Annotated in this window: 37 protein-coding genes, 3 tRNA genes and 1 rRNA gene; 25 read left to right on the forward strand and 16 right to left on the reverse strand. The window is 56.5% G+C overall.

Translation table 11 applies throughout. From position 1 onward, the window contains the following. Positions 1-4 precede the first annotated feature (4 nt). Positions 5-120: ribosomal RNA gene (rrf, locus tag ACW17M_RS22965) — 5S ribosomal RNA — on the forward strand. A gap of 267 nt (positions 121-387) precedes the next feature. On the opposite strand, the gene hisC is transcribed toward rrf, so the two are convergent. After that, a complete protein-coding gene (gene hisC, locus ACW17M_RS22970; protein ID WP_084625540.1) occupies positions 388-1,446 on the reverse strand; it encodes a histidinol-phosphate transaminase in 1,059 nt (352 codons plus the stop codon). A gap of 166 nt (positions 1,447-1,612) precedes the next feature. On the opposite strand from hisC, the gene ACW17M_RS22975 reads away from it, so the two are divergent. The 4 genes from ACW17M_RS22975 to mnmH all read left to right on the forward strand — a co-directional run bounded on the left by ACW17M_RS22975 (position 1,613) and on the right by mnmH (position 5,775). Next, complete coding sequence (locus ACW17M_RS22975) at positions 1,613-2,059, forward strand: copper resistance protein NlpE N-terminal domain-containing protein (protein WP_022522027.1); 447 nt, start codon at positions 1,613-1,615, stop codon at positions 2,057-2,059. A gap of 154 nt (positions 2,060-2,213) precedes the next feature. Then, on the forward strand, positions 2,214-3,584 hold the full coding sequence (radA, locus tag ACW17M_RS22980; protein WP_027958874.1) for a DNA repair protein RadA: 1,371 nt from the start codon (positions 2,214-2,216) through the stop codon (positions 3,582-3,584). Positions 3,585-3,640: 56 nt separating this feature from the next. Beyond that, entirely contained in the window at positions 3,641-4,678 is a 1,038-nt protein-coding gene (gene selD, locus ACW17M_RS22985; protein ID WP_027958873.1) for a selenide, water dikinase SelD, read from the forward strand. Beyond that, positions 4,675-5,775 (forward strand): tRNA 2-selenouridine(34) synthase MnmH, encoded by a 1,101-nt coding sequence (gene mnmH / locus ACW17M_RS22990; RefSeq protein ID WP_027958872.1) that lies wholly within the window; start codon positions 4,675-4,677, stop codon positions 5,773-5,775. Before selD ends, mnmH begins: the two co-directional genes overlap by 4 nt. Positions 5,776-5,795: 20 nt before the next feature. On the opposite strand, the gene ACW17M_RS22995 is transcribed toward mnmH, so the two are convergent. Beyond that, the gene (locus tag ACW17M_RS22995) at positions 5,796-6,485 is read right to left on the reverse strand and encodes a type 1 glutamine amidotransferase (protein WP_457548169.1); all 690 of its coding nucleotides are present in this window, start codon (positions 6,483-6,485) and stop codon (positions 5,796-5,798) included. Positions 6,486-6,607: 122 nt separating this feature from the next. Here ACW17M_RS22995 and ACW17M_RS23000 point away from each other — a divergent pair, with 122 nt between their 5' ends. Beyond that, a complete protein-coding gene (locus tag ACW17M_RS23000) occupies positions 6,608-7,210 on the forward strand; it encodes a YjaG family protein (protein WP_022522032.1) in 603 nt (200 codons plus the stop codon). Positions 7,211-7,213: 3 nt separating this feature from the next. Here ACW17M_RS23000 and ACW17M_RS23005 read toward each other — a convergent pair whose 3' ends face one another. The 5 genes from ACW17M_RS23005 to hisB form a co-directional block, all read right to left on the reverse strand. Further along, complete coding sequence (locus ACW17M_RS23005; RefSeq protein ID WP_457548170.1) at positions 7,214-7,720, reverse strand: hypothetical protein; 507 nt, start codon at positions 7,718-7,720, stop codon at positions 7,214-7,216. A gap of 28 nt (positions 7,721-7,748) precedes the next feature. Beyond that, positions 7,749-8,522, reverse strand: coding sequence for an imidazole glycerol phosphate synthase subunit HisF (gene hisF / locus ACW17M_RS23010; RefSeq protein ID WP_008957631.1), 774 nt, complete (start codon positions 8,520-8,522; stop codon positions 7,749-7,751). Continuing rightward, positions 8,519-9,265 (reverse strand): 1-(5-phosphoribosyl)-5-[(5-phosphoribosylamino)methylideneamino]imidazole-4-carboxamide isomerase, encoded by a 747-nt coding sequence (gene hisA / locus ACW17M_RS23015; RefSeq protein ID WP_022522035.1) that lies wholly within the window; start codon positions 9,263-9,265, stop codon positions 8,519-8,521. The genes hisF and hisA overlap by 4 nt, the downstream gene beginning before the upstream one ends. An 11-nt stretch (positions 9,266-9,276) precedes the next feature. Then, a complete protein-coding gene (gene hisH / locus ACW17M_RS23020; protein WP_022522036.1) occupies positions 9,277-9,918 on the reverse strand; it encodes an imidazole glycerol phosphate synthase subunit HisH in 642 nt (213 codons plus the stop codon). A 76-nt stretch (positions 9,919-9,994) separates the two neighbouring features. Next, positions 9,995-10,588: an imidazoleglycerol-phosphate dehydratase HisB gene (gene hisB / locus ACW17M_RS23025; protein ID WP_009288591.1), complete on the reverse strand. Its 594-nt coding sequence runs from the start codon at positions 10,586-10,588 to the stop codon at positions 9,995-9,997. A 197-nt stretch (positions 10,589-10,785) separates the two neighbouring features. Here hisB and ACW17M_RS23030 point away from each other — a divergent pair, with 197 nt between their 5' ends. The 8 genes from ACW17M_RS23030 to ACW17M_RS23065 all read left to right on the forward strand — a co-directional run bounded on the left by ACW17M_RS23030 (position 10,786) and on the right by ACW17M_RS23065 (position 16,571). Next, positions 10,786-11,268, forward strand: a complete 483-nt coding sequence (locus tag ACW17M_RS23030; protein ID WP_009288590.1) for a GNAT family N-acetyltransferase — start codon at positions 10,786-10,788, stop codon at positions 11,266-11,268. Beyond that, a complete protein-coding gene (locus ACW17M_RS23035) occupies positions 11,268-13,607 on the forward strand; it encodes an AsmA family protein (protein ID WP_457548171.1) in 2,340 nt (779 codons plus the stop codon). Before ACW17M_RS23030 ends, ACW17M_RS23035 begins: the two co-directional genes overlap by 1 nt. A 139-nt stretch (positions 13,608-13,746) precedes the next feature. Continuing rightward, positions 13,747-14,841: an A/G-specific adenine glycosylase gene (mutY, locus tag ACW17M_RS23040; protein WP_233975583.1), complete on the forward strand. Its 1,095-nt coding sequence runs from the start codon at positions 13,747-13,749 to the stop codon at positions 14,839-14,841. Between the two features lie 59 nt (positions 14,842-14,900). Then, entirely contained in the window at positions 14,901-15,176 is a 276-nt protein-coding gene (locus ACW17M_RS23045; protein WP_027958863.1) for an oxidative damage protection protein, read from the forward strand. Between the two features lie 216 nt (positions 15,177-15,392). After that, positions 15,393-15,468 (forward strand) — tRNA-Phe (locus tag ACW17M_RS23050). A 6-nt stretch (positions 15,469-15,474) separates the two neighbouring features. Then, positions 15,475-15,549 (forward strand) — tRNA-Gln (locus tag ACW17M_RS23055). 72 nt (positions 15,550-15,621) lie between these two features. After that, a tRNA-Thr gene (locus ACW17M_RS23060) sits at positions 15,622-15,697 on the forward strand. Between the two features lie 223 nt (positions 15,698-15,920). Then, positions 15,921-16,571 (forward strand): LysE family translocator, encoded by a 651-nt coding sequence (locus ACW17M_RS23065; RefSeq protein ID WP_041159523.1) that lies wholly within the window; start codon positions 15,921-15,923, stop codon positions 16,569-16,571. 53 nt (positions 16,572-16,624) lie between these two features. Here ACW17M_RS23065 and ACW17M_RS23070 read toward each other — a convergent pair whose 3' ends face one another. Next, on the reverse strand, positions 16,625-17,011 hold the full coding sequence (locus ACW17M_RS23070) for an META domain-containing protein (RefSeq protein ID WP_051430534.1): 387 nt from the start codon (positions 17,009-17,011) through the stop codon (positions 16,625-16,627). 358 nt (positions 17,012-17,369) lie between these two features. Here ACW17M_RS23070 and thpD point away from each other — a divergent pair, with 358 nt between their 5' ends. Both thpD and ACW17M_RS23080 read left to right on the forward strand, forming a co-directional pair. After that, the gene (gene thpD / locus ACW17M_RS23075; RefSeq protein WP_457548172.1) at positions 17,370-18,383 is read left to right on the forward strand and encodes an ectoine hydroxylase; all 1,014 of its coding nucleotides are present in this window, start codon (positions 17,370-17,372) and stop codon (positions 18,381-18,383) included. Positions 18,384-18,501: 118 nt separating this feature from the next. Beyond that, positions 18,502-19,167, forward strand: a complete 666-nt coding sequence (locus ACW17M_RS23080) for a fumarylacetoacetate hydrolase family protein (RefSeq protein ID WP_233975534.1) — start codon at positions 18,502-18,504, stop codon at positions 19,165-19,167. Positions 19,168-19,318: 151 nt separating this feature from the next. Here the strand turns inward: ACW17M_RS23080 and speA are convergent, their stop codons facing one another. Both speA and ACW17M_RS23090 read right to left on the reverse strand, forming a co-directional pair. Further along, the gene (speA, locus tag ACW17M_RS23085; protein ID WP_022522054.1) at positions 19,319-21,247 is read right to left on the reverse strand and encodes a biosynthetic arginine decarboxylase; all 1,929 of its coding nucleotides are present in this window, start codon (positions 21,245-21,247) and stop codon (positions 19,319-19,321) included. After that, complete coding sequence (locus ACW17M_RS23090) at positions 21,244-22,203, reverse strand: homoserine kinase (protein ID WP_400675170.1); 960 nt, start codon at positions 22,201-22,203, stop codon at positions 21,244-21,246. Before ACW17M_RS23090 ends, speA begins: the two co-directional genes overlap by 4 nt. A 180-nt stretch (positions 22,204-22,383) precedes the next feature. On the opposite strand from ACW17M_RS23090, the gene polA reads away from it, so the two are divergent. From polA to cydC, 6 genes are all read left to right on the forward strand, one after another. Further along, complete coding sequence (polA, locus tag ACW17M_RS23095; protein ID WP_457548173.1) at positions 22,384-25,173, forward strand: DNA polymerase I; 2,790 nt, start codon at positions 22,384-22,386, stop codon at positions 25,171-25,173. A 236-nt stretch (positions 25,174-25,409) separates the two neighbouring features. Then, a complete protein-coding gene (locus ACW17M_RS23100; protein WP_041159519.1) occupies positions 25,410-26,981 on the forward strand; it encodes a cytochrome ubiquinol oxidase subunit I in 1,572 nt (523 codons plus the stop codon). Then, on the forward strand, positions 26,978-28,120 hold the full coding sequence (gene cydB / locus ACW17M_RS23105) for a cytochrome d ubiquinol oxidase subunit II (RefSeq protein ID WP_081742606.1): 1,143 nt from the start codon (positions 26,978-26,980) through the stop codon (positions 28,118-28,120). Before ACW17M_RS23100 ends, cydB begins: the two co-directional genes overlap by 4 nt. 12 nt (positions 28,121-28,132) lie before the next feature. After that, positions 28,133-28,252, forward strand: a complete 120-nt coding sequence (gene cydX / locus ACW17M_RS23110) for a cytochrome bd-I oxidase subunit CydX (protein ID WP_051052215.1) — start codon at positions 28,133-28,135, stop codon at positions 28,250-28,252. Further along, positions 28,236-29,951, forward strand: coding sequence for a thiol reductant ABC exporter subunit CydD (gene cydD, locus ACW17M_RS23115; RefSeq protein WP_457548174.1), 1,716 nt, complete (start codon positions 28,236-28,238; stop codon positions 29,949-29,951). The genes cydX and cydD overlap by 17 nt, the downstream gene beginning before the upstream one ends. Further along, positions 29,939-31,684: a thiol reductant ABC exporter subunit CydC gene (gene cydC, locus ACW17M_RS23120; RefSeq protein ID WP_457548175.1), complete on the forward strand. Its 1,746-nt coding sequence runs from the start codon at positions 29,939-29,941 to the stop codon at positions 31,682-31,684. Before cydD ends, cydC begins: the two co-directional genes overlap by 13 nt. A gap of 90 nt (positions 31,685-31,774) precedes the next feature. Here cydC and ACW17M_RS23125 read toward each other — a convergent pair whose 3' ends face one another. Then, entirely contained in the window at positions 31,775-32,800 is a 1,026-nt protein-coding gene (locus ACW17M_RS23125; protein WP_022522061.1) for a Fe(3+) ABC transporter substrate-binding protein, read from the reverse strand. A gap of 243 nt (positions 32,801-33,043) precedes the next feature. Between ACW17M_RS23125 and ACW17M_RS23130 the strand changes: the two genes are divergently transcribed. Beyond that, positions 33,044-34,162 (forward strand): ABC transporter ATP-binding protein, encoded by a 1,119-nt coding sequence (locus ACW17M_RS23130; protein ID WP_027958853.1) that lies wholly within the window; start codon positions 33,044-33,046, stop codon positions 34,160-34,162. A gap of 24 nt (positions 34,163-34,186) precedes the next feature. Here ACW17M_RS23130 and ACW17M_RS23135 read toward each other — a convergent pair whose 3' ends face one another. The 4 genes from ACW17M_RS23135 to dctP form a co-directional block, all read right to left on the reverse strand. Next, on the reverse strand, positions 34,187-35,872 hold the full coding sequence (locus ACW17M_RS23135; RefSeq protein ID WP_427770862.1) for an ABC transporter permease: 1,686 nt from the start codon (positions 35,870-35,872) through the stop codon (positions 34,187-34,189). Positions 35,873-36,049: 177 nt separating this feature from the next. Beyond that, entirely contained in the window at positions 36,050-37,387 is a 1,338-nt protein-coding gene (locus tag ACW17M_RS23140; protein ID WP_009288578.1) for a TRAP transporter large permease, read from the reverse strand. Next, on the reverse strand, positions 37,384-37,887 hold the full coding sequence (locus tag ACW17M_RS23145) for a TRAP transporter small permease subunit (RefSeq protein WP_138799844.1): 504 nt from the start codon (positions 37,885-37,887) through the stop codon (positions 37,384-37,386). Before ACW17M_RS23145 ends, ACW17M_RS23140 begins: the two co-directional genes overlap by 4 nt. Positions 37,888-37,952: 65 nt before the next feature. Next, positions 37,953-39,056: a TRAP transporter substrate-binding protein DctP gene (gene dctP, locus ACW17M_RS23150; protein WP_009288576.1), complete on the reverse strand. Its 1,104-nt coding sequence runs from the start codon at positions 39,054-39,056 to the stop codon at positions 37,953-37,955. Between the two features lie 434 nt (positions 39,057-39,490). Here dctP and ACW17M_RS23155 point away from each other — a divergent pair, with 434 nt between their 5' ends. Together ACW17M_RS23155 and ACW17M_RS23160 are read left to right on the forward strand one after the other, a co-directional pair. Next, positions 39,491-41,578 carry a tRNA(Met) cytidine acetyltransferase TmcA gene (locus ACW17M_RS23155; protein ID WP_457548177.1) on the forward strand — a complete coding sequence of 696 codons (2,088 nt, stop codon included), beginning with the start codon at positions 39,491-39,493 and terminating at the stop codon, positions 41,576-41,578. A 27-nt stretch (positions 41,579-41,605) separates the two neighbouring features. Further along, positions 41,606-43,072 (forward strand): aminoacyl-histidine dipeptidase, encoded by a 1,467-nt coding sequence (locus tag ACW17M_RS23160; RefSeq protein WP_457548176.1) that lies wholly within the window; start codon positions 41,606-41,608, stop codon positions 43,070-43,072. Between the two features lie 66 nt (positions 43,073-43,138). Here the strand turns inward: ACW17M_RS23160 and ACW17M_RS23165 are convergent. Continuing rightward, a partial coding sequence (locus tag ACW17M_RS23165; protein WP_161463789.1) for an IS3 family transposase occupies positions 43,139-43,232 on the reverse strand: 94 nt, incomplete at its 5' end.

A 43,232-nucleotide genomic window follows, 5' to 3' on the forward strand; every position in this document is an offset into this window, starting at 1 on the left:
TACGCCTGACGACCATAGCACGCGTGAACCACCTGATCCCTTGCCGAACTCAGAAGTGAAACCGCTTAGCGCCGATGGTAGTGTGGGGTCTCCCCATGCGAGAGTAGGTCATCGTCAGGCACTTATTTAACAAGAAACCCAGCCCATCGGCTGGGTTTCTTGTTTGCGCGAAAGAAAAACAAGGGGTCTCCCCATGGAGAGTCCCGGAGCGCCGGCCGCCGGATGGCCGGCCCGATCATCGTCAGGCACTTATACGAAAAAATCCCCCAGGGCTGATGCCTTGGGGGATGTTTTTGCGTGAGGGGGAGGTTGTGAGGGGAAATAGTAAGGAGTAAAGGGTGTGAGCTGCCAGCAAGGCTCTCCTCACTCCTTACCCCTCACCCTTTACTAGAGAAGCATTTCTAACGCTTCAATCAGGCTATCCATCTCATCATCGGTGCCGATGGTGATGCGTAGGAAGTTGTTGAGGTCTGAGGTATTAAAATGGCGCACCAGAATGCCCCGCTCGCGTAGGCCAGCAAATAGCTGCGCGCCTTCGTGGTTAGGGTGCTGGGCGAGCACAAAGTTAGCCTTAGAGGGCAATACTTCAAATCCCAACGCTTCAAGGCGCCGGTGAGTGCGTTCACGGGTGGTGATAACACGCTCGCGGCAGGCTTCAAAATGCTCGACATCTTTGAGTGCGGCGATGCCTACTAAGCTTGCCAAACTATCCACTGGAAAAGAGTTAAAGGAGTCTTTTACCCGCAACAGGCCATCGATCAACTCCTCTGAGCCCACCGCATAGCCTAGCCGCAAGCCTGCCAAACTGCGTGATTTAGAAAACGTACCGGTGACGAGAAGGTTAGGGTAGCGATCAATCAGCGCAACAGCACTCTCTGCGCCGAAATCGACATACGCCTCGTCCACAAGCACTACTCGATCAGTGACGCGCTTTAACAGCGCCTCGATAGTCGCAAGCGAATGCGCGTGGCCAGTAGGGGCGTTGGGGTTAGCGAAAATAACGCCGCTGCGGCTAGTATCCGCTCCAAGCGCATCAATATCGACTTCCCACTGCTTATTGAGCGGATGCTTTCGCAGCTCAACGCCATAAAGGTTGGCGTAAACGGGGTAGAAACTATAGGTGATCGTGGGTACGTCTAGTGGTGCGCCATGGCGGAAAAATGCCTGAAAGGCAAACGCCAGCACCTCATCGGAACCATTACCGACAAACACTTGGCCACTCGCTACCTGAAACGTCTCCGCTAACGCTTCACGCAGCGCTGCAGAGGTTGGGTCAGGGTAGAGGCGTAGATGATCGGTCGCGTAGTCACGCAGTGCCTCACCGACACCTGGCGCAGGTGGGTAAGGGTTTTCATTGGTATTGAGCTTTACAAGCTGCTCGCGTGGCTGCTCGCCGGGCACGTAAGGCGTAAGTTCGCGAACGGCCGGACTCCAGTATTGGCTCATGTGGGTAACCTGATTATCCTAGCAAGGTACACCATGGTCGCTTGAAGGCTAACTAAGCGCAAGCATTCGCATCACTAGGGGTGTGCGTCGCACCTTGTAGCGGTTATGCTGTCATAAGTGCGCGTAAATAAATGTGATGTCCAACACGAGATTAAGGAGACACTCTATGCAACTTAAGAGTTTGCTGGCCGGTTCGGCCATGTTGGCACTGCTGGCTGGCTGTGCAAGCAGCCCCATGGAGCAGCAGCAAGAAGAGGCAGCTGCCGCACAGCAAAATTACCAAGGTTCATTACCTTGCCGCAATTGCGATGGTATCGATCTGGATGTCACGATGGTGGGTGAAGAGATGAGCGCGGCTGAAGAGCGTACCTTCACACTGAACGCTTCTTACCGTAACCACCCTCAAACACCGCCGGATGAAAACTACGCGGGTAACTGGGAAGTGCTAACCGGTACGCCTTCCGATCCGGACGCCACTGTTTACGAACTGACGCCAGATGGCGATGGTCAAATCTACTACTTCATGCGTATTGATGAGAGCACGTTGGAGTTGATTGATCCAGAGCGTCGCCGCTTTGAAAATGGTGAAATGCTGCAGCTAAAGCGTCAATAAGACGTTAGCCAGTAGTACAAAAGGCGGCCACTGGCCGCCTTTTGTGTTTGCTGGCACTCATGAATATAAAGTACGCGACAGTAAGTGATGAATACTAGCGGCAGCCAAGCGTAAGTTGCCCCTTAGTGACAGCAACAGTAGGAGTGTAATGGCAGTGGCCAAAGCCAAAAGCGCCTTTGTGTGTACCGAGTGCGGTGCCGAATACCGTAAATGGCAGGGACAATGTAGCAGTTGCCACGAGTGGAACACGCTCAGTGAAGTGCACTTGGCGAGCGCCCGCCCTGGTGGCGGCGCAGCCCCCGGTCGATCTGGCTACGCGGGAGATCTGTCCCGTGAAGTGATCGACCTGGGCAATGTGGATCTTAGTGAAGTGCCGCGTATGAGCTCGACGTTCGCGGAGTTTGATCGCGTGCTAGGCGGAGGGTTGGTGCCCGGGTCAGCGGTTCTGTTGGGTGGTAATCCTGGGGCGGGCAAATCGACCCTGCTGCTGCAAACGGCCTGCAAGTTGGCCCAGCAGCGGCGTATCCTCTATGTGACCGGTGAGGAGTCACTCTCCCAGGTAGCGATGCGTGCGCACCGCCTACAGTTGCCCACCAATGGTTTGAAAATGCTGGCCGAGACCAGTGTAGAAACTATTCTGGCGGTGTCTGAGCGGGAGAAGCCAGAGATTCTGGTGATTGACTCCATCCAAACCATGCATCTGGAAGATATCAGTTCTGCACCCGGTGGCGTTGCCCAGGTGCGCGAGTCAGCCGCGGCGCTAACGCGCTTCGCCAAAAAGACTAATACGGTTTTGCTACTGGTAGGCCACGTCACTAAGGACGGTTCGCTGGCGGGCCCTAAAGTGCTTGAGCATATGATTGATGCCTCGCTGCTATTAGAGGGGGGCGCCGACTCACGCTTTCGTACCCTGCGAGGGCAGAAAAACCGTTTTGGCGCCGTCAACGAGCTAGGTGTTTTCGCCATGCTTGAACAGGGCCTTAAAGAAGTTAAAAACCCCAGCGCAATCTTTCTTTCTCGCCAGGAGGAGCAGGCGCCAGGTAGTTTAGTCATGGTGGTCTGGGAAGGCACACGGCCGATTCTGGTGGAGGTACAGGCGCTGGTGGATGAGTCCGCGCTGGGTAACCCTCGCCGTGTCGCCGTCGGCGTTGATCAAAACCGCCTGGCTATGCTGCTGGCAGTACTTAATCGCCACGGTGGATTGTTTACCGGTGACCAGGATGTGTTCTTGAATGTCGTCGGCGGTGTCAAAGTGCTCGAAACCAGCGCCGACTTGGCGGTGTTGCTAGCCGTGGTTTCTAGCCTGCAAAATCGCGCGCTACCCAAAGAGCTAGTGGTGTTTGGTGAGGTTGGGCTATCGGGCGAGATACGCCCGGTGCCCAGTGGTCAAGAACGCATTGCCGAAGCGGCCAAGCACGGTTTTCTCCGCGCCATTGTACCGCGCGCTAACGCACCCAAGCAGGCGCCTAAGGGTATGGAAGTGATCGCTGTTGATAAACTCAGCGATGCGCTGGACGCCCTGTAGCCTGGACGATACTGGGTTAAACTGATGATATTCCCCAAGTGCCAAGGAGAGACACGATGAGTTCGATTCGCTTGACCCAATATAGCCACGGCGCGGGCTGTGGCTGCAAAATCGCCCCAGACGTGCTGGATGGCATTCTTGCCAAGGCGGGGCCAGCGGCGGGCCATAAGCGGCTTATCGTCGGCAATCAGGGACGCGAAGATGCGGCTGTCTACGATCTGGGCGATGGGCGGGGCATGATTGCCACCACGGACTTCTTTATGCCCATTGTCGACGACCCCTTCGATTTTGGCCGTATCGCGGCGACCAATGCCATCAGCGATGTTTACGCCATGGGCGGCACGCCGGTGATGGCGTTAGGTATTCTCGGTTGGCCGCTGGATAAACTCAGCGCTGAAGTGGCGGGGGACGTAATGGCCGGCGCCCAGGCGGTGTGTCGCGAATTAGGCGTTGCCCTGGCGGGCGGTCACTCTATTGATGCGCCCGAGCCGATTTTCGGACTCGCGGTAAATGGCTTAGTCGACCTGGATAAGCTCAAGCTAAACAGCACCGCCAAACCGGGTGATCTACTGTTTTTAACCAAGCCGTTAGGCGTAGGCATGCTAACCACAGCAGAGAAACGTGGCTTGCTGGAAATGGGCCACCATGGTCTTGCCCGTGAAACGATGCTCAAGCCCAATAGTATTGGTGTGAAGCTTGCCAATGTAAAAGGGGTGAATGCCATGACTGATGTTACTGGTTTTGGCTTGGCGGGCCACCTTGCTGAAATGTGCCAGGCCAGTAACGTCATGGCCCAGATTGATTTCCGTAAGTTGCCTCGTCTGGCCGAGGCAGAGTCCTACCGCCGCCAAGGCGCTGTGCCTGGTGGTACGCTGCGCAATCGTGATGCGCTGGGGGAGAGCCTGCCGGCCATGGATGAAGCCCACTGGCAGTGGTTATGTGACCCCCAGACTTCCGGCGGCCTGCTGCTCAGCGTTGACCCCGCCTGGGAGGATGACGTTGAGCGTATTGGTCGCGAATTCGGCCTGTCGTTACAGTCATTCGGCGTCATGAAGGCGCGCCAGGGTAAAGCCTCCATCGAGGTGGTCGGGTGATACTGGCCACAACTCCAGCCACCACACCGGCGGTATTGGGTTTAATTAGAGAAGAGCGACCGCTAATAGATGTGCGCGCCCCGGTGGAGTTTGCCCAGGGCGCGCTGCCCGGTGCCGTCAATTTGCCCTTAATGGTCGATGACGAGCGTCATCAGGTGGGCATTGCTTATAAGAAGCATGGTCAAGCCGCGGCGATTGAGCTAGGTGAGCGTTTAGTCAGCGGCGAGGTCAAGCAGGCTCGGGTCGCAGCGTGGCAGAAGTACTTAGCCGAATACCCAGATGCATTGATTTACTGCTTTCGCGGTGGACTGCGCTCGCAAATTGCTCAGCAGTGGCTGGAAGAGGCCGGTATCTCCAGGCCACGGCTGGAGGGTGGCTGGAAGGCTATGCGCCAAGCGCTCTGTGAGCGCATTGATACGGCCGCGCTTCAGCCAATGCTGGTTGTTGCCGGGCTCACCGGGTGTGCAAAAACAGCGCTGATTAATCAGCTCGATAATGGCGTCGACCTGGAAGCTTATGCGCACCACAAAGGTTCTGCTTTTGGACGCAGACCTGAAGAGCCTGCTACTCAAATCAACTTTGAGCATGCGCTGGCCAAGCGGCTAATCGGGCTGATGGAAGGGCTGGTCATCGAAGATGAGTCCCGTCAGATTGGCAACGCCAATATTCCCTTGAACTTCTGGCGGGCGCAGCAGCAAGCGCCGCGGGTGCGTATCGAAATGCCGCTGGATTGGCGCCTTGCTCAGATTCAGCAGGACTATATTATCGACCTGGAGCAGGCCTATGCCGCTCGTCATGGGGCCTACCAGGGCTGGCAATTAATGCAGGCGCAGTTAAGTAATTCCCTTATCCGACTAGGAAAACGCTTGGGTAACGCGCGCCTTCAGCGCTTACAGCGGCTGCAGGCGCTGGCATTCAAAGAGCATGCCCAGGGCAACCCCCAATCCCATGAAGCCTGGCTTGCGCCGCTGCTCACCGAGTACTACGACCCGCTCTACCGCTACCATTTAGAGAAGCAGCGCGACGCTGCGCCGCCAGAGATTCATGTGGGCGATTGGGATAGCTGCCTAGAGGCCGCCAGGCAGTGGAACCGCTGACGGCCTTATAGCTTGTACTGTTACGCTGCTTTAAGCCACTGGGTCATCAGTCGGTCGAGCTGTGGCGCGAGGTGAATAAAGCGGTTGGGGTCTTCTAATATTTGGGCCGCATCCTGAACATAGCGGGTAGTGGAAGGTGACGCTCCAGGCCACTCGGCTGTGCCCAGCAGCTGTTTCACGCTAGCCGCAGTGGCTTCCAGGTGGCACAGCAGGCCGATGACACGACCTCTGTCCCATGCAAACCCTTGCAGCGGTGCAGCTTCGCTACCGCCTAGGGGCAGCGCATCGTCGGGTAAACTGAAGACATAGCGATGCCACATAAAAGCGCTGAATATTTCGGGTAAATCCAGCAAGCTTTCCGGCGCTAGGGTGACTGTATGCCAGCCTGTTTCAGTATAGGTACCAGGCGCTACCACCGAGCCCAGTGCCTGGGCTATCCAGTGGGCGCCTACGCCAATACCCAACAGCGGTTTTTGGCCATCCAAATAGCGGTTGATGAGTTTATCTTCGGCTTTAAACCACGCCGGTGGATGGCTGAGTAGCTCTTCTGGGCCATCAAGTATAATCAGTGCATCAGACTCGTTTGGGCGGGGCGTTAGCTCGCCTGCGTAGAGATGAAAAACGGTGTAACTATGGCCCATACTGGTTAGCCAATCGGTTAAACGGGCGGGGCCATGGTCAGGGCCGTGCTGTAGCAGATGAATATGCATGGTAATCTCCTCGCCGGCCGTACAATCATCAAAGCGCTGGGGATCGCCCCAAGCGTAGAGAGACGATAACGTACCCGCTAACTTTCACCAATATCCCACGTCAAGCGATCCAGGAAATCAGTATGGTGTCGAAACCCCAGGGCTTTTACCAACGGTTACAAGAACTCCCACTACCTGCCCAGCAAGCCTTCATGGCGGCGTTGTGTGAGCGTTTGCTGCCTAACTATATGCTTTATCAGCAAACCACCGGCCAGGGTGATAGCCATACGCTAGGCACTGTGCTGAGTTTGGTCTGGGAGCGGCTTAATGTGCCCAATGCCAGTATCGACTTTGCCCGCCAAGCGGAAAAGCTAGCCGAGTGTGAGCCGCCCGAAGAGGATGACAGCTTTGGTGCCCGGCGCGCCCTGGATGCAGTAGTGTCGGTCTCAGCGCTGCTGGACACCCTGCAAGGCGACTCCCCAGAGGCCGTGCTGGATGTTAGCCGCACATCCCGAGCGGGCGTACGCGCCTTTATAGAGCTTACTGAAGGCGAGGTTGACGCGCAGAAGCTAGCGCTGATTATTCGCGACCACCCGCTGATGGACGACGAAAACGATTTTCAGGATGCCGTATTGGAAGCCGTCAGCGAACCGCTGGATAAGGCGTCGCTGAAAGAGGTGCGTGAATTAGGCCGCAATGGTGGCATCAGCAATCTGGGTTTATCGCTAGACGATGTTGAGGAGTAGCGACTAAAAGCGCACCCCTGCGGTTAGCATCATGCCTGCGGTGCCGAAAATGATCAGGTCTGATTCAAACCGGCCCCATTGCACACCGATACTGGGGAGTGCGGCCGGGGCAATTTCAAAGTGATTGAGCGGAATTTTGTCGCGATACTCGCCTTTATAGCCGCGCAGGAGTCCGCCAGTGAGTTTGGCGCGCACGTTTAAACCCTGATTGGTTTGCCAAAGGGGGAATTCCCGCCCTGCATAGAAGTACCAAGTGGGTTGGTCAAAGGAGTTTTTGAACCAAGCCCCACCCGCTAACCAGTGGTTCGGATTATGCAGTTCAATGCTAACCAGGTCTTGCTGGTTAGTGTGTTCCGGGTCGGGGCTGAAGTGGCGGGTATAAAGGCTGGTTTGCACCAGGGTGTGATCCCACTCCAACGACGGTGGCCAATCAGGTAGCGTGAAGGCAGTAGCAGGCGTGCTTAATAGCAGGCCTGCGAGCCATCCCATCCATGGGTGTAAACGAAACATTCGAAGCTCCTGGTTGATAGAGGGCATTTTAAAGCCGCATTTCGATACCGCGTTCGGCCATATAGCGCTTAGCTTCAGGGATGGTGTATTCGCCAAAATGGAAAATACTGGCGGCCAGCACTGCATCGGCACCACCTTTGAGTACGCCATCCACCAGGTGATCCAGGTTGCCCACACCGCCTGAGGCTATCACCGGAACGCTCACCGCTTCGGAAATCGCGTGGGTCACGCCCAGGTCAAAGCCAATCTTGGTGCCGTCGCGATCCATGCTGGTGAGCAGTAGTTCGCCCGCCCCGAACTCAACCATCTTCTTCGCCCATTCAACGGCGTCAAGGCCTGTTGGGCGGCGGCCGCCGTGAGTGAAAATCTCCCAACGGGGCGTTTCTCCCTCTTTAGAGACCCGTTTAGCGTCAATCGCCACCACAATGCACTGGCTACCAAAACGCTCGGCGGCTTCGCGAACAAACTCAGGGTTAGTGACCGCTGCGGTGTTGATCGATACTTTGTCCGCTCCGGCGTTCAGCATAGTGCGAATGTCGTCACAGCTGCGAATGCCGCCGCCGACGGTTAGCGGAATAAACACTTCGCCAGCAATGCGTTCAACCATCTCCACCGTCGTGTCGCGGTCTTCGTGGCTAGCGGTAATGTCGAGAAAGGTGATTTCATCGGCGCCCTGCTGGTTATAGCGCTGGGCAATCTCCACCGGATCACCGGCATCGCGAATACCGACAAAATTAACGCCTTTGACCACGCGCCCGGCGTCTACGTCCAGGCAGGGGATAATGCGTTTGGTAAGGCTCATGAACTGCCTCCCGTCAGTTGGTCGCTCAGCCGCTGAGCTTCGGCAACATCCAGGCTGCCTTCGTAAATTGCCCGACCGGTAATAGCGCCCAGAATACCGCTATCAGCAACCTCGCAGAGTGCTTTGATATCGTCCAGGTTGGTCACTCCACCGGAGGCAATCACCGGCAAACCGCCTTCGCGGGCAAGCGCCGCGGTGGCTTCCACATTGACGCCTTGCATCATGCCGTCGCGGGCAATGTCGGTGTAGACAATGCTGGAGACGCCGTCGTTGGCGAAACGCTTGGCAAGCTCAGTGGCTTTTACCGTGGAGACCTCTGCCCAGCCGTCGGTGGCGACATAGCCATCTTTGGCATCAAGTCCAACGATCACATGGCCGGGAAAAGCGCGGCACATCTCGCCCACAAAAGCGGGTTCTTTAACTGCCTTGGTGCCGATAATCACATAAGAGACACCGGCGCTTAAGTAGTGCTCGATGGTTTCCGCACTGCGAATGCCGCCACCAATTTGAATCGGCAGATCCGGGTAAGCGCGGGCGATAGCCGTCACGGCGTCACCGTTCACCGGTTTGCCTTCAAAGGCGCCGTTCAAATCTACCAAGTGCAGGCGACGGGCGCCTGCTTCTACCCAGCGCGCCGCCATGGCCACCGGGTCATCGCCGTAAGATGTCGCGTCTTCCATGCGGCCCTGCTTCAATCGGACACACTGGCCGTCTTTGAGATCAATAGCGGGAATTACCAACATACAAAATCCTCTCAGGGCGTCCAGGTGACAAAGTTTTCAAGCAGGCGAAGGCCCGCGCGGGAGCTTTTTTCGGGGTGAAACTGCACCGCGAAGGTCGCGTCACGGCCAATGGCCACGTGGGCGGTTACCTTGCCGTATTGGGTCGTACCAAATACTTGTGCATCTTCATCGGCATTAACGTAGTAGCTATGCACGAAGTAGAAGTGTTCGTGATTATCAATACCTGCCCAGAGTGGGTGTTCATGGTGCTGCTCTACCACGTTCCAGCCCATGTGCGGTACTTTCAAGCGCTGCTCGTGGGCGTCGCGCATATCGCCAGGGAAACGATCTACACTGCCTTTAAAGAACCCCAGGCACTCTACGCCGCCATTCTCTTCGCTGCGCTCCAGTAGCATCTGCTGGCCCACGCAGATACCCAGCAGCGGTTTAGCCTGGCGGGTTAAGATATCCTCCACCAACCCGCGTAACTCGGTGCGCTCAAGTTCGCCAACGCAGTCGCGAATGGCCCCTTGGCCCGGTAGCACTAAACGCGTTGCGCCGAGGATACGGCGCGGGTCGCGGGTAATGACGACATTCTCATGGGTCACATGCTCCAGCGCTTTGGCTACAGAATGAAGATTGCCCATTCCATAGTCGATTACAGCAATGGTCATGAAGCGCTCCTTGGAGAAGTGGACAAAATAGGGCTAACGGCAAAGCCCGTGGCATCGCGCAGGCTACAGCGCAGCATCATAAGCTCCCTTTGGTGGAGGGCATTTGGCCTGCCATGCGCGGGTCTTCCATCACGGCCATGCGGAGTGCTCTGCCAAAGGCCTTGAAGATCGTTTCCGCCTGATGGTGAGCATTAAAGCCTTTGATGTTGTCGATATGCAGCGTCACGCGGGCGTGATTGACAAAGCCTTGGAAAAACTCCCAGAACAACTGAGTGTCCAGGCTGCCGATAGTGTCGCGGGTGAATTCAACATTCATAAACAGACCTGGCCGACCGGAAAAGTCGATCACTACCCGGGAGAGTGCTTCATCAAGAGGAACATAGGCGTGACCATAACGGTAAATGCCGCGTTTATCGCCAATTGCTTCAAAAAAAGCTTGGCCTAGCGTAATACCCAGGTCTTCTACGGTATGGTGGTCGTCAATATGCAGGTCGCCAGTGGCATTGATGTCGAGATCGATCATCCCGTGGCGAGCAACTTGATCAAGCATATGATCCAGGAACGGAACGCCGGTTTGGCAGCTAAGACGGCCTTCGCCGTCGAGATTGACGCTGACCTTGATCTGCGTTTCGTTGGTGTCACGGCTAACCGTGGCAATACGCGCTGACATGTTGCATCTCCTGCGCTGAAGCGCACTCTGAGGGATGGCTGGTGGCGATCATCAACTTACCACTGATTTGATCGGCCTGTGGCGAAGCGACCATTATAGTGAATCGGCGCCCTCATCCGCTACAATGCGCGAAATGTAGCCGCAATCAATTGCGGCAGAAATAGCAGCCAGGCTGCTTTGGCGAAGAGGATTTCACCATGCCGGTGACACTGCACCATGTCGACCAGGCCCGTTGGGAAGCCGATGAGCAGGTGCGACTTGATCTTATGCGCATCTATCAGGATGCGCCCCAAGAGCGTATGCCCACCCCAACGGTTGAGCCATTTATTGAGCAACATTTTGCAGGCCAGCACTTTTTTGCCTGCGCACTCTTCAACGATCGGTTGCTGGGGGCCGTCGCCGTTCAGGAGGGCGCAGACCGGGCGTGGTGGCTATCTGAGCTCTGCGTGCGCAAAACCACCCGTCGCCGTGGCGTCGGCTCGCGCTTGATGGCGCTGCTTGGCGAGCAAGCCAAGCAGGAAGGCCGTGTCCTGCGCATTGAAACGTCCACGTTACCACTGGCCGACCGCGTGCTGCTCTCCAAGCTAGGTTACCGGCCAATGGCCAATCCAGAAACGCCGGCAGCGGGTATGCCCGCTACCAGTGATTTTGTTGAGTTAGACCCACAAGGGAAAGGGTAATGAAACAGCTATTACGTATCTTGCTGGCAGCGGTCGGCATTCTCGCCATCGTTGCGGTCGCCGCCGTGGTCTACGTGACCACCTTTCTGGATCCAGAAGACTTCAAGCCCCGTTTAACTGCTGTCGTGGAGGAGCAAACGGGACTCAACTTGGCGTTGGAAGGCCCGATTACCTGGTCATTCTACCCGCGTATCGGCGTCAGTGTAGAGAAAGCCCGCGCCTGGTTGCCCGAGCAGGCTGAAGAGAGCGCTGCCTTTGCGGCTATTGACCGCGCCGAGGTGAGCGTGGCATTCGGCCCGCTACTGCGCGGGGAAATTGCCGTTGACGGCCTAACCCTGGACGGTATGCGCCTTAACTTAGAGCGCGATGAACAGGGTGAGGGTAACTGGGAGCCCTTGTTAGAGCGCCTCTCTGAGCATAATGAAAGCGCGGCTGAAACGGTGCTGGCGCCCGCCAGTGCTGGCCCAAATGCGGACGCCGGAAGCTTAGCCGTGGTGTTGAGTATTGCCAGCGTTGAAGTGAAAAACGCCGACATTCGCTTCCGCGATGCGCAAACCCAAGCACTGTGGCGTATGCAGCAACTGAATATCTCGGGTAGCAACGTTAACCCGCTGCGTGCCTTTCCGCTGAAGGCTATGTTCACACTGACCAAGCATAATCGGCTCGATGCCGAGGTATTGGAGCGTGCCCCTGATCTGACCAGCGATATCAATCTTGAAACACGCGTGCGGCTTGGGTTGGCAGATAAGCTTTTCGCCCTGGAAAATATGGCACTGACCACTCGAACCACCAAGGGGGCAGAGAGCGAGCCACAGCAGCTAAGCTTGAAGGCCGCCGAACTGGTTGCCCGTATGGGCGAGCAGCAGCTCACCATTAAAGAGGGGCTGCTCGAAACGGGCCTGCGTAATGCGGATAACTGGCAGGGCAGCTTGGCGTTGGCGCTCGCCTTTGGCCTGGAGGGCGACTGGCAGGCACAAACGGCGCAGTTGAAAGACTTGCAGCTTACCGGGCCGGATGGCTTAAGGGTGAGCGGCCACCTTAATATTGAGCAGTTGCGCGATGCTCCCCGTTATCGTGGTCAGCTAACCGCTGCCCCCTTTACGCTACGCCCCTGGCTTGCCCGTGCTGGCGTTACCCTAACCACCGCGGGCGAGGCTGCGCTCAGCGATGTAGCCATGACCAGTCCTATCGAAGGTGATGCCGAGCAATTCTCTTTGCCTAGCCTCTCGTTGGTCGTCGACGACAGCACCTTTACCGGCGAGCTGACGGCGGCGCTGAATGGCTCACGCCTGGCGTTCGATTTAGCCGGTGACCAACTAGACCTTGATCGCTATCTACCCGGTGAGGCCACCGCCAAACAGGCGAGTCGCGGTTTACTGCGTAAAGCTTTTGCTCAGGAAAACAACACACTAGTGCCGCAATCATTACTCAGCGGGTTGGCGCTAGAGGGCGACCTGAGTGTCGATACGCTTATTTTTGCGGGCCTGACCTTCAACAATCCACGCTTGCAACTGCGTGGCGACGACGGCGTTCATCGGCTAACGGCGTTTGAGTCAGGCTTCTACGAGGGTGAACTCCGCGCGACCGGCCAGGTTGATGCTACGGATTCCATCCTTGAGTGGGCGCTATCGCCGACTATTAACAACGTTCAGGTGGCGCCGTTGATTGAAGCGATCAGTGAAAAAGAGGAAGCATCACCACTGCGCGGTCGCTTTAATTTAACCGGGGATGTCACCAGTCAGGGCAATACCCGTGAAGCGCTTATCGGCAACCTCAATGGCGCGCTTAATGCTCGTCTAAACGAAGGCGCCATTTTAAATACCAACATTTCCAAGCAGATGTGTGAACTGGTTGCCCAGTTAGAGGGGCAGGGCACTTTGCGGGATTGGCACACCGATACGCGCTTTGAGCGTTTTGATGCTACCTTCCAAATCAGTAACGGCTTAGTGGAGAGTGACGACCTGCTGATTACCCTGCCCGGCATCGATGTGCGTGGAGAAGGTGAACTGGATCTCGCCAGCTTGAACTTTGATACCCGTGCTAATGCTCGTTTGGTCGACACCGCTGACGCGGCCTGTGAAGTTAACCCGCGCCTGGAACAACTGCCGCTGCCCGTACGATGTGAAGGTAATCTTGGCGATGAACGCACCGAGTGGTGCCGGTTCGACCGTGAGATGTTCCAGACCGCCGTGGTTGACCTGCTGCGTAACGAGGCGGGTGATCGTGTTAATGAAGAGCTGGAGGAGCGTCTAGGCGACTCTTTAGATGAGCTAGATGAACGCCTTGGCGAAGGCGCTGCTCAAGAGCTTCGCGATGGCCTACGCAGTCTGTTTAACTGAGCATCGACGCAGGATGTAAAGTGACGCATTTATCGAAACAGTAAGTGCTGCGCCGGCCTAAACGCCGGCGCTTTTTTATATTGGCACTGGTGTATGCCCATTGCTGTTTCATATACCCATTTCTGTTTAAGGAGCGTGCATGGCAGATATGCCCACGCCGCGGCTAGCGGCAAGCGAATTCCAACAGCGCCTACTGGATTGGTTTGACCGCTACGGCCGTCACGACTTGCCGTGGCAGTCTCCGCGTAGCGCCTACCGCGTGTGGGTGTCGGAAATCATGCTGCAGCAAACCCAGGTTGCCACCGTTATCGGCTATTTTGAGCGTTTCATGGCGCGCTTTCCTACCCTGGAAAGTCTCGCCAAGGCCCCGCAGGATGAAGTGCTGCACCTCTGGACGGGCCTTGGTTACTATGCCCGTGCGCGCAACTTGCATAAAGCTGCCCAGGTTGCGTTAGCGGAGCACAATGGCGAACTGCCGACGGAGAGTCTCGACGCATTAGTCGCTTTGCCTGGTATTGGCCGCTCCACCGCTGGTGCTATCATTGCGCAAAGCACGGGGCAGCGTGCGGCAATTTTAGATGGCAATGTAAAGCGCTCGCTCACTCGTTTGCATGCGCTGCCCGGCTGGCCGGGCAAGCCCAATGTGGAGAGAAAGCTGTGGTCGCTGGCGGAGTACTACACCCCAACAGAGCGCCTGGCGGATTACACCCAGGCGATGATGGATTTTGGCGCCACGCTATGTAAACGCAGCAAACCGGACTGCCTGAGCTGCCCATTTAACGATGTCTGTTTGGCCTACGCCCAAGGCGAGCCAAAGCGCTACCCGGAATCCAAACCCAAAAAGGCGCTGCCCACACGACAAACGATCATGCTGATGCTGCGTGACCCGGAAGGCCGGATATGGCTCGAGAAACGCCCTCCCAGCGGTCTGTGGGGCGGGTTATGGAGTTTGCCGCAGTTTGAGAAGTACAGCGAGCTCAATGACTGGCTTGAAGACAACGCCGTTAACCCTAAGCGGGGAACTACGCCGCCTAGCTTTTACCACACCTTCAGTCATTTTCGCTTAGAGATTACCCCGCAGCCGGTGAGCTGCGATAGGCTGGGCGGTGTTCGCGAAAGCGGCGTATGGTACGACGTTAACCATCCGCCCGAACTGGGCCTTGCTGCTCCCGTTAAAGCGCTGCTCAGCCAGCTAACGCCCTTTAGCCTCAATCCGACACCAGGGCACGCTTAAGCGTTTGCTAGCTGATTGGATGAGATCATTGAATGAAGTCGCAGAACCAGGAGCACGTTATGAGCAATACCGTTTTTTGCCGCAAGTACCAAAAAGAGTTGGAAGCACTGCCATTCCCACCTTTGCCGGGTAAGCAGGGGCAGGAGATTCAGGCCACCGTTTCCAAGCCCGCTTGGGAAGCGTGGCAGGCGTTGCAAACCCGCCTGATCAATGAAAAGCACCTCAACATGCTCGACCCCGAATCCCGTGCGTATCTAATGGAGCAGATGCAGCGCTTCCTGGACAACCAGGAAACCGACCAAGCCGAAGGCTATGTGCCGCCTAAGCAGGTATGAGCAGCAGGCATGAAGAGAGCGGTTGTTCGTTCTTGAGTACAAGGTGGATTGATCGAGCAACTGACTTGTAATTAGTGGCTCTAGGTATGGGTGTATCGAAGGCCGAGCCAGAGATGGCGTAGGAAAAAAGACTTCTAAGCATCGGTATCGCAAGAAAGTTTCACAAAGGTGTTGACGGAAAGCGGCGTTTTTAGTTTAATACGCACCGTTGGCAGCGGCCAGATAGCTCAGTTGGTAGAGCAGGGGATTGAAAATCCCCGTGTCGGCGGTTCGATTCCGTCTCTGGCCACCACACTGCTGGGGTATCGCCAAGTGGTAAGGCACCGCTTTTTGGTAGCGGCATTCCCAGGTTCGAATCCTGGTACCCCAGCCATTGCCAACAAGATTTCTTGTTGATTGCAGAGCCTAACAGCGAAGCAATCAAGTTCTCAAGGAAACGTGAAGCGCCGACATAGCTCAGTTGGTAGAGCAACTGACTTGTAATCAGTAGGTCCCGGGTTCGACTCCTGGTGTCGGCACCACTAAAAAGTGGTTAAAAGCTAAACGTTAGAGAATTAGATTAAGCCGTCCGAAAGGGCGGCTTTTTCGTGTGTGTCTACGATATCTGTATTTATAAAGTTTCCATGTCGTTGATTGAGTAAAGTAGTGAGCATAAAGTATGTTTTGGGCTCACTCGTGGACTGAATTTTGCTAGTGAGCTAATACGTAATTTCTATTTAGCTTGGCATTTCAGGGGGAATCTCGATGATTCCACTTCATGATTACTTGGCATTTCTCTCCATCGTTACGCTCATCGTAGTCTCCCCAGGAGCCAACCTGTTCCTGCTGCTTCAGGCGACGCCGGCGCAAGGCCGTGTTACGGGGGTGTTGATGACCCTGGGCTTCTGTGCGGCGATCATATCTCATGCCACTTTGGCGCTCATTGGTGTTGGGGCACTCGTCGCAGCCTCTGTCACGTTATTCACTATTATAAAATGTGTGGGCGCTGCATATCTTATTTGGCTTGGCGTTAAGGCATTTCGAGCAGCACTAACGAAAACGCCCATCGCGTCGCAGGCGAAAGATTGTCAAACATTGCCGAGGATAAGCCAAAAACAGGCCTTTGTGCGGGGCTATCTCACCAATATTCTCAACCCCAAGCCCGCTATCTTCTACGTTGCGGCCTTTCCCCAGTTCCTGAGTGCCGGTGGAACGGACTACTGGCTGGGAGGGCTCGGTTTGGGAGCCAGCCATGCCCTGATCGCTCTGTTCTTCTACGGTATGGTTGTCGTCACATTGCATAGAGTCGCTGAGTGGTTAAGGAAACCATGGGTATGGAAGTCGATCCAAGGCATCTCTGGTTTAGTCTTTCTTCTGATCGGCGGTCGCCTCTTGATTTCGCGCTCCCCGGCCTGATTCTTCTAGGCTTGGTGAGTTTAAAATGCGTCCTTTAGATGAGCTCTTTGTGATTAATAAAGATGCACCGCCTCGAAGACCGCCAATGGTTCACTGTTATCGCTCGACAGTACAAGCATTGCGCCATCCACGCTCCATGCTGTTACCTGCTTGAGTGTGGCTAGAAAATCTTGCTCAGTTTTCATTTGGGACGGTGGGCAGGCCATTTTAGTGCTGGCGATTTGCCCAAACTCTATGCGCTCGTTTTCCACACGGTAGCTGCCCATCAGGGTGTTACAGCCGGTAGCGCCGGCTAAGCGAGAAGCCTCTTGATGAAGAACCAAATGTGCTTCACGGAAATTCTCATGGGTGACGACCGGTGCGCCATCAAGCGTTACCAGCTTCCAGTAGGTGTTGATCAACGGTTCATTAGGGCGATGCGCTGTCTCGTGGGTATCCATTGTTGCTGAAGAACACCCAGCGGTTATTAATAGCGCGCTGATAAATCCATAAATCGGTAGCTGCCTTTTCAAAGTATGATTCCCCATTCAGTTAGATAAAAAGATGAGCAACATTAACCGCAAACATTGTGGCTTGGAGTGAGCTTTTTAGGTGACTTATTGCCTAAAAAGCCACTGTTCAATTTTTTTCACGTAACCTACGTTATCAAACCAGAAATCATGCCTTGCGAGGAAATTTTAGTGGTATAGGCTACTCCCAGCACGATGTTAGAATCGTGCTGTTTTATTTATATGTACGCTAATCTTTATACGTGCAATATGTTCGATCTGAAACCTAATCATACAAGGAGTGGATTAGATGACAGTCAAAAGCACACCACTAAATGCTGTAACCGCCCATAAGCAATATAGCGAAATGGCCGATACACCTAACGTTCACACTACTCAGGTTCAGTGCCAACAGGTTCAGTGCCAACAGGTACAGGATGCCTACCCGTCGCGCTTAACCACCCCTCCTGAGAAAACCTGGCTGCCGCGCCAAGAGGCGGTTGTCAAAGGCCGTCAACTTTCCGGCCCGTTAAGCCAGGCGCAGCTTGATGAGTTTGAACGTAAAGGGTTTCTGTTTATTCCCAACCTCATTGAAGGCGCAGAGCTTGAGGAGCTGCGTCAGGAAATGAAGGCGTTGATGAGCAACGATAAGTACCTCAATCAAGACTTCAGCGTCACTGAGCCAGAGAGCCAGGAAATCCGCTCGCTATTTGCGGTTCACTTCCTTTCTGAGCGGTTGGGAAAGCTGGCCAGCGATGAGCGTGTCGCGGGCGCTGCTCGTCAAATCATAGGCGACGACCCTTATGTGCATCAGTCGCGTATTAACTATAAGCCTGGATTTGCCGGTAAGGGCTTTAACTGGCACTCCGACTTTGAGACGTGGCACGCGGAAGATGGCATGCCTGCGATGCACGCGGTTAGCGCATCGCTGATCTTAACTGACAACCATGAGTTCAATGGTCCGTTGATGCTGATCCCCGGTTCGCACAAAAAGTTTGTACCCTGCGTGGGGGAAACACCGGAGGATAACCACAAAAGCTCGCTGAAAGCGCAGGAAGTGGGCGTGCCAAGCCCAGAAGCACTTACCGAGCTAGTGGCTGAACACGGTATTGAAGCGCCAAAAGGCAAGGCGGGTGGTTTGCTGCTGTTCGATTGCAATACGCTGCATGCTTCTAACGCCAACCTGTCGCCTGACCCGCGTAGCAACGTGTTCTTCGTGTTTAACCGCCAGGATAACCGTTGCCGGGCGCCTTATGCGGCAGCCAAACGACGGCCTGATTTCCTGGCTCATAGCCCTGGTCAACAGGCTCAGCAATATCGCTAACGTGTAGTGGGGAAACAAATTCATGGCCGAAGGGTGTGGAACCTTCGTATAGGTGGGGTAAACTGTTGCGCCTGTCGTTGCGAAAGCGGCACGCATAATGAGAAGGAGAATACCCGCCATGCGTTTTGTTCCACAGTTTACCGATGGCCAGGAGTTTCCCCACCCGCTGGGCAAGGTTGTCTGCATCGGCCGTAATTATGCTGACCATGCGAAAGAGCTGGATAATCCAGTTCCCACTGAGCCGCTGCTGTTCATAAAGCCATCGACCAGCGTTGTGGATCTAACCAAACCGTTGGATCCGCCGTTTTCACGCGGAGATGTGCATTATGAAGCCGAGCTTGCGCTGTTAGTGGGTGAAGCGTTAACCCACGCTACCCTGGATGAGGCCGAGCGTGCGATTGTCGGTATCGGGTTGGCGATGGATTTAACGCTGCGTGATGTACAGACGAAGCTAAAAGAGAAAGGGCATCCCTGGGAAATCGCCAAAGCTTTTGATGGCGCTTGCCCGCTTTCGTCGTTTCTGCCGCTAAGCCGTGTTCCCAACTGGAACGCGCTGGCTTTCACGCTTGAGATTGATGGTGAAGAGCGCCAGCACGGTGAAGGCTCCGATATGATCTTCGCCATACCAACCTTGGTAGCCGAAATGAGCCGTCACTTCACTCTAGAGCCGGGCGATGTGATTTTGACCGGCACGCCATCAGGCGTTGGAGAGCTGGTTCGCGGTTCATCATTGCGTTTAACCTTGACCGGTGGTTTGGTAGTTGAAACCAGCGTAGTCGAGTAGCGAAAAAAGCAGAGAATTGCTGGGCAGTGTTGGATCGTGCAGAAGCGCCACCCCAAAAACAGGGTGGCGCTTCTGTTTGGCGTAACCCAATACGTGCCATTCAGTACGGGCTATTCAAGACGAGCTATTCAAGGCTCGTTTTCAAGATCGGTTATTCAAGATAGGTATAGCCTTCCAACCCTTCGCTTAAGCTTGCCGCAAAACGCGCTTGCTCGTCGGCAGTAAAGCCGCTGGCGGCTAGCTGGTCGGTGAGCTTCTGCTTGAGCACATTAGCATTGAAGTTGACGTAGGCAAGCACCTGGGCCACCGAGTCCCCGGCCAGTGGGTTAGATAGTGTCCACTCGCCGTCGGCATTGAGCGCAGCATCAACGGAGTCGGTGTCGCCAAACAGGTTGTGTAGATCGCCAAGAATTTCCTGATAGGCGCCCACTAGAAAGAACCCTAGCCAGCGTTCATCGTCTGAAGCCCACTCGGGAAGCGGTAGGGTGCTCTCGACCCCCTGGCCGTCGACGTAGCTGTCGATGCGGCCGTCGGAGTCGCAGGTGATATCCTGAATCACTGCCCGCCGGGTGGGCGCTTGATCCAGCCCGCTAAGGGGCAGTACCGGGAATATCTGCTCGATGCCCCAAACATCAGGCACCGACTGGAATAGCGAGAAGTTGACGAACAGTTTATCGGCGAGTTTCTCCGCCAGTTCATCCATGATTTCGCGATGGGCACGGTTACGAGTATCCAACTGAGTGCGCAGCCGTGTGCAGGCAGCCATATACACCCGCTCACCTTCAGCGCGGGCGGTAATGTTACTCAAACCCATCACAAAACGTTCCTGCAGTTCGCTAACCGCTTGAAGCAGATCGTGCCACGCTTCCACCAGCATGCGCGGCTCTTGGGCGGTCGCTAACTGCTCGAACACCCGCCAAAGCAGCTCTACTTGGGCATCTTCTTGGCTCTCGCCTGCCGAATGCCGTTCAGGCGGCGTGTCGTCGATGCGCTCTTCGCCAATCACGTTAGTGATCAGCACCGCGTGGTGGGCAGTTAGCGCACGGCCGGATTCGCTAATGAGATGAGGCTGTGGCAGGTTCGCCTCTTGGCAGAGCTGGGCAAAGGCGCTGACGACGTTGCGGGCGTATTCACGCATCGAATAGTTAGCTGAGCAGAAGCTGCGAGAGCGAGTGCCTTCGTAATCGATACCCAGGCCGCCACCTACATCGACGGTGTCAATGGGTGCGCCCAACTGCATCAGGTTCTGGTAGAAGCGCGCGCACTCACGCAGACCGCGCTGAATATCGCGAATATTGGCGATCTGGGAACCCAGGTGGAAGTGCACGAGCTGCAGACTTTTCAGTGCCTCCTCGCGACGCAGGGTGTCTACCACCTCGAGAATTTGGCTGGCGGTGAGGCCGAACTTAGACTTCTCACCGCCGGTATTCTGCCATTTGCCCTTACCTACCGAGGCAAGGCGGGCGCGCAGGCCAATACGCGGGGTAACATCCAGTTCTCGCGCCTCTTCCAAAATCAACTGCAGCTCGGAGAGCTTTTCGACCACTAAATAGACCTTGTGCCCGAGTTTTTCACCCAGCAGCGCCAAGCGCACATACTCGCGGTCTTTGTAACCGTTGCAGACAATCAGCGAAGAGCCGCCGTCAGACAAAGCCAGCACTGCCAGCAACTCGGGCTTGCTGCCCGCTTCCAGCCCCACACGGCCGTTGCCGCGCTCGGCGGTGGCCAGAATCTCTTCGACTACTCTGCGCTGCTGGTTCACTTTAATCGGGTAAACGGCGGTGTAGCCGCCCTGGTAGTCGCAGTCGCTCATGGCGGCATCAAAAGCACCACACAACTGCTCAACCCGGTCGTGAAGAATATCGCTAAAGCGCACCAGCACAGGCAGCCGCAGCCCAGCGCTCTGCAACTGGCGAACCAAGCCGCTCAGCGGTAGCGCCGGGCCTTCCGCATCACTACCCAGCGGCCGCACCAGGGCCTGACCTTGATCATCCACGTCGAAGTAACCACTACCCCATTGATCGATATTCCAGGTGCGCCGTGCGCGAAGGGCAGGGCTAGTCGTCGCCATCACACTCATGCAGAAACCTCAGGTAGCGGCAATGCACCGTGGGCAATGCGCGCAGTTAATATGGTTCGAAAACGTTCGGGGTCGTGAGGCGTCAAATCGTGGGCCGGGGGATCAACATAGACCACCAGCAGGCGTGACAGCCAGTAGCGCAGCGCCGTCATGCGCAGCATGGTGGGCCACAGCTCCCGTTCATCCGTCGTTAACGGCCGGCGCGCCAGATAGGCGCTCAACAGCGTATTGTAGCGCTCAGCGTTGAGCGTGCCATCGTCGTTAGAGGCCCAGTCGTTGATCACAATCGCCAGATCAAACAGGAGATCCCCAGTGCAGCCATTATAAAAGTCGATAATACCGCCAAGCTGGTCACCCTCAAACAGGGTGTTGTCACGAAACAGATCACCGTGCAGGGCGCCTTGGGGCAGCTCACTGTGTCGCATAAAGGCGCTCTCGAAATCGTCGACTTCATCCTTCATCAACGTTTGATCCGCGGGGCTTAGGTAACTCAATACTTTATGGTGCATCACCTGCAGCCAGTTGAGATCCCGCGGGTTGGGGCGGTGGCCGGGGAAACGCTTTGACACCACGTGCAGGTGACCCAAAGTATCGCCTAAGGCATGGCACTGGGCTACATTGGGCGCCTCGGGATGGCGGCCAGGCAGGCGCGGGAATAGCAACGCCGGCTTGCCCTCCAGGCTATGCAGCGCGATACCTTCGCGGTCATGAATGGTGCCGGGCACCGGTAAGCGGTGCTCGTCCAAATAGTCCAGCAGTTCGACAAAGAACGGCAGTTCTGCGTGTTCGCCCTGTTCGAACAGGGTTAATACCAGTTCGCGGCGGTCGGTAGTCACAAAAAAAGTCGAATTTTCGGTGCCGTTCGCGACTCCCTTAAGGGAAACAAAACTGCCCACATCAAATTTTTCTAAAAACGCGGCGACCTGTGCGTCGCTAAGCGGAGTAAATACAGCCATGAGAGTCTCGCCCAGGTTGCTAAGCCCATTATTGTAGCGGCTTGGTCGCTCAGTTGGCAGCGTTGTTGTGATAAGAGAGTCGAGTTTGGCTCTACAGGCTGCCTGTGCAACGCGTATCATGTGAGGCACTCTTATTGGCAATTCTTTTTAAGCAATCTTATTTAACAATGGAACTTGGTTATGGCTCGCGCTCCGATCGTCCTCGTCGATGGCTCTTCCTATCTGTACCGTGCCTTTCATGCGCTGCCGCCGCTAACGACCTCCAATGGTCAGCCAACGGGCGCGGTGAAAGGCGTGTTAAACATGCTCAAACGGCTGATTAAGGATTATCCCGAAAGCCCCATGGCGGTGGTGTTTGACGCGCCGGGCAAAACCTTCCGTGATGAGCTGTACAGCGACTATAAAGCGCACCGCCCGCCGATGCCCGATGACCTACGCAGCCAGATCGCTCCGCTGCACGCCTGCGTGAAGGCGCTGGGCCTGCCGCTGCTTTGTGTTGACGGCGTAGAGGCGGACGATGTGATTGGCACCCTGGCCCATCACGCCACCCAGGCGGGCCGCGATGCAGTGATCTCCACCGGCGATAAGGATATGGCGCAACTGGTCAATGCCCATATTACCCTGGTGAACACCATGAAGGATGAAACCCTGGATGAGGCGGGCGTAGAAGAAAAATTCGGCCTGCCGCCCGCATTGATTATCGATTTTCTCGCTCTGATGGGTGACAAGGTCGATAACATTCCCGGTGTGCCCGGCGTGGGTGAGAAGACCGCTATTGGCCTGCTGCAAGGCATGGGCGGTGGGCTGGAGACCATTTATGGTGACTTAGAACGAGTGAAAACGCTCACTTTCCGGGGCGCCAAAACACTGCCCAAGAAGCTTGAAGAGCATCGCGATCAGGCGTTTCTCTCCTATCAGCTGGCCACCATTAAAGTCGACTGCGAGTTGCCGGTGGGCTTGGATGATTTGGATATTGCTCATCCGGATCGCGAAGCGCTGGTCACCCTGTATAAAGAGATGGAATTCCGCCAGTGGCTGGGTGAGCTGCTGGAAGGCAAAGACGAAGGCGTGGATGACGTTAAGGGCGGCGAGCCTGCGCCCGTAAGCGCTGAGGAAGATGGTAGCGAGTCCGAGGGGGCGAGCGCTTCTGTGCAAGCCTCTGTTCGTGAGGATCAGGTCATCCTCGAACAGGTAGACTTCGATCGCTGGCTGGATCGGCTGCAAAACGCCGAGCGCTTCTGCTTCGACCTGGAAACCACCAGCCTTAATTATATGGACGCAGAAATCGTCGGGGTTGGCTTTTCGCTGGAAGCGGGGGAGGCGGCCTATATCCCGCTTGCCCACGACTACCTGGATGCGCCTAAGCAGCTTGACCGTAAAACGGTGCTGGCGGCGCTAAAACCGCTGCTGGAAGACCCGACAAAAACCAAGATTGGCCAAAACCTCAAGTACGATATTTCCGTGTTGGCCAACTATGCGATTTCCGTGGCAGGCCCATTTGCTGACACCATGCTGGCGTCGTATGTGCTCAATTCCACCGCCACCCGGCACGATATGGATTCGCTGGCGCTCAAGTATTTGGGTGAAAAGACCATCTCCTTTGAAGAGATTGCCGGTAAGGGCGCCAAGCAGTTGACCTTTAACCAGATTGCCCTGGAGCAAGCGGCGCCATACGCCTGCGAAGATGTCGATATCACCCTGCGGCTGCAGCAAGCGCTGCGTCCCCAGGTCGAAAGCGAAGGGCGTCTGGCGGAGGTGCTGGATAATATTGAGCTGCCGCTGATCAAAGTGCTCTCGCGCATCGAGCGAAACGGTGTCGCCGTGGATGCTGAGCTACTGCACAAACAGAGCCAACAGTTAGAGCAGCGCATTGGCGAATTAGAACGCGAGGCGTTTGAACTGGCCGGGCGCGAATTTAATCTCGGCTCACCCAAGCAGTTAGGGCAGATTCTGTTTGAAGAGCAGAAAATTCCGGTGCTCAAGAAAACCCCTAAAGGCGCACCTTCTACCGCGGAAGGTGTGCTGGAAGAGTTGGCGCTGGATTACCCGCTGCCCAAGGTGATTATGCAGCACCGGGGGCTGGCCAAGCTGAAGTCCACCTACACCGATAAGCTACCGCGTCTGCTCAATAAAGCCACTGGCCGGGTACACACCAGCTATCATCAGGCGGTCACTGCGACCGGGCGGCTGTCGTCGTCGGATCCCAACTTACAGAACATTCCCATCCGTACCGAAGAGGGGCGCAAAATTCGTCAGGCATTTATTGCCCGCCCTGGCTACCGTATTGTCGCCGCCGATTACTCGCAAATTGAGCTGCGTATTATGGCGCATTTATCTGAAGATAAAGGGCTGCTGGAAGCGTTTGCCGAAGGGCGTGATATTCACACCGCCACGGCGGCAGAAGTCTTCGGCACCTCTCTTGAGAAGGTCTCTGGCGATCAGCGCCGTAGCGCCAAAGCGATTAACTTCGGCTTGATCTACGGCATGAGTGCCTGGGGGCTGTCGCGTCAGCTGCATATCGAGCGCAACCAGGCGCAAACCTACATTGATCGTTACTTTGACCGCTATCCCAGCGTGGCCCGCTATATGGAGCGCATTCGCTCGCAAGCAGCAGAGGATGGTTTTGTCGAAACTGTATTAGGGCGGCGGCTTTACCTGCCGGAAATTCAGTCGCAAAACCGCAACCGCCGCCAAGGCGCTGAGCGCACCGCGATTAACGCGCCGATGCAGGGCACTGCCGCCGATATTATCAAGCAGGCGATGATCGATGTGGATGCGTGGCTAGCGGAAGGCGAGTTCGATGCGCTGATGGTGATGCAGGTGCACGATGAACTGGTGTTTGAAGTCGCCGAGAAACAGGTCGAGGCCTTTATCGAGCAGGTGCAAAAACGCATGCAGGGCGCGGCTGAGCTGAAAGTACCGCTGATTGTAGAAGCGGAGAGCGGTGCCAATTGGGATGAAGCGCACTAATGCCTACTACCAACACCGCAAGCCTCATTCGTTTACGCCTGCGTCTCTGAATGAGGAAGGGGGTGGATGGCATATTGTCGCAACAGTGCAATGCTTAAGTAAGGAATTGATCAAGATCAAATTGTTGGCTCGGGTGGAGGAATAGCCTATACACATCGCTTTGCCTGGGTTAGCACCTGTCTGTGGTTTCCCGGTGGGGCGAAAGGTGTGTTTAAGCTATCCATCGGGAGTCACTCATGGACATTGTTGAATTATCCAGGTTGCAGTTCGCCTTTACGGCGATGGTGCATTTCCTGTTTGTACCCTTAACGCTAGGGCTGTCGATACTTCTGGCGATCATGGAGTCGGTCTATGTCATGACCGGTAAAACCATTTATCGTCAGATGACCAAATTCTGGGGCAAGCTGTTTGGTATTAACTTTGCGTTAGGGGTAACGACCGGTATCGCCATGGAGTTCCAGTTCGGCACTAACTGGTCGTACTACTCTCACTATGTCGGCGATATTTTCGGAGCGCCCCTGGCGATAGAAGCCTTGATGGCGTTCTTCCTTGAGTCGACGCTGGTCGGGCTATTCTTCTTCGGCTGGGATCGCCTGTCAAAAGAGAAGCACCTGGCGGTTACCTGGTTCATGGCCTTGGCGACCAATATGTCAGCCCTGTGGATTCTGGTAGCCAATGGCTGGATGCAGCACCCCGTAGGGTCGGAGCTCAACCTAGCCACCATGCGTATGGAGTTGGTCAGCTTTGCAGAGGTACTGCTCAACCCCGTCGCCCAAGTCAAATTTGTGCATACCGTGTCAGCGGGGTACGTCACCGGGGCGATTTTCGTGTTGGCGATTTCAAGCTGGTACCTGCTCAAGGGGCGTGAGATTGCCTTTGCGCGGCGCAGCTTTGCGATTGCTTCTGCCTTCGGGTTGGCCAGCGCGCTATCGGTCATTGTACTGGGCGATGAGTCTGGCTATGAGCTGGGGGATGTGCAGAAGGTCAAGCTGGCCGCCATCGAAGCAGAGTGGCAAACCCATCCCGCACCTGCGGCTTTCACGCTATTTGGGCTCCCCAACGAGGCGGAACAGCACACCGACTTTGCCATCCGCATACCTGGTGTGATGGGCTTGATCGCCACGCGCTCGCTGAATACCGAAGTGATGGGTATTCGGGAGCTTAAGGAAGAGCACCGCGAGCGCATCGTCAATGGCCAGGAAGCCTACGCACTCATGCAGCGCCTGCGCAGTGATGAAGAGCGCGAAGGGGATATGGCTCGGTTCGAGGAAGTGCGCAGCGATCTTGGTTATGGGCTACTGCTCAGTGCCTATAGCGACGATGTAGCCAATGCGACCACAGCCGAAATTGATCAAGCCGTTGAAGCGTCGATTCCTAAGGTTTGGCCGCTTTTCTGGTCTTTTCGGGCCATGGTCGCCGCGGGCTTTAGCATGCTGTTGCTGTTTGCGCTGGCCTTCTGGCATAGCGTACGTCGTCAGCCAGAGAAGTCCCGGTGGCTACTTCGCTTCGCGCTGTTCAGCCTACCGCTGCCTTGGATTGCCTGTGAAGCGGGCTGGTTCGTGGCCGAATATGGGCGTCAGCCGTGGGCAATCGGCGAGATATTGCCGGTGCACTTGGCCATTTCCAGCCTGACTGCTGAGCAGGTGCTGTTTACCCTGATTTCTATTGGCGTCCTCTACACCACCTTCGTCATCATCGAAATGTGGCTGATGCAACACTTTGCCCGCAAAGGGCCCTCCGGTAGCGGTTACCTGGATGATGACGCTGAGTCTGACTATCCAATCTCAACCCCAGCACGGGAGGCATGATGATGGACTACGAAACCCTTAGGTTTGTCTGGTGGGTGCTGATCGGCGTGCTATTGGTGGGCTTCGCGGTCACCGATGGTTTTGATATGGGCGTTGCCGCCTTGCTCAACGTGGTCGGGCGCGGCGATGAGGAGCGCCGGGTGATGATCAACTCCATGGCGCCTCATTGGGACGGTAATCAGGTCTGGCTGGTCACCGCAGGGGGCGCACTGTTTGCTGCTTGGCCTCCAGTTTACGCAACAGCCTTCAATGGCTTCTATCTCGCCTTGATGCTGACGCTATTTGCGCTTTTCCTTCGCCCCCTGGCGTTCGATTATCGCTCCAAGTTGGAAAATCCCACATGGCGCCGTCGTTGGGATTGGGGGTTGACGATCGGCTCCGCCGTTCCCGCGCTGATCTTTGGTGTCGCTTTTGGCAATCTCTTGCAAGGCGTTCCCTTCCAGTTCGATGACTATCTGCGCCTGGAGTATCAGGGCGGCTTGCTGGGCCTATTGAACCCCTTTGCGCTATTGGCCGGGCTGTTGAGCCTGCTGATGTTCGTCACTCACGGAGCGGCTTGGTTGCAGCTTAAAACCGAGGGCGAACTGCGCAGCCGTAGTGCGGCCATCGGCAGCCTGACAGCACTGATATGCGCGGCACTGTTCGTGCTGGGTGGGGTGTGGCTGCTCCTGGGCGTTGATGGCTACCAAGTGACTAGCGTAATCGACACCCAAGGGTACAACGATACTACCGGTAAAATCGTGGCGGTCAGTGCTGGCGGCTGGATGACCAACTACAGCCGCTTCCCGCTGTTGTGGCTACTGCCAATACTGGGCGTCTTAGGTTTTGTGCTCTGCGCGCTGACCATGAAGCTGGGACGCCATGCGCTGGCATTTACCAGTTCGGCTGTCGCCATGGCGATGGTGGTGGTCACAACGGGCGTTACGATGTTTCCCTTCGTGATGCCGTCGTCGCTGAACCCCAACCATAGTCTAACCATGTGGGATGCCACGGCGAGCGAGTTGACGCTCAAGATCATGTTTGTGGTGGTGTGTGTTTTCGTGCCGTTGGTGCTGCTGTATACCGCCTGGAGTTACTGGGTCATGCGTGGACGCCTGAACGAGCAGTTTATTCGTGATAACGACAAAGCGCTTTACTGAGGAGGGTATCGTATGTGGTATTTCGCCTGGATTTTGGGTGTCACGCTGGCGGCCACCGTCAGCATTCTTAACGCCATGTGGCTTGAAGTGAATGGCTATGAAGGCGAATCCGAGCATGAGCGGAGCGACTGAAGCCAATGACCCGCGGCAGCGGCTGAACCGCTGCCTTGCCCCACAACGCTGGTGGTTGCGGGGCGCCACGCTGCTAGCGATGATCGGCGTGGTATTGCTGATTGCCCAGAGTTGGCTGTTGGCCACTATTTTTCACCATTGGTTACTGCTTTGGCAGGGTAGGGAGTCGCCGGGCCATCCGACGGTTTGGCTAGCAGGGCTGGCCATTTGCATGGTGCTACGCCCTTTTCTCCACGCTGGCCGGGAATGGCTGTCTCGTCAGGCCAGCCTGCGTGCTCGTGACGCCTTACGCAGCCAGTTATTAACGCAGCTTGGCCACCTTGGGCCGGTTAGGCGCCAATTTGGCAGTGATGGCGCCTTGGCCACTCAGGTGCTGGAGCAGGTGGATGCCTTGGACGGCTACGTTAGCCGCTATCGGGTACAGAGCTTGCTGGCGGTACTAGTGCCCTGTCTGATAGCGGCGGTGGTAGCGTTTTATAGCCCGCTGGCCGCGGGATTGATGCTAATGACCGCGCCGTTGGTGCCACTATTTATGATCCTGGTGGGACGTGCTGCTGCGGGTGCCAGTCAGCAGCAGTTCGTCGCCTTGGCGCGTATGGGGGGCCGCTTCCTCGACCTGGTTCGTGGGATGGCGACGCTACAGCGCATGGGAGCAACTGACCAAGCAGAGACCAAGGTCGCCCAGGCGAGTGATGCCTACCGTGGGCGTACTATGCGGGTGCTTAGACTTGCCTTTCTATCCAGCGCGGTGCTGGAGTTTTTTGCCGCGCTGGCGATTGCCTTGGTGGCGCTTTATCTCGGCTTAGGGCTGCTTGGCCTTTTGCCCTGGGCGAAAGCGGAGGTGCCGGTACCCTATCAGGGGGCGCTGTTTATTTTACTGCTGGCGCCCGAGTTCTATGCGCCGCTTCGCCAATTGGGCACTGACTATCATGCCCGGGCGGAAGCAATCGGTGCCATGCAGGCGTTGACGCCTCTGCTGGAAGCTGACACTTGGCAGCCTCAAGAGGCACCGCTACCCCCGGTAGCGAGAAACGTCGAGTCTTTCACCGTGGAGTGTAACGAGCTGAGTGTTCGGGGTGAAGGCGGTCGGCTTCGTCTGGCTCCGCTTAACCTCACGCTGGCGGCGGGCGAAAGGGTGTTGGTGCAGGGCGAAAGCGGAGTGGGCAAGTCGAGCCTTTTGCATGCGTTGTTGGGATTTAGCGCTTACCAGGGCAGCCTGGAGGCGAAGGGTTGCGAACTTGCCCAGTGGCCCCGCACCACCTGGCAACGCCAGCTTGGCTACCTCAGTCAGCAACCACCGATCCAGTCTGGCAGCATTGCAGATAACCTGCGCTTGGCGGCTCCGGATAAAACAGATCAAGAGCTTATTGAGGTTCTGACCCTGGTTGGCCTGTGGCCGATTCTGCTTCGCGGTAATGGGCTTGCCACGCAGCTGGGCGAGCGCGGACAGGGGCTATCCGGTGGCCAGCTACAACGTTTGGGATTGGCGCAGTTGCTGCTTCGTGATGCAGCGCTATGGCTATTCGATGAGCCCACGGCCCACCTTGATCCGGATGCCGCCTGGCAACTCAATGCATTGATCGGAAAGCTTAGCCGTGGGCGTAGCGTGCTTATCGTCAGTCACGAGTCGGCGGGGCTGGAGTGGGTCGATCGGCAAATTGAGCTGTCATCGAAAGAGGTCATGACATGCTGCGATTAAACAAGACCCCCTCTGTAGAACAACCTCCCACTATCCGGCTGCGTGATTTGCTGTTGCTTCGGCGTGGCGGCTGGTCGCTGGCGTTCTTGCTAGGCGCCGCCACGCTGCTGGCTGTGATTGGCTTGCTGGCTATCTCGGGTTGGTTTATTACCGCGGCGGCGGTTGCCGGTACGATGACGGCGACCGCCTTCGGTTTCGACTATTTTCGCCCCGCAGCGCTGATTCGTCTGTGCGCCATTGTGCGCACGGCCGGGCGCTACGGTGAACGCCTAGCGTCCCATGATGCCGCGCTAGGGTTGCTGAAGGATCTGCGTTGTCGATTGTTCATGGCATTGGGGAAAAAGCCATTACTGCAGGCGGCTTCCAGTCCTTCTCACCACGGCACGGCCAACGCTATGCATCGCCTTGTGACCGATATAGACCAGCTTGATCAGGTGGTATTACGGGCGCTCCTGCCCTGGGGCTGGGCCGGGCTAATGGTGGTGGTTGTCATGGCAGGGCTTTACTGGCTGAGTGGCACCCTGATGTGGGCTGCTTTGCCAGGAGTGCTGTTAGCCTGGCTGGGGTTGCCGTTACTGGCGTTATGGCGTGGTATTGATCAGGCACGCCAGAGTGCCGAACTTGCTGAGCGTCGTCGGGTGGCACTGATTGAGCCCTTGGCAGCCATTACCTCATTAGTGCTGTGGGGGCGATGGCCAGAGATGGCGCAACGAGTGAAAAAATGGGACGCCGACTACTTGGCGCATCAGGAGCGCCAGCAACTGCTTGCCAGCCTGACCACCGCGTTGCAGCAGGTGGCGCTGGGAGCTGCCATCGTTAGTGTGCTATGGCAGGCAGAAGCACTGTTAGCGGCCAGCCATTTGACGGTGCCAATGCTGTTAGCCGCCGTCTTGGCGATCCTGGCATTAGGGGAAATATTGGCACCACTGACCCATAGTTTTCTTGCCTTGGGCGCGAGCCTTGCCGCACGGAATCGCCTCAATGCCCTGTCGGAAGTGGCGCCGAGGGCGCAAACCGCTATTGAAGAGGCTGAAACCGCACCGCTCAGCTGGCAGCTAAATGTCAGCCAATTAACAGCACGCCTGCCTGGCGCACTGGTGGGGCCGCAACGTATCAACCTGGCGTTGAAGAGCGGTGAAATACTCTGTTTACATGGCCCCTCGGGGTGTGGCAAATCGACCTTGTTGCAGGTATTGGCCGGCGAGTTGCTGCCGCTGTCCGGGGAGTGTTGCCTTAATGGTTATCCCATTGAGCAGTGGTCAATGCACAACGCCGTCGGCTATCTGCCCCAACAGTGGGATTTGTTTGACATGAGTCTGGCGGAAAATCTACGCCTTGGTGCCCGTCATGCCGGTGATAGTGAGCTGTGGAGCGTTCTTGATGATTTGGCGCTAGGCACCTGGGCGCGAGGGTTGCCCCAGGGGCTTGAGACACCTTTGGGCGAGTATGGAGCAGCCGTCTCTGGAGGTCAGGCGAGACGTATCGCCCTGGGGCGGGTGCTGCTGGCGCGACGGCCCATTCTGCTGCTCGACGAGCCGTTAGCCGGGCTTGACGCGGTAACTCGGCGTCATGTCGTCACCAGCCTTGTGTGCCGCGCACAGCATGGGATTCTGGTTATTTCCAGCCACGTGCCATTAGAGCTGCCTGAAAGTCAGGTGCGTACCCTCTATATGCAGGAAGATGGTCGTCCCCGGCGCTTTCCGCCAGTGCCAGCATGTTTAGAAGCGCTATAACGCAAAACACCCGCAGCTGCGGGTGTTTCTAGCCTCTACTTAGGTGGTTTTTGCCTAGCGAGGTTCTTCCTTCAATGCGGGCAGGGGGGCTTAACGCCAGCCGACGCGATCAAAAATGCGGATCGCTTCAGGGTTGTTTTCACCTAGCACGCTGATGTTCACGTCATCCGTTTTGAAGTTGCCCCAGGATTCCAGCACCGGGTCTTTCTTGATGCCGTCAACTACCGGGAACTCATTGTTGCCGGAGGCGAAAATTTCCTGAGCAGTGTCGGAAGACAGGTATTCGAGGAAGCGAATGGCGTTTTCGCGGTTAGGCGCACCTTCCACCACACCGGCTCCGCCAACGTTCACGTGAGTGCCGCGGTCATCCTGGTTGGGGAAAATAATCCCCACTTTGCGAGCCGCTTCACGCTCGGCGTCGTCGTCGGATTTTAGCAGGCGAACATAGTAGTAGTGGTTAGCCACAGCGATGTCACACTCGCCGCTGGCCACGCCCAGAATCTGGTCGGTATCGCCACCTTCCGGATCCCGCGCCATGTTATTGACCACGCCCTGGGCCCACTCTTCAGCACCCTCTTCACCGTGGTGCTCGATCATTGCGGCCAGCAGCGACTGGTTGTAAATGTTGTTGGAAGAACGAATGCACACCTTGCCTTCAAACTGCGGGTCGGCAAGGTCTTCGTAGCTAGTGATCTGGCTCGGATCGAAGTTTTCACGGTTATAGAAAATAACCCGTGCGCGCTGACTAAAGCCGAACCACAGGCCGTCAGGGTGGCGCATGGCTTCGGGCAGGCGCTCGTTGAGAACGTCCGACTCGACGCTTTGGAAGATGCCTTCATCTTCAGCGCGCCAGAGGCGGCCAGCATCGACGGTGAGCATGATGTCTGCAGGGCTGGCCACACCTTCGCGCTGAATGCGCTCGATCAGCTGATCGGAGTCGCCTTCAAGGATGTTGACTTCGATGCCTGTCTCTTCGGTGAACGCATCGTAGAGGCGCTCGTCAGAGTCGTAGTGGCGTGCGGAGTAAAGGTTGAGCTCGTCTGCCACGACCTGACCGGCAAACGTAGCGCCCACCATCATCGCTGCCATCGGAGCAACAAAGCGTACGGTTTTCATCAAGCACATCCTTATTTATTGAATGATAATAAGTTACATTATTAACATTGTTATTGAAGCGTTTCGTATGCCTTCAGTCAAGAGCAAATGCCTACCCAAAAGGTGGTACGTGCATATCGGGGCAATTAAAAATAGAATGCAAACAACTTTCAAATGTACTGAATCCGCGTTTAGTCTTTTAGAGGTGCGGTTTGCTCACCTGGAAAGTGCTATTCAGACAGTGCTAATTAATAGCGGTGATTTATGACGGCAACTCTAAAGGTAACTGAAAGAAGGGCTGCTGAGGAAGCGCCCGGCTCTTCGGCGTTAACCCTGCGTAATGTACGCCACGCTTATGATGGCCATACGGTCGTAAAAGGGGTGGATTTAAGCGTTGCTCCAGGCGAGGTGGTCTGCCTATTGGGGCCCTCTGGTTGTGGCAAAACAACGCTGCTGCGTATCGCAGCGGGCCTTGAAGTACTGCAAGAGGGCAGCGTTTACTTGGAGGATATTTATATTGCAGGCCCGGGTCAGCGTCACGTGCCGCCGGAGAAACGCAATGTCGGGCTGGCGTTTCAAGACTCGGCACTTTTCCCCCACTTAACCGTTTTGGAAAATGTCACCTTTGGGCTTAAACATTTAGCTTCTCGCGAACGTCGGGAGCGGGCGGCCAAACTGCTTGAGCAGTTGGGTATGGCTGCGTATATCGATGTTTACCCGCATATGCTTTCAGGGGGGCAACAGCAGCGGGTGGCCCTGGCACGGGCGCTGGCGCCATCTCCGCGCTTAATGCTGTTGGATGAACCGTTTTCAAGCCTTGATGCGCGGCTGCGAGACCGAATCCGCGACGATACGCTGCACGTGCTTAAAAAAGTCGGCGCGGCGACGTTGCTGGTGACCCATGACCCCGAAGAGGCCATGTTTATGGCCGATCGCATCGCGCTAATGCGGGATGGCCGGATCGTGCAAACGGGAACGCCGCGAGAGCTTTACTGCTCACCTCAAGACCCTTTTGTCGTGACCTTTTTTGGCGACGTCAATGAGCTACAGGGCAAGGTGCATAACGGCGCGGTTAACACGCCCGTGGGGCGGGTGCCGGCCGGTGGGCTAGCGGAAGGCAGCGACGCCCAGGTCATGATTCGCCCTGAGGCGTTACGAATTGTTGAGCGTGAACTGCCTGCGGATGAGCACCGCCATAGCCATGTGGTAATGGCGAAGCTGCTGGGGCGCACCAGCCTGCTACACCTGTGTGCCCATGGTGGAAACGGCCTTGAGGCCCACCTGCACGCCCGCGTACCTGGGGTGTTTTTACCCGCGGAGGGGCAGCCAGTGGATATTCACCTCGACCTTTCACAGGTATTTGTTTTTCCCCTTGTGGCCTAGCAATTAGTGCTTGGCATTTAGCTTTTACGACTGAGCGCCGGGACGTGAGCGGCGCATGGCCATGCTAAGCAGAATGACCGGCAGGATGCCCACTACCACAATTGCCAATGACGAGGTCGATGCTTCGGCCAATCGCTCGTCAGAGGCGAGATTATGCGCCCGCACGGCCAGGGTGTCGAAGTTGAAGGGGCGCAGAATAATCGTCGCGGGCAGCTCCTTCATGACGTCAACGAAGACTAAAATCCCCGCTGCCAGTAGGCTGCTGCGCATCATCGGTGTGTGAATATGGCGCAGCGTGCCGCCTGCGGTTTGCCCCAGGGTACGCGAAGCGGCATCCATACTGGGTGTTACTTTGCCTAGGCTCGCCTCAACGGCATTGAACGAGACGGCTAAAAAGCGCACCACGTAGGCGTATAGCAAGATAAACGCCGACCCACTGAATACCAGGCCAATGATGTAGCCATAGTGATTATTGAGCCAGGTGTTAAGGGCGTTATCCAACCAGGCAAACGGGATTAAAATACCCACCGCGACCACCGAACCCGGGATCGCGTAGCCCATGGAGGCGACCCGGGAAGCCACCCGCGCAAACGTCGTATCGTGCATGCGTACGCCGTAACTCAGCACCACCGCCAAGCCTACGGCGATCAGCGCGGCCACGGTTGCCAGCCCCAGGCTGTTCCAGGCGTAGCCGATAAAGCGCGAGCCCCATAGCGAATCACCCCCCTGCAGGGCTAAATTGAGCAGAATGCCGCTGGGCAGTAAAAAACCCACCAGCACCGGCACCAGACAAGCCAGCGTCGCTGCCGCTGCGCGCCAGCCGTGCAGAGCGTATTCGGGCAACTGCTGATAGCGATTGGTGGTATGGAAATAGCGACGCTTTCCCCGCGACCAGCGTTCCAGCAGCACTAACACAATCACGAAGGTGAGCAGGCACGCCGCTAACTGAGCCGCCGCCACCTGCTCGCCCATGCCGAACCAGGTGCGGTAGATACCGGTGGTAAAGGTATCAACGCCGAAGAACTGAACGGCACCGAACTCGTTAAGCGTCTCCATCAATACCAGCGATACCCCGCCCACCAGCGCCGGGCGTGCCAGCGGAACGGCGACGCTGGCAAACAGTTTCCAGGGGCCGCGCCCTAGCGTGCGCCCTACATCCAGCACGCATACCGATTGCTCAAGAAATGAAGCGCGGGCCAGCAGGTAGACGTAGGGGTAAAGCACCAGGGTAATCACCGTCGCGGCGCCACCAAGGGAGCGAATATTGGGAAAGTAGTAGTCGCCATATTCCCAGCCAAATGTCTCGCGTAGTAGGCTTTGTAACGGCCCAGCAAATTGGAGAAAGTCGGTGTAAGCGTAGGCGATAACGTAGGTGGGTACTGCTAACGGCAGCAGTAGCGCCCACTCGAATAGCCGCTTGCCGGGAAAGCGGCACATGACCACCAGCCAGGCCGTCCCGGTACCGATGATAAGCGTGCCGAGTCCTACGGTCACAACGAGCCAGAAGGTGTTGTTCAAATAACGGCCAAGTACGGTGCTGGCCAAGTGTTGCCAAACGCCATCGGTGGGCATTGCGATATGGGCAAACACCACCAGCACAGGCAGCGCCACGACGAATGCCACTGCTATCAGGGCAATCGACCAGGGGCTAGCGCGACGGCTAAGTGAAGAGGAGAAGGCGAATAGCCCGCGATAGCCGGATCTGAACAAACGAACACTCCTTGCAGCAGCGTAAAGTGGCGCAGCGCACTTAATGCGAAATAGTGACGGGCGTGAATAGTAGCACTGGCGCTGCGCTGCTGCAGCTTTGCAGGCGGGTAGGTGGTGCAAAAAAGCCCGCCGAAGCGGGCCATAATGGTTGGACGTTAAGCTTTAAGTTCAGAGGGCCTAGTAACCGCCCAACAGCATTCTAGGCAGGCCGGTAATCAACCATGGGAAGAACGCCATTAGCGTACAAGCCAGCAGAATCAAGGCGACGAAAGGCACGACCGCTTTGTACAGATCGACGATTTCGACCCCAGGTGGTGCCACGCCTTTTAAGTAGAACAGCGCATAGCCAAAGGGCGGGGTCAGGAACGATGTCTGCAGTACTACCGCCACCATCACCACGAACCAGAGCATATCCACGCCCATGGTTTCGACGATGGGCAGCATGATCGGGAAGCTCAGTAGTACGATGCCGGTCCAATCCAGGAACATGCCCAGGATAAATACCAGGAACAGCATCAGGATCAGTGCCCCAATGGTGCCGCCAGGCATTGCCAGCACAAGGTCGCTAATCACGGTCATGCCGCCACCACGCGAGAACACACCGGTAAAGGCCGTGGCACCGACGAGTACCAGCATGACCATGGTGGTGGTCTTGCCCGCCTCTATCATCGTCCAGAAGCAGGTGCTGATTTTGCGGTCGCCGAAGATCATAAACAGGATAAAGGCGATAAAGACGCCGATAGCGGATGCTTCAGTGGCGGTGGCGACGCCGGTAAATAACGCGCCCAGCACGCCCAGGATCAACGACATGGGGGGAAGCACATACTTGGCCAGCATGATCAGCAGTTGTTTAGTGCTGACTTCGGCGCGTTCTTCGGCTGGTACCTTAGGGCCATAGTGCGGTTTGATGTAGCAGATGATCAGTACGTAGAGTGCATACATGACCCCAAGTAGCAGGCCGGGAATCAGCGCGCCAGCAAACAGTGCGCCCACGGAAACCGGTGAGTAGCTGGCCATCAGAATGAGCATGATGCTGGGCGGAATCAAGATGCCTAAGCAACCGCTGGCCATAATAACGCCTGCGCTCAGCTCTTTGTTGTAGCCATACTTGAGCATCGGCACCAGGGCAATCATGCCCATTACCGCAATTGAAGCGCCAACAATACCGGTGGTAGCCGCTAGCAGCACCGACACAATGACCACGGTAAGCGCCAAGCCACCGCGCAGGTTGGCCAGCAATAGGCGCATGGCGTCAAACATCTTCTCAGTAACACCAGAGTCGTTTAAGAACCTCGCCATCAATATGAATAGCGGTATCGCGACCAGGACATAGTTATCCATGGCGTTACCGAAAATATTGTTGATCAGGGTGCCGAGAATGCGCTCGCCGGGGCCAAGAAAGGCACCGATAACGGCTACACCGCCTAGCACAAACGCCAACGGGTGGCCCATAAACAGCCCCACCATCAGGCCGCCAAACATCACCAGCGTGAGTACTTCAGGACTTAGGTTCATGCTGATGCCTCCTCACGAAGCTGCATGATGGCACGCAGCACAATGGCAATTGCCTGCAGCAGAATCAGGATAGCGGCCACCACAATCACCCCTTTGATCGGGTAGACCGGGATTGAGACCATGCCATAGGTGGTTTCACCGCGGCTCCAGGCGCGTTCAAAGAAGCTCCAGCCCAGGGTGATCAGCATCCAGATAAAGGGGACAAAGAAAATCAGGTAACCAAGCACTTCAAGCACTGCTTGCTTTTTGCGCGACAGCAGACGTTTTAATATATCGACTTCCACGTGGGCATGATGTTTGAGCCCATAGGCCGCCATTAGCATAAAGTGGGCGCCAAACAGCATTTTGGTCACGTCAAATGCCCAGTCGCTAGGGCGCCCAAACAGAAAACGTGACGCAATATCGTAAAGAACAATCAGGGTAATGATGGCAATCAATGGAGCGATGACACGCCCAAAAGCTTCATTGATGGCATCGATCGCCTTGGCAATCGCATTCATGGAAGATCTCCGCGGTCAGCACAAAAAAACCGCCCTGGCAAACACCAAGGCGGCACAGAAGCGCCTTACAGGCAGGCTTCGATCTCTTCCAGTGAGGGCAGGTTATCCATCACGCGACTCATGTTGAAAGGAGCGGAAACATCGCGCCAGGTCGCGTAGTGCTCAAGGTAGGCAATCATCGACTGGTAGACCTTGGCGTGGTCAGCAGATTCGCAAGCACCGCGCAGAATCACCTCGTTGGTGACTTCCTGAATGCGCGCCAAATCTTCTTCAGAGAACTGATTGATCGTGACGCCCGCGTCGATAAACTTCTGTGTGGCTTCGGTCGACTGGCGCTCAGACCAGGCCAGTGACCATGCCATGGTGGCATCCGCCGCAATACGCAGAGTCTCTTGGGTCTCTTCTGAGAGGGCATCCCAGGCGTCTTTATTGATCATTACGCCAAATACGCTGGCAGACTGGTGCCAACCGGGGGTTGCCCAGTAGTCCGCCACTTCGGCAAAACCGGCATTGAAATCAACGCCAGGGGTGGAGAATTCACCCGCATCGATAACGCCGCGTTCAATGGCTTGGTAGACTTCACCACCCGCCAGAGTGACTTGCGAGCCGCCCAGCTCTTCGAGTACGCGGCCCTGGTCGCGGCCCGAAAGGCGCAGACGCTTGCCTTCCAGGTCGGCAATGCTTTCAATCGGGGTGCGGCCCATAAAGCCCGACTCATTGTTGGTAATGCCGTAAGGCAGATAAACCATGTTGAACTGGCCGTAGATCTCTTCGTACAGCTCGCGGCCGCCCCACTGCTGAATCCAGTTAAGGTAATCAACGCCATTAAACAGGCTGGTGGTCGTGGCCAGTGGTGAAAAAGCGGGGTTCAAGCCGGCCCAATAGCCCGGCCAGTCGCCTGCGGCTTCAATGCTGCCCGTTTCGGTGGCGTCAAATACTTCTGTGCCGGGCATCAGCGTACCGCCTGCGCGGAAATTGATCTGTAGCTCTTCTCCCGCCAATTGATTGACCAGTTCCACCCAGTGCTGGTCAATCTTGATCAGGTCAAGGTTTTCCGGCCAGGTGCTGGTCATTGTCCACTCTTCTTGTGCTTGGGCGGTGGTCGTTAAGGCAGCGAAGGCAATACCAGCGGCAAGGCCGGTGAGGGCAAATTTGTTCATTGTTTTCATGGTGTATTTCCTGGTTTGGCGCGTGGCGTTATTAGTGTTGGGTAACTGAATGCAGGAAAGTGCAGCGCTGCTGGGTTACGTTTACGTAAACATGGGTTTTAGCGCTGCAGAGCTAAATTAGCACAACAACCCCGCTGCAGTGCAATATCAGTAATGTAAGAGATTTCAGCCGTTGGTTTTTATGGGAAAACCCTGTTGGTTTAATTAAAACAAATAGTTATGTTGTTTTTTAAGCGTCGAGATGAGTAGTTGCGTCGCTCAAGAACGTTGAAAGGAGTTAAATTGTTCAACCAAAGTTGTAGCATAAGCGCTCCATAAGAGGCTCAGCGGCGCACTTACACACTTAATAGGGTAACGTGATGGGAAGCAGTCGCGCTGGAGCAGGAAATCATTTGTTAAATATCCATGTGCTAGAGAATAAACCGCAAGCGCGGATGGTGGCGGCGTTGGTTCATCATGCGCAGCGTTTGGCCCGACGCCGCTGGCGCCAGCTTGTGTGGCTAAGCGGCGATGCCGAGCAGTGCCAATCCATTGCGCAGGCTTTATGGCAAGCCCACCCCTGGAGTGCGCCGTTATGGGTGGGGGGCGAACACCTGTCGCCACGCAAGGCGCGCACGCGCCTGGGCGCAGAACACCAGTTGGTAGTGCTCGACACCCACCGCACCGGGTTTGATCCCGAAGCCTTGGGGGCGCTGGCGGGAACGCTCACCGCCGGTGGTTTGCTGGTATTGCTCACCCCGCAGCCGTGGGGAGAGTCACCGGATCCAGACTACGCACGTTTTGCTGATCATCCCTGGCGCTGGTCAGAGCTGAGCTGCCACTACCCGGCGCGCTTAGCGCGCCAGTTGCAGGCCTCGTCTCAGGTAGTGCGCTGGCGCGCTGACCAGACGCTGTATCTACCTCGACTGCCTGTGCGCAAAGCAGATGAAGCCGCAAGTGGCGATAGCGACTGCCTGACTTCAGACCAAGCCTACGCAGTGACACAGCTGGTTGGCTTAAAGCGCCGCCGCCCGTTGGTAATAACCGCTGATCGTGGGCGCGGCAAAAGCGCCGCGCTGGGCATTGCCTGTGCTCGGCTGCTGACCCACAAAGCCCAACGAGTAGTGCTCACCGCGCCGCGGCTGAGTGCGGTGGAGAGCGTGTTCGAGCGGGTAGCGGAACTCTGCCCGGATGGCCGTCGTGTCGCTACCGGCCACTTTGTATTGGCCGAGGGCAGCGAACTGATGTTTTTACCCCCGGATGTGCTCACCGAGCAGGTTAACGCTCAGCAGCAGGGCGGTGATGGCAGTTATCTAATGGTCGATGAGGCGGCGGCGATTCCCGCTGCACTGTTGGGCCAGTGGCTCGCGGTCTTTCCGCGTATTGCTTTTGCCACTACGGTGCACGGCTATGAGGGGTCGGGAAGAGGCTTCGCCTTGCGCTTTCGCGCGACCCTTGATCGCCTGACGCCCCAGTGGAAAGCGCTAACGCTTAACGCACCGATCCGCTGGCGCAGCGGCGACCCGTTGGAAGCTCTGGTCAATCAACTGCTGTTGTTAAAAGCACCGCTGCCCAGCGCTCAGACGGATGGCAGCGCAGTGGCAACCAAGGTGATTGATCGAGCTCGCCTCGCCCATCAAGACGCTATGTTGGAGAAGCTGTTTGGGCTGCTGGTACAGTCGCACTACCGCACCTCTCCCAATGACCTGCGCCAACTGCTTGACAGCCCGGGTGCTCAGCTACGCATGATTGAGCAGGCAGGTGAACCTCAAGCGGTGTTGGTCACCCGTGAAGAGGGCGGCTTTGAGGCCACTCTTGCCGACCGGGTCGCCCGCGGTGAACGACGTCCCCAGGGGCATTTGTTGGCGCAATCGTTGGCAACCCATGCCGGTAGCCGTGAGGCATTGACTGCCCGCTGGCGTCGAGTGGTACGTATCGCTACCCACCCCGAGCGGCGACGCCAAGGCTTGGGGCAAGCGTTACTAGGCGAGGATATGGACGCTGCCAAGCAGCAAGGTGCTGCACTTTATGGCGCGACCTTCGGCGCTGAAGCGTCACTGCTGCGCTTTTGGCTGGCGCTGGGTTTTACGCCGGTACGCTTAGGGATTACTCGGGAGACATCCACCGGGGAGTTCGCTGTTATGGTGGCCAAAGCGTTGAATTCAGAGGGCGAGGCGGTGCTTGCTGATCTTAGTGAGCGCTTCCAGACGGCGCTCCCAGCTCTGCTGGCTTTTGAACTCAAGGCGCTACCCGCAGCAGTGCTCGTAGTGCTGCTCGCTCAAATGCCAAGTATGCCACTGAGTGACCGCGAGTGGCAGGATATCGAGGACGTAGCGACCGCCCATCGCGACCCCGCTCTTGCCCGCTCGGCTCTGCAAGCCTTGGCCCGCGTAGCCAGCCACCGCGCTTTAACTGAGACACAACAGCAGGCACATCAACAATTATCTGCCTGGGCGTTCCAAAATATCGCTCTGGCGGATGCTCATAACGACGCAGTGAAATCCCTGCGCCTCGCTGTCAACAGCCTCATTGAGGTAAAGTAGATCGGTTACCGATAACGAAGAGTCTTTATGAACGCACATCTTGACGCGCTTGAGCCCTCCTTGGTTTGGCGCCACTTTCGAACGCTTTGTAATACGCCGCGCCCCTCTGGGCATGAGGCGGCACTCGTCGCTACCCTCGAAAGCTGGGCCGATGCCCAAGGCCTCGCCCACGACCGGGATACCTTCGGTAATTTACGCCTGCTTAAGCCAGCCTCTCCCGGCTGCGAACAGGCGCCCGGCGTGGTACTCCAGGGCCACCTGGACATGGTGGCCCAGGCCAACAGCGATCATGCTCACGACTTTACCCGCGACCCGATCAGTACCTATGTGGCCGACGGCTGGCTGCACGCCGATGGCACCACTTTGGGCGCAGACAACGGATTGGGCGTGGCGGCGATTCTCGCCGTGCTGGAAGACCCTGATTTACGCCACGGGCCGTTGGAAGCGCTATTCACCTTGGAAGAAGAGACCTCCATGGGCGGCGCTCTGAACCTGGCTGAAAATTGGCTCGAAGGTTCGCTGCTACTCAACCTGGATAGCGAAGATCGGGGGCAGGTCTATATTGGCTGTGCGGGCGGGGCCGACGTTGAAGTCGATGCCCAACTGCCCAGTGCCGCCGCTGGCGACCACGAGCGGGTGATCGAAATCGTCTTGACCGGCCTGAAGGGTGGCCACTCCGGCGCGGATATCCATAAGCCGCTGGGTAACGCCAACCGGTTGTTGGTTAGAGTGCTGCGCTCCCTTGAGGCGTTTGATGCGCGCTTGATTAGCTACCAAGGCGGCACCTTGCGCAATGCGATTCCCCGGGAAGCCTTTGCCCAGGTGGCACTGCCCGCCGATGAAGTGGATGCAGCCATGGTGTCTATCGCCGGGCTGGAAACGATTCTGTTAAGAGAGTTAGGCAGTGGCGACAGCGGCCTTAAAATTAGCGCCCAACGTCTGACTGAGATACCCGACGCGGAGCCGCTAACCTTGGACGCCAGCGTTATGCTGCTGGCCGCGCTTCACGCTGCCCCCTGTGGCGTCGAGCGGATGAGCGCGGATGTGCCAGGCGTAGTGGAAACCTCCAATAACCTGGGCGTGCTAAGCCTGGAAAATGGCCGGTTACATCTCTGCGCACTGGTACGCTCACTCCACGACAGTGCGGTGGTGGCCATGGGGGATCGCTTTCAAGCGCTGTTTGGATTGATCGGCGCACGGGTAAAAGTTGAGAACAGCTACCCAGGTTGGGCGCCGAATCCGAATGGCGAGCTTCTAGCGACCTTTAAAGCCCGCCATGCGGCGCTGCTGGGCCGTGAGCCGGAGGTGAAGGTGATTCATGCCGGGCTCGAGTGCGGCATTCTTGGCGGCAAATACCCGCATTTGGATATGATCTCTTTTGGCCCGCTGATTCGCGGCGCCCATTCGCCGGATGAGCGGGTAGAGATCGCCTCTGTGGAGGAGTTTTGGTCAATGCTGCGGGCGCTGATTGAAGATCTTGCCGATCAGCGCTAGTTCTCCTACGCGAATATAAAAACGGCACCTAGATGAACTGACCCCATAAACTTGGACAGTGAAAAACTAAGCAGCCAAGGCCTGATTTCGGTACTGCACCGGACTCAGGCCTTTTAATTTGGTCTTAATCCGCTCGTGATTGTAGTAATGGATATAGTGC

The organism is Vreelandella sp. 2A-K22 (assembly GCF_054065485.1).

What these genes read in the sequence shown, in the direction of transcription:
- cydD (WP_457548174.1), top strand. Translation starts at nt 28,236, where the DNA reads ATGAGCGGAGCGACTGAAGCCAATGACCCGCGGCAGCGGCTGAACCGC.
- hisF (WP_008957631.1), bottom strand. Translation starts at nt 8,522, where the DNA reads ATGAGCCTTACCAAACGCATTATCCCCTGCCTGGACGTAGACGCCGGG.
- ACW17M_RS23130 (WP_027958853.1), top strand. Translation starts at nt 33,044, where the DNA reads ATGACGGCAACTCTAAAGGTAACTGAAAGAAGGGCTGCTGAGGAAGCG.
- ACW17M_RS23005 (WP_457548170.1), bottom strand. Translation starts at nt 7,720, where the DNA reads ATGTTTCGTTTACACCCATGGATGGGATGGCTCGCAGGCCTGCTATTA.
- ACW17M_RS23000 (WP_022522032.1), top strand. Translation starts at nt 6,608, where the DNA reads ATGGTGTCGAAACCCCAGGGCTTTTACCAACGGTTACAAGAACTCCCA.
- selD (WP_027958873.1), top strand. Translation starts at nt 3,641, where the DNA reads ATGAGTTCGATTCGCTTGACCCAATATAGCCACGGCGCGGGCTGTGGC.
- dctP (WP_009288576.1), bottom strand. Translation starts at nt 39,056, where the DNA reads ATGAAAACAATGAACAAATTTGCCCTCACCGGCCTTGCCGCTGGTATT.
- ACW17M_RS23090 (WP_400675170.1), bottom strand. Translation starts at nt 22,203, where the DNA reads ATGGCTGTATTTACTCCGCTTAGCGACGCACAGGTCGCCGCGTTTTTA.
- ACW17M_RS23160 (WP_457548176.1), top strand. Translation starts at nt 41,606, where the DNA reads ATGAACGCACATCTTGACGCGCTTGAGCCCTCCTTGGTTTGGCGCCAC.
- speA (WP_022522054.1), bottom strand. Translation starts at nt 21,247, where the DNA reads ATGAGTGTGATGGCGACGACTAGCCCTGCCCTTCGCGCACGGCGCACC.
- ACW17M_RS23035 (WP_457548171.1), top strand. Translation starts at nt 11,268, where the DNA reads ATGAAACAGCTATTACGTATCTTGCTGGCAGCGGTCGGCATTCTCGCC.
- ACW17M_RS23070 (WP_051430534.1), bottom strand. Translation starts at nt 17,011, where the DNA reads ATGGATACCCACGAGACAGCGCATCGCCCTAATGAACCGTTGATCAAC.
- thpD (WP_457548172.1), top strand. Translation starts at nt 17,370, where the DNA reads ATGACAGTCAAAAGCACACCACTAAATGCTGTAACCGCCCATAAGCAA.
- ACW17M_RS23080 (WP_233975534.1), top strand. Translation starts at nt 18,502, where the DNA reads ATGCGTTTTGTTCCACAGTTTACCGATGGCCAGGAGTTTCCCCACCCG.
- ACW17M_RS23125 (WP_022522061.1), bottom strand. Translation starts at nt 32,800, where the DNA reads ATGAAAACCGTACGCTTTGTTGCTCCGATGGCAGCGATGATGGTGGGC.
- ACW17M_RS23100 (WP_041159519.1), top strand. Translation starts at nt 25,410, where the DNA reads ATGGACATTGTTGAATTATCCAGGTTGCAGTTCGCCTTTACGGCGATG.
- hisC (WP_084625540.1), bottom strand. Translation starts at nt 1,446, where the DNA reads ATGAGCCAATACTGGAGTCCGGCCGTTCGCGAACTTACGCCTTACGTG.
- cydX (WP_051052215.1), top strand. Translation starts at nt 28,133, where the DNA reads ATGTGGTATTTCGCCTGGATTTTGGGTGTCACGCTGGCGGCCACCGTC.
- hisH (WP_022522036.1), bottom strand. Translation starts at nt 9,918, where the DNA reads ATGACCATTGCTGTAATCGACTATGGAATGGGCAATCTTCATTCTGTA.
- ACW17M_RS23140 (WP_009288578.1), bottom strand. Translation starts at nt 37,387, where the DNA reads ATGAACCTAAGTCCTGAAGTACTCACGCTGGTGATGTTTGGCGGCCTG.
- ACW17M_RS23155 (WP_457548177.1), top strand. Translation starts at nt 39,491, where the DNA reads ATGGTGGCGGCGTTGGTTCATCATGCGCAGCGTTTGGCCCGACGCCGC.
- hisA (WP_022522035.1), bottom strand. Translation starts at nt 9,265, where the DNA reads ATGTTGGTAATTCCCGCTATTGATCTCAAAGACGGCCAGTGTGTCCGA.
- polA (WP_457548173.1), top strand. Translation starts at nt 22,384, where the DNA reads ATGGCTCGCGCTCCGATCGTCCTCGTCGATGGCTCTTCCTATCTGTAC.
- ACW17M_RS23145 (WP_138799844.1), bottom strand. Translation starts at nt 37,887, where the DNA reads ATGAATGCGATTGCCAAGGCGATCGATGCCATCAATGAAGCTTTTGGG.
- cydC (WP_457548175.1), top strand. Translation starts at nt 29,939, where the DNA reads ATGCTGCGATTAAACAAGACCCCCTCTGTAGAACAACCTCCCACTATC.
- cydB (WP_081742606.1), top strand. Translation starts at nt 26,978, where the DNA reads ATGATGATGGACTACGAAACCCTTAGGTTTGTCTGGTGGGTGCTGATC.
- ACW17M_RS22995 (WP_457548169.1), bottom strand. Translation starts at nt 6,485, where the DNA reads ATGCATATTCATCTGCTACAGCACGGCCCTGACCATGGCCCCGCCCGT.
- ACW17M_RS23045 (WP_027958863.1), top strand. Translation starts at nt 14,901, where the DNA reads ATGAGCAATACCGTTTTTTGCCGCAAGTACCAAAAAGAGTTGGAAGCA.
- ACW17M_RS23030 (WP_009288590.1), top strand. Translation starts at nt 10,786, where the DNA reads ATGCCGGTGACACTGCACCATGTCGACCAGGCCCGTTGGGAAGCCGAT.
- ACW17M_RS23065 (WP_041159523.1), top strand. Translation starts at nt 15,921, where the DNA reads ATGATTCCACTTCATGATTACTTGGCATTTCTCTCCATCGTTACGCTC.
- ACW17M_RS22975 (WP_022522027.1), top strand. Translation starts at nt 1,613, where the DNA reads ATGCAACTTAAGAGTTTGCTGGCCGGTTCGGCCATGTTGGCACTGCTG.
- mutY (WP_233975583.1), top strand. Translation starts at nt 13,747, where the DNA reads ATGGCAGATATGCCCACGCCGCGGCTAGCGGCAAGCGAATTCCAACAG.
- hisB (WP_009288591.1), bottom strand. Translation starts at nt 10,588, where the DNA reads ATGTCAGCGCGTATTGCCACGGTTAGCCGTGACACCAACGAAACGCAG.